This window comes from Proteus sp. G2675, from assembly GCF_963886535.1.
Lineage (GTDB): Bacteria > Pseudomonadota > Gammaproteobacteria > Enterobacterales > Enterobacteriaceae > Proteus > Proteus mirabilis.
This window is the reverse complement of record NZ_CAWPCB010000003.1, coordinates 1-51893: the sequence shown is the minus strand read 5'-3', so window position 1 is coordinate 51893 and position 51893 is coordinate 1. Positions and strand designations below refer to the sequence as shown.

The 51893-nt window shown below is 39.5% G+C and carries 44 protein-coding genes and 2 rRNA genes; 16 read left to right on the top strand and 30 right to left on the bottom strand.

Features of this window, described 5'->3' with window-relative positions; genetic code table 11:
- Window positions 1–4: 4 nt before the first annotated feature.
- Window positions 5–373 (top strand): IS200/IS605 family transposase, encoded by a 369-nt coding sequence (gene tnpA, locus AACQ49_RS00355; RefSeq protein ID WP_023843551.1) that lies wholly within the window; start codon window positions 5–7, stop codon window positions 371–373.
- Between the two features lie 67 nt (window positions 374–440).
- Here the strand turns inward: tnpA and tusA are convergent, their stop codons facing one another.
- Window positions 441–695, bottom strand: coding sequence for a sulfurtransferase TusA (tusA, locus tag AACQ49_RS00350; protein ID WP_004245397.1), 255 nt, complete (start codon window positions 693–695; stop codon window positions 441–443).
- A 210-nt stretch (window positions 696–905) separates the two neighbouring features.
- On the opposite strand from tusA, the gene AACQ49_RS00345 reads away from it, so the two are divergent.
- Together AACQ49_RS00345 and AACQ49_RS00340 are read left to right on the top strand one after the other, a co-directional pair.
- Window positions 906–1580 (top strand): 7-cyano-7-deazaguanine/7-aminomethyl-7-deazaguanine transporter, encoded by a 675-nt coding sequence (locus AACQ49_RS00345; protein ID WP_004245400.1) that lies wholly within the window; start codon window positions 906–908, stop codon window positions 1578–1580.
- Window positions 1581–1899: 319 nt separating this feature from the next.
- Window positions 1900–3003 (top strand): glycerol dehydrogenase, encoded by a 1104-nt coding sequence (locus AACQ49_RS00340; protein WP_004245401.1) that lies wholly within the window; start codon window positions 1900–1902, stop codon window positions 3001–3003.
- A gap of 156 nt (window positions 3004–3159) precedes the next feature.
- On the opposite strand, the gene glpC is transcribed toward AACQ49_RS00340, so the two are convergent.
- The 3 genes from glpC to glpA are packed head-to-tail and all read right to left on the bottom strand — an operon-like array spanning window position 3160 to window position 7305.
- Entirely contained in the window at window positions 3160–4353 is a 1194-nt protein-coding gene (gene glpC / locus AACQ49_RS00335; protein ID WP_004245402.1) for an anaerobic glycerol-3-phosphate dehydrogenase subunit GlpC, read from the bottom strand.
- Window positions 4350–5657, bottom strand: a complete 1308-nt coding sequence (gene glpB, locus AACQ49_RS00330; RefSeq protein WP_004248872.1) for a glycerol-3-phosphate dehydrogenase subunit GlpB — start codon at window positions 5655–5657, stop codon at window positions 4350–4352. Before glpB ends, glpC begins: the two co-directional genes overlap by 4 nt.
- Window positions 5647–7305, bottom strand: a complete 1659-nt coding sequence (glpA, locus tag AACQ49_RS00325) for an anaerobic glycerol-3-phosphate dehydrogenase subunit A (protein ID WP_004245405.1) — start codon at window positions 7303–7305, stop codon at window positions 5647–5649. The genes glpB and glpA overlap by 11 nt, the downstream gene beginning before the upstream one ends.
- A 380-nt stretch (window positions 7306–7685) precedes the next feature.
- Here glpA and glpT point away from each other — a divergent pair, with 380 nt between their 5' ends.
- Window positions 7686–9038: a glycerol-3-phosphate transporter gene (gene glpT / locus AACQ49_RS00320; protein WP_004245406.1), complete on the top strand. Its 1353-nt coding sequence runs from the start codon at window positions 7686–7688 to the stop codon at window positions 9036–9038.
- 133 nt (window positions 9039–9171) lie between these two features.
- Complete coding sequence (glpQ, locus tag AACQ49_RS00315) at window positions 9172–10251, top strand: glycerophosphodiester phosphodiesterase (protein WP_004248870.1); 1080 nt, start codon at window positions 9172–9174, stop codon at window positions 10249–10251.
- A 261-nt stretch (window positions 10252–10512) separates the two neighbouring features.
- Here the strand turns inward: glpQ and epmA are convergent, their stop codons facing one another.
- On the bottom strand, window positions 10513–11490 hold the full coding sequence (epmA, locus tag AACQ49_RS00310) for an elongation factor P--(R)-beta-lysine ligase (protein WP_004245408.1): 978 nt from the start codon (window positions 11488–11490) through the stop codon (window positions 10513–10515).
- Between the two features lie 957 nt (window positions 11491–12447).
- Here epmA and frdA point away from each other — a divergent pair.
- The 4 genes from frdA to frdD are packed head-to-tail and all read left to right on the top strand — an operon-like array spanning window position 12448 to window position 15758.
- Window positions 12448–14244, top strand: a complete 1797-nt coding sequence (gene frdA / locus AACQ49_RS00305) for a fumarate reductase (quinol) flavoprotein subunit (protein ID WP_004252782.1) — start codon at window positions 12448–12450, stop codon at window positions 14242–14244.
- Window positions 14237–14974, top strand: a complete 738-nt coding sequence (locus AACQ49_RS00300) for a succinate dehydrogenase/fumarate reductase iron-sulfur subunit (RefSeq protein ID WP_004248868.1) — start codon at window positions 14237–14239, stop codon at window positions 14972–14974. The genes frdA and AACQ49_RS00300 overlap by 8 nt, the downstream gene beginning before the upstream one ends.
- Window positions 14975–14988: 14 nt before the next feature.
- Window positions 14989–15384, top strand: a complete 396-nt coding sequence (frdC, locus tag AACQ49_RS00295) for a fumarate reductase subunit FrdC (protein ID WP_004245411.1) — start codon at window positions 14989–14991, stop codon at window positions 15382–15384.
- Window positions 15385–15398: 14 nt separating this feature from the next.
- Window positions 15399–15758 (top strand): fumarate reductase subunit FrdD, encoded by a 360-nt coding sequence (gene frdD, locus AACQ49_RS00290; RefSeq protein ID WP_004245412.1) that lies wholly within the window; start codon window positions 15399–15401, stop codon window positions 15756–15758.
- A 72-nt stretch (window positions 15759–15830) separates the two neighbouring features.
- Here the strand turns inward: frdD and sugE are convergent, their stop codons facing one another.
- The 4 genes from sugE to hydN form a co-directional block, all read right to left on the bottom strand.
- Window positions 15831–16145, bottom strand: a complete 315-nt coding sequence (gene sugE, locus AACQ49_RS00285; RefSeq protein ID WP_004245413.1) for a quaternary ammonium compound efflux SMR transporter SugE — start codon at window positions 16143–16145, stop codon at window positions 15831–15833.
- 132 nt (window positions 16146–16277) lie between these two features.
- The gene (hybG, locus tag AACQ49_RS00280) at window positions 16278–16568 is read right to left on the bottom strand and encodes a hydrogenase maturation factor HybG (protein WP_004245414.1); all 291 of its coding nucleotides are present in this window, start codon (window positions 16566–16568) and stop codon (window positions 16278–16280) included.
- 8 nt (window positions 16569–16576) lie between these two features.
- On the bottom strand, window positions 16577–16918 hold the full coding sequence (gene hypA, locus AACQ49_RS00275; RefSeq protein WP_004245415.1) for a hydrogenase maturation nickel metallochaperone HypA: 342 nt from the start codon (window positions 16916–16918) through the stop codon (window positions 16577–16579).
- Window positions 16919–16991: 73 nt separating this feature from the next.
- Entirely contained in the window at window positions 16992–17549 is a 558-nt protein-coding gene (gene hydN / locus AACQ49_RS00270) for an electron transport protein HydN (protein WP_004248867.1), read from the bottom strand.
- 396 nt (window positions 17550–17945) lie between these two features.
- On the opposite strand from hydN, the gene AACQ49_RS00265 reads away from it, so the two are divergent.
- Window positions 17946–19559 carry a sigma 54-interacting transcriptional regulator gene (locus tag AACQ49_RS00265; RefSeq protein WP_004245418.1) on the top strand — a complete coding sequence of 538 codons (1614 nt, stop codon included), beginning with the start codon at window positions 17946–17948 and terminating at the stop codon, window positions 19557–19559.
- Window positions 19560–19749: 190 nt separating this feature from the next.
- A complete protein-coding gene (locus AACQ49_RS00260; RefSeq protein WP_012368813.1) occupies window positions 19750–20637 on the top strand; it encodes a 2OG-Fe dioxygenase family protein in 888 nt (295 codons plus the stop codon).
- A gap of 88 nt (window positions 20638–20725) precedes the next feature.
- Here AACQ49_RS00260 and fdhF read toward each other — a convergent pair whose 3' ends face one another.
- Entirely contained in the window at window positions 20726–22870 is a 2145-nt protein-coding gene (gene fdhF / locus AACQ49_RS00255) for a formate dehydrogenase subunit alpha (RefSeq protein ID WP_080544259.1), read from the bottom strand.
- 540 nt (window positions 22871–23410) lie between these two features.
- On the opposite strand from fdhF, the gene eptB reads away from it, so the two are divergent.
- On the top strand, window positions 23411–25102 hold the full coding sequence (gene eptB / locus AACQ49_RS00250) for a kdo(2)-lipid A phosphoethanolamine 7''-transferase (protein ID WP_161778832.1): 1692 nt from the start codon (window positions 23411–23413) through the stop codon (window positions 25100–25102).
- Window positions 25103–25178: 76 nt separating this feature from the next.
- Here the strand turns inward: eptB and AACQ49_RS00245 are convergent, their stop codons facing one another.
- The 6 genes from AACQ49_RS00245 to AACQ49_RS00220 form a co-directional block, all read right to left on the bottom strand.
- Window positions 25179–26372, bottom strand: a complete 1194-nt coding sequence (locus AACQ49_RS00245; protein ID WP_049210469.1) for a lactate oxidase — start codon at window positions 26370–26372, stop codon at window positions 25179–25181.
- 407 nt (window positions 26373–26779) lie between these two features.
- Window positions 26780–27457 carry a respiratory nitrate reductase subunit gamma gene (gene narI, locus AACQ49_RS00240; protein ID WP_004245424.1) on the bottom strand — a complete coding sequence of 226 codons (678 nt, stop codon included), beginning with the start codon at window positions 27455–27457 and terminating at the stop codon, window positions 26780–26782.
- Entirely contained in the window at window positions 27454–28179 is a 726-nt protein-coding gene (gene narJ, locus AACQ49_RS00235; RefSeq protein WP_012368809.1) for a nitrate reductase molybdenum cofactor assembly chaperone, read from the bottom strand. The genes narI and narJ overlap by 4 nt, the downstream gene beginning before the upstream one ends.
- Window positions 28179–29732 carry a nitrate reductase subunit beta gene (narH, locus tag AACQ49_RS00230; RefSeq protein WP_049256165.1) on the bottom strand — a complete coding sequence of 518 codons (1554 nt, stop codon included), beginning with the start codon at window positions 29730–29732 and terminating at the stop codon, window positions 28179–28181. The genes narJ and narH overlap by 1 nt, the downstream gene beginning before the upstream one ends.
- Window positions 29732–33493, bottom strand: a complete 3762-nt coding sequence (locus AACQ49_RS00225) for a nitrate reductase subunit alpha (RefSeq protein WP_161778831.1) — start codon at window positions 33491–33493, stop codon at window positions 29732–29734. The genes narH and AACQ49_RS00225 overlap by 1 nt, the downstream gene beginning before the upstream one ends.
- A 55-nt stretch (window positions 33494–33548) precedes the next feature.
- Window positions 33549–34940, bottom strand: a complete 1392-nt coding sequence (locus AACQ49_RS00220; RefSeq protein ID WP_161778830.1) for a NarK family nitrate/nitrite MFS transporter — start codon at window positions 34938–34940, stop codon at window positions 33549–33551.
- A 294-nt stretch (window positions 34941–35234) separates the two neighbouring features.
- On the opposite strand from AACQ49_RS00220, the gene narX reads away from it, so the two are divergent.
- Both narX and narL read left to right on the top strand, forming a co-directional pair.
- A complete protein-coding gene (gene narX / locus AACQ49_RS00215) occupies window positions 35235–37064 on the top strand; it encodes a nitrate/nitrite two-component system sensor histidine kinase NarX (RefSeq protein ID WP_004248859.1) in 1830 nt (609 codons plus the stop codon).
- Window position 37065: 1 nt separating this feature from the next.
- Window positions 37066–37719 carry a two-component system response regulator NarL gene (narL, locus tag AACQ49_RS00210; protein ID WP_369744359.1) on the top strand — a complete coding sequence of 218 codons (654 nt, stop codon included), beginning with the start codon at window positions 37066–37068 and terminating at the stop codon, window positions 37717–37719.
- Here narL and AACQ49_RS00205 read toward each other — a convergent pair.
- A complete protein-coding gene (locus tag AACQ49_RS00205; RefSeq protein ID WP_161778829.1) occupies window positions 37716–38618 on the bottom strand; it encodes a LysR family transcriptional regulator in 903 nt (300 codons plus the stop codon). The genes narL and AACQ49_RS00205 overlap by 4 nt on opposite strands.
- A gap of 110 nt (window positions 38619–38728) precedes the next feature.
- On the opposite strand from AACQ49_RS00205, the gene AACQ49_RS00200 reads away from it, so the two are divergent.
- A complete protein-coding gene (locus tag AACQ49_RS00200) occupies window positions 38729–39169 on the top strand; it encodes a PACE efflux transporter (RefSeq protein ID WP_036894127.1) in 441 nt (146 codons plus the stop codon).
- Window positions 39170–39200: 31 nt separating this feature from the next.
- Here AACQ49_RS00200 and AACQ49_RS00195 read toward each other — a convergent pair whose 3' ends face one another.
- The 11 genes from AACQ49_RS00195 to AACQ49_RS00145 form a co-directional block, all read right to left on the bottom strand.
- A complete protein-coding gene (locus tag AACQ49_RS00195; RefSeq protein WP_004245434.1) occupies window positions 39201–39431 on the bottom strand; it encodes a hypothetical protein in 231 nt (76 codons plus the stop codon).
- 20 nt (window positions 39432–39451) lie between these two features.
- Window positions 39452–40000 (bottom strand): His-Xaa-Ser repeat protein HxsA, encoded by a 549-nt coding sequence (hxsA, locus tag AACQ49_RS00190; RefSeq protein WP_012368804.1) that lies wholly within the window; start codon window positions 39998–40000, stop codon window positions 39452–39454.
- Entirely contained in the window at window positions 39997–41106 is a 1110-nt protein-coding gene (hxsC, locus tag AACQ49_RS00185; protein WP_012368803.1) for a His-Xaa-Ser system radical SAM maturase HxsC, read from the bottom strand. The genes hxsA and hxsC overlap by 4 nt, the downstream gene beginning before the upstream one ends.
- Window positions 41099–42487 carry a His-Xaa-Ser system radical SAM maturase HxsB gene (gene hxsB / locus AACQ49_RS00180; protein ID WP_017827249.1) on the bottom strand — a complete coding sequence of 463 codons (1389 nt, stop codon included), beginning with the start codon at window positions 42485–42487 and terminating at the stop codon, window positions 41099–41101. Before hxsB ends, hxsC begins: the two co-directional genes overlap by 8 nt.
- Window positions 42484–42759, bottom strand: a complete 276-nt coding sequence (hxsD, locus tag AACQ49_RS00175; protein WP_026164624.1) for a His-Xaa-Ser system protein HxsD — start codon at window positions 42757–42759, stop codon at window positions 42484–42486. Before hxsD ends, hxsB begins: the two co-directional genes overlap by 4 nt.
- A 92-nt stretch (window positions 42760–42851) precedes the next feature.
- Window positions 42852–43574 (bottom strand): sulfite exporter TauE/SafE family protein, encoded by a 723-nt coding sequence (locus AACQ49_RS00170; RefSeq protein ID WP_442958918.1) that lies wholly within the window; start codon window positions 43572–43574, stop codon window positions 42852–42854.
- Window positions 43507–43752, bottom strand: a complete 246-nt coding sequence (locus tag AACQ49_RS00165; RefSeq protein ID WP_161778828.1) for a TSUP family transporter — start codon at window positions 43750–43752, stop codon at window positions 43507–43509. Before AACQ49_RS00165 ends, AACQ49_RS00170 begins: the two co-directional genes overlap by 68 nt.
- A 159-nt stretch (window positions 43753–43911) precedes the next feature.
- Window positions 43912–45657 carry an acetyl/propionyl/methylcrotonyl-CoA carboxylase subunit alpha gene (locus tag AACQ49_RS00160; protein WP_004248856.1) on the bottom strand — a complete coding sequence of 582 codons (1746 nt, stop codon included), beginning with the start codon at window positions 45655–45657 and terminating at the stop codon, window positions 43912–43914.
- 16 nt (window positions 45658–45673) lie between these two features.
- Complete coding sequence (locus AACQ49_RS00155) at window positions 45674–47251, bottom strand: 5-oxoprolinase subunit B/C family protein (protein ID WP_196731371.1); 1578 nt, start codon at window positions 47249–47251, stop codon at window positions 45674–45676.
- 81 nt (window positions 47252–47332) lie between these two features.
- Window positions 47333–48118, bottom strand: a complete 786-nt coding sequence (locus AACQ49_RS00150; RefSeq protein WP_129623422.1) for a LamB/YcsF family protein — start codon at window positions 48116–48118, stop codon at window positions 47333–47335.
- Between the two features lie 13 nt (window positions 48119–48131).
- Entirely contained in the window at window positions 48132–49382 is a 1251-nt protein-coding gene (locus AACQ49_RS00145; RefSeq protein ID WP_004245440.1) for an NRAMP family divalent metal transporter, read from the bottom strand.
- A 472-nt stretch (window positions 49383–49854) separates the two neighbouring features.
- Here AACQ49_RS00145 and AACQ49_RS00140 point away from each other — a divergent pair, with 472 nt between their 5' ends.
- Window positions 49855–50514 (top strand): GntR family transcriptional regulator, encoded by a 660-nt coding sequence (locus AACQ49_RS00140; RefSeq protein ID WP_074924419.1) that lies wholly within the window; start codon window positions 49855–49857, stop codon window positions 50512–50514.
- A 118-nt stretch (window positions 50515–50632) separates the two neighbouring features.
- On the opposite strand, the gene rrf is transcribed toward AACQ49_RS00140, so the two are convergent.
- A 5S ribosomal RNA gene (gene rrf / locus AACQ49_RS00135) occupies window positions 50633–50748 on the bottom strand.
- A gap of 113 nt (window positions 50749–50861) precedes the next feature.
- Window positions 50862–51893: ribosomal RNA gene (locus tag AACQ49_RS00130) — 23S ribosomal RNA — on the bottom strand; the annotation flags it as partial.

Below are 51893 nucleotides of genomic sequence, written 5' to 3'. Positions count from 1 at the left end.
CCTGATGCACGTCCATTTGGTCTTTGTCACAAAATACCGGCGAAAAATATTTGATCAGGATGCCATTGAAAAATTGCGAGGCTACTTTGCCAGTGTTTGTGCTGATTTTGATGTTGAACTGGTTGAAATGGATGGGGAACGGGATCACGTTCATTTACTGATTAATTACCCGCCAAAACTGGCGATATCTAATCTGGTTAACAGCCTTAAAGGGGTATCGAGTCGATTACTTCGACGTGATCGTCCTGATATTGCCCAACGTGATTACTACAAAGGGGTTCTTTGGTCGCCGAGTTATTTCGCGGGGAGTTGTGGTGGCGCACCAATATCCATTATCCGCCAGTACATTGAGCAACAGGAAACACCTAGTTAGTTAAAAAACCGCGCCTTATATCCCCGACCTGAAGGACGGGGTTTTACGGTGCTTTGGATAAGCTGATTTACAGCTGACCCTCTTTTTTGCGGATCAAATAACGATAAGGTGTTGCTTGCGTCTCTTGCTGTAATAGGTCATGTTCCATAAAACGACAAAAACCGGGAATATCACGCACTGTAGCCGGATCATCAGCAATCACCAACAGTGTTTCCCCCTGAGCCATATTTCTTATGGTTTTACGCACTAACATAACAGGCTCAGGACAACGTAGTCCTAAGGTATCTAATGTTTTTGTCGCATCATCAAATTGGGCATTCATTGTATTAACCATTTTTTCGCACTAACAGATAGCACTATTATATCTCGCTTTGCCTCGCACATCACGGCACATTCATCAACTTCACGTTGAGTTATCGCCGATCTTTGCTTTTGTTGCGCAACAAGAGTATGATGCGCATCCTCTCCTGATGAGAGAAAATCATACGTTTTATTGGGTTCCCTCACCCCAATCACTAAAAAGGTACAATTTATGTATAGGTTTACCTCCCGCCAAAAAGCGGCGGCGCTATTATGGCTTTCGTTATTTCATATATTGATAATTACTTCTAGTAATTATCTTGTTCAATTGCCTATTTCTATTTTTGGCTTCCATACCACATGGGGTGCATTTACTTTTCCATTTATTTTCTTAGCGACAGATTTAACTGTTCGTATCTATGGAGCCCCTCTGGCAAGACGCATTATTACTGCCGTTATGATACCGGCATTAGCTATTTCCTACCTAATATCAACACTCTTTTTCCAAGGAAGTTGGCAAGGTTTTGCCTCACTCAATGATTTTAATATCATGGTGGCAAGAATAGCGACAGCAAGCTTTATGGCGTATGTGTTAGGACAAATTATGGATGTTTCTGTCTTTAATCGTTTAAGACAACAACAAAAATGGTGGGTTGCACCAAGTGCAGCGATGTTTTTTGGTAATTTCTTAGATACTGTTGCCTTCTTTTTTATTGCCTTTTATCGCAGTACAGATGCGTTTATGGCGGCCAATTGGGTCGAAATAGCGCTTGTGGATTACACTTTTAAATTGACGATTTGTATGCTGTTTTTCTTACCGGCCTATGGCGTATTATTGAACTTTATTTTGCGCTACTTTTTTGCACAAGAAAATCAACAACAAAGCTATGCTCAAATCCGTCCTTAGCTGATTGACTCCCCCAATAAGGCTTTATTCTTTGCACAATAAAGCCTTAGCTTACTTTTACCAATACCTTGATCTACCGGCAATAAATACCATTATTTAGCATAATAAGTGAAGACACCGCACTACTATTGATGAATGATAAAGAGTAAGACTTTTATTGCCTAGCAATACAAAAATTAACCCGTTTCAATATAATATTTTTATTATCAATTAAACTATTAAAGTATTCTGGATCATCTCAGCTTTTTTCCATCTCGGTTAAGATGATATTCCCCGCCATAAAGATTTTTTACTCTTTTGAAGATAGTAGGAGTCTATTATGTTAAAAGTTATTCAATCCCCAGCGAAGTATATCCAAGGGCCTGATGCGTTATATCATATTGGGAAATATACAAAACCTTTGGGTGAGAGAGCATTGATTATCGCTGATAAGTTTGTCATGGATCTGGCTGGCAGCATCGTCAAAGACAGCATGACACAGTATGAAGTCAATGGACACTTTGAACAGTTTCACGGTGAATGTACACATAAAGAGATTGACCGCTTAGTTGAGATAGCCAAACAACAAGCCGCTCTTGTTATCATTGGTGTTGGGGGAGGAAAAACCCTTGATACCGCCAAAGCCGTCGCCTATAAATGCCAGTTACCTGTGGTGATCTCTCCGACTATCGCATCAACCGATGCTCCTACTAGCGCACTTTCTGTTATTTATACAGAATTAGGCGCATTTGATAGCTATCTTTTCTACCCGAAAAATCCTGATATCGTTGTTATGGATACCAATGTAATTGCCTCAGCACCACCACGTTTATTAGTGGCAGGGATGGGAGATGCCTTAGCGACCTATTTTGAAGCAAGAGCCTGTAGTCGAGCACAAAAGCAAACAATGGCTGGAGGTAAAACCACCCTTGCAGCACTGGCATTAGCAGAGCTTTGTTATCACACCCTACTTGAAGATGGCTATAAAGCCAAACTGGCCGTCAGCCGTAGTGTGTGTACTACTGCGGTTGAAAATATTATCGAAGCAAATACCTTTTTAAGCGGTATTGGTTTTGAAAGTGCCGGATTAGCCGCCGCACATGCAATACATAATGGTTTCACTGCATTAGAAGAGTGCCATGCAATGTATCACGGTGAAAAAGTCGCCTTTGGTACTCTAGTTCAACTAGTGCTAGAAAATAGCCCGTTAGAAGAGATCGAAGAAGTACTCGATTTCTGTGTTCAAGTTGGCTTACCTGTTACCTTAGAAGAATTAGGCGTACATGCTACAGGTGATGAATTAAATGAAAAAATCATGGCTGTCGCAGAATTAAGCTGTGCAGAAGGTGAAACAATTTACAATATGCCATTTGATGTTGATTCCGATAAAGTGTTTGCGGCGATTATGGCAGCAGACCAATTAGGGCGTGAGTGGTTATATTAAGGATTAATATTAATGGCGCCAACAGGGTGCTCTGTACCCTGTTGACTCACAATGTGATGTAAAGTAATAAAAAAGGGAATAAAAGATCGACTTTTATTCCCAAATTGCTTGTTATTGTAATCAGTGACTACGTTATTGTTATCTCATTAATTTTTTCTACAATGCCCGAGCTAATAAGCTAATTGGGTGTTCACATTTTTTGGTTGTTGACATTTCTATTTGCCATTTACAGGTTTCGCAATCTGTAATGACTAAATCACAACCACTCTCTTCAATTTGACGGAATAATCCCGCCCCAATGCCTTGCGCAACATCGTAGTTTTCCGATTTAAAACCATAAGTACCGGCAATACCACAACATTGTGAATCTAATACAATCACTTCTACCCCAGGAATACGTTTGATTAAATCAATGGAGTAAGCCGCCCACCCCATTTTTTCCATATGGCAAGGGGTATGATAAACCACTTTTAATGGGGTATGTTTTAATGGTAATTCACGCCCTTCTTCCAATAACCGATAAATATAACGTGTTGCTAATTCTATATTTTCCCGTACTTTTGAAGTATCAATATCTAGAATATGTTCATATTCATCACGAATAGTGAAAGTACAAGTAGAAGATGTAGCAACAACCGGAATGTTGTTCTCCACAATTTTTTCTGTCAGAGATTCAAGGTTTACGGTAGCTTGTTTTTTCGCTTGTTTCACAAAGCCGTTGGCAATTAATGCAACACCACAACATTTTTCACGTTTTAATAGTTGAACACCAATATCCATTTTATTGAATACTTTAACTAAATCTTTCCCTAATTGAGGGTGATTGTAGTTAGCATAGCAACCGTGGAAAAACGCAACCTGATCTTTAAAGCGTGCTTGCTCTTCAACCTGTTTTTTCATCCATGTTCTAAATGTACCAAAAGAGTATTTGGGTAATTCACGACGATGGTCGATTTTAAGCGCTTTATCCAAGATTTTACGTACTGGTTTTAATCCGGTAATAGTGTTAACAATCGGCGCCATTGGCGTAGAGAGCGTTCCCATTAAATCAGTATGACTTAAAATAGCATCACGAATTTTAGGTGTTTTAGGATTGTAGTTAAGTTTAGCACGGGAAATGATATCCCCTATTTTTACATCTGAAGGACATGCCACTTCACAACGTTTACAGTTAGTACAGTATTTCAGTGCTTCATCATAAAGCATGGGATCTTTTAAGCGTAAACGCTCACCATCAGGGCCTGCTTGTTTAGGTCCAGGATAGAGTGGATTGACCTTTGCCACAGGACAATAGGTCGTACAAACTGTACATTTAATGCAACTTTCAAAACTGGTATCTTGTAAACTCATAGTACTGCCTCCACAGCCGCAGATGTGGTGTGCTGCGATTTATCACTCTGTAATATTTGTTGAGCTGCATAGAGTGCACTTATCATGGAGACACCTGCACCACAGCCTTCATTTAGAGGATCAAAACCACCTAAAAGCGCCCCCACCGCATAGACATTGTCTAACGCTTCACCATATTTTAACGGTCTTAATTGACTATCTGTATTAACACCAAATCGCATATAAGGCTGTTTGGCAAACACATTGACTTGTGTCCACTCATTACGCGGTAAGCTTTCTAACAAATCTAATTCCATTAATGGCTCGTAAATACGATCAAATTCCGCAATTAAGCCATTATTGAAAAAACTGCCTGTGGCTAATACGACATGCTCGCTACGGATAGGGATATCAGTATGATTACGGGTATGAATACCGACAACCTTATTACCAACTAAATCGGCTTCTTCTGCGCGATCACCCGGCATGATCAAACCACCTGCTTGTTGAAAACGCAGTTTTAGTGCCTGATGTAGGCGAATACCTAATAATGAAGGCGGTAATGTCGGTAATAGACAAATTGGTTTACCCACACACTCTTGTAATAAATTAACTGGCGCTTCTTCATCTAGCCCGATACATGCAGGTAGTACAATCGCCTCAACACTATTATCTATGTGTTTAATTAATTCTTCTGCTAATGCTTGCGTGTTTTCAGGCTTATCTAAATAGCGCGCAATATTAATTGCTCTAAACTCACTTGGATTATCACGTAGTCTATCCAATAAAGGTAAATGAATGTGATAAGGAATGGCCTCAATACCTTGTTCATTTAAAGTACTACTTGCAAACTGAGGTTGAAAATCCAAGAATCCCTCAATCCCCACCACCGCTATTTTTTTCCATGGGAATGGTTGATTAACGCTATAAGTCGGCACGCGCTGTGGGCTCATCCAACTCATGCGAGAACGTCCAACCGGGGTAATACGGTAATGGTTTTCATCACCGTTACCTTTATAGTCTAAATTTCTCGTGGTTGATAACAGCGTTTGCGCTTGCTCTATCAATTGAGTGACATTTGCTTCACCAATACGACTATATGGGTGCTCTGGTGCTTGTTGTGCCAGTGTTGATAACGCTTGTTTCGGATGAGAAACTGGCGTGCCATCGGGAAGATGCGTTAATAAATCCAGTGATCCAGATGAAAAATGTAACGCACTTTGTCCATTACTGATAATGGCGCAAGATTTGCCCGCTTCAGCAAGGCGGATCCCCGCAGTCAGTCCTGCTAATCCGCTTCCTATAATGATAACGTCAAATTTCATCATCGGCCTCCACTGAAGCTGTTTTATCAATCATATCGGCATCTAAGCCACATAAACCTTGGTACACCCAACTGGTAAACTCACTTTCACGTAATGCATTACCCCATGCGATAGGACGAATACCTTTCCAACGTTCATTTAGAAAATGGGCAAGTTGTTGTTCGGAGCCATGAGGCGTTGTGACTTGTAAACGATTTAATAATCCTGCTGCGCGACAAGCACATAACTCACCTTGGCAAGTTCCCATTCCCACACGAGTACGACGGCGTAAATCAAGCAAATTATTCACGGTTAAAGAATTCACTGCATAACGAACTTCACCGGCCGTGACCGCTTCACATTCACACACTAAGCTTTTATCAATACGCTCATTACTCAATAGTTTATTGGCTAAATCGCCATGGCGATAAACCGCTGAGCCTCGAATTGGCGCCGGTAACGACACCACACTACGCAATGCTTGCTCTGCCGATTGGCGAGAGCCAGGTAGTGGCTCTTCAGCCGTGGTACATTTTGCTGAAATATTTAATTTCTCACAGATCTTGTTTGTGGCCCATTCAGCCATTAATCGGTAAGTCATTAATTTACCACCGGTTATGGTGATAAAGCCCTCGAGTCCATCCCGTTGTGCGTGGTCAAGTAATACAATACCGCGGCTCACATTACGACCAGAAGGATCATCGTCGCTAGCCACTAAAGGACGTACACCGGCATAAGCACGTAAAATACGAGTTTGAGCCAGTTTAGGTGCCAGCATTGAACCTTCGCGGATCAGGATATCAACCTCTTCAGGGGTGACATACATATTGTCGATTTCATCATAAGGAACGCGAGTTGAGGTGGTTCCTATTAATGAGATGGTATCGCCAGGCACTAAAATATCGGCATCCGCAGGCTTACGACAGCGGTTGATCACCATATTATTAATACGGTGTCCTAAAATCAGTAATGCCCCTTTTGCTGGGAACATGCGGACTTTTAAATCACCATATTCTGCAATTTTTTGTCCCCATATTCCTCCGGCATTGGCCACTATTTGTGCGCGGATCTCATACATATTTTTAGATTGATGATCATAAACACGTACACCTTTCACACGGTCGCCTTCACGGATCAAGCCCATCACTTCATGATAAGTGAGCACTTGCGCGCCATGTTCACGTGCATCTAACATATTGGCCGCCGTTAAGCGGAAAGGATCAACCGTACCATCAGGTACTTTAACCGCACCAATAAGATTAGGATTCACCGAAGGCTCTAAGCGAATAGCTTCTTCAGGTGAAATGGCTTGAGCATCAATACCTGCCGCTTGGCAAGATTGAATAAAGGTTTGTTGGAATTCTAACGAATCTTCAGGGAGAGTAATAAAAAGGCCATCCGTTTTTTCAACACAATGACGAGCGACCCGTTTTAAGATCATGTTTTCTTCTATACACTCACGCGCTGATTCCGGATCGGTCACTGCATAGCGTGCGCCACTATGTAATAAACCATGGTTTCGACCGGTTGCACCGGTTGCGATATCGTGTCTTTCCAGTAGGATACAGCGTAATCCACGACGAGCACAGTCTCTTGCCATGCCTGCCCCCGTAGCTCCACCGCCGATAATAATGACATCTGTTTCTGTCACTGGTGAACCGCTCATCATAGAGATGCCCTCTCACATTACATTCAGCAAACGCTTAATTATTCTTTAACGTTAATTATAGTGTATAAGATACACAAAAAATGTGGTTAATGTTTGATAATGAGCAAAAACGAAAGAGAAACGCTCATGAGTGAAAAATTAAAACGACATATGTGATACTAATCACAAATTATTTACCAGAAAGTGTTTCATAAAGTTAACATATCACTCAAAATTACACATCTTGAAAAATTATTCGACAACTGAGTATTACTTCACAGTAAATTTGCTTCAACAAGTTTACTATTACGTTCGTTAAAGAAAATTTTTTGATTACTTTGTTGTTCGTTTTGTCATTGTTTAATATCAACATATTAAAATAAAAGCCATCGGAGGCTAATATGTTAAGTCTGTTTAGACCTGCGCCGCATAAAGCGCGTCTGCCAAAGGAACAGATAGATCCTGTCTATCGCCGTTTACGTTGGCAAATCTTTATGGGGATTTTCTTTGGTTACGCTGCTTATTATTTAGTAAGGAAAAACTTCGCTTTAGCAATGCCTTACCTCGTAGAAGAGGGATTCTCTAAAGGGGATCTGGGTTTTGCTTTATCAGGGATCTCGATTGCTTACGGTTTCTCTAAGTTTATCATGGGGTCATTCTCTGACCGTGCTAACCCGCGTTACTTCTTACCCGCAGGTCTTATTCTTGCATCCATTGTGATGTTAATTATGGGCTTTGTGCCATGGGCAACTTCGAGCATTATGATCATGTTCGTGCTGTTGTTCCTGTGTGGTTGGTTCCAAGGTATGGGTTGGCCTCCTTGTGGACGTACCATGGTTCACTGGTGGTCACAAAAAGAGCGTGGCGGTATCGTCTCTATTTGGAACTGTGCTCATAACGTCGGTGGTGGTTTACCGCCATTGCTGTTCCTGTTAGGTATGGCATGGTTTAACGACTGGAAAGCAGCATTATATATGCCAGCATTCGCGGCTATTTTAGTAGCGATGATTGCGTTTGCATTAATGCGCGATACACCACAATCTTGTGGTCTACCTCCTATCGAAGAATATAAAAACGATTATCCACCTGATTATAAAGAAACAGACGAACAAGAACTGACAGCAAAAGAAATCTTTATGAAGTATGTTTTCCCTAACAAACTTCTGTGGATGATTGCAATTGCTAACGTATTTGTTTACTTACTTCGTTACGGCGTATTGGACTGGTCTCCGACTTATCTTCGCGAAGTCAAAGATTTCGCCATGGATAAATCCTCATGGGCATACTTCTTATATGAATACGCAGGTATTCCAGGCACACTGCTGTGTGGTTGGATGTCAGATAAAGTGTTCAAAGGTAACCGTGGTGCAACTGGGGTATTCTTTATGACCTTAGTAACCATTGCCACTATCGTATTCTGGATGAACCCAGCAGGTAACCCGAACATTGATATGGCATGTATGTTAATCATTGGTTTCTTAATCTATGGTCCTGTTATGCTAATTGGTCTGCACGCCCTTGAATTAGCGCCGAAAAAAGCTGCGGGTACCGCAGCAGGCTTCACCGGTCTATTCGGTTACTTAGGGGGTTCTGTTGCGGCAAGTGCTATCGTAGGTTATACCGTTGACTACTTCGGTTGGGACGGTGGCTTTATGGTCATGATCGGCGGTAGTGTATTATCTGTTGTGTTATTACTTATCGTGATGATAAATGAAACCAAACACAAACGTGAAATGTCACAGAAGTATGAATAATCATTAACTGATTATTTATGAAATTGATTAAATCTCATCTCTAAAAATCAAGCCACATCAACTTTCTGATGTGGCTTTTTTATTGCCAACTGTACATAGCTTTATTGTACGAAAATGAAAATGGAGCAACTTTATGAGTACACCTTTCAAACTGAAACCGTTAGTGGCGGGCGTTCTTTTAACTCTATCTTTAAGTACAATCGCACAAGCAGCAAGCGATAAAGTAGTGATTGCCCATCGTGGTGCCAGCGGTTATTTACCTGAACACACCTTACCTGCCAAAGCACTCGCCTATGCACAAGGTGCCGATTATCTAGAACAAGATCTGGTGATGACAAAAGATAACCAACTGGTTGTCTTGCATGATCACTATCTCGATCGTGTCACCGATGTTGCTGAACGCTATCCAGACAGAGCAAGAAAAGATGGCCGTTACTATGCTATCGATTTTACTCTTGATGAGATCAAAGGACTGAAATTTACCGAAGGTTTCGATATTGTTGACGGTAAAAAAGTCCAAAGTTATCCAAATCGTTTCCCAATGGGAAAATCCGATTTTCGAATCCACACTTTCCAAGAAGAAATTGAGTTTATCCAAGGCTTAAACAAATCAACAGGACAAGATATTGGTATTTATCCTGAGATCAAAGCACCTTGGTTTCATGAACAAGAAGGGAAAGACATTACTAAAAAAGTTCTCGAAGTCTTAAAACAGTATGGCTATACCCAAAAGAGCGATAATGTTTATCTACAATCCTTTGATCCTAACGATCTAAAACGCATTAAAACAGAATTGATGCCACAAATGGGGATGGATTTAAAACTGGTTCAGTTAATCGCTTATACCGATTGGAATGAGACATATGAAAAACAACCAGATGGCACATGGACAAACTACAGTTATGACTGGATGTTTAAACCTGGCGCCATGAAAGAAATTGCGACTTATGCTGATGGCATTGGCCCTGATTATCATATGTTAGTAGAAGAAGACTCGACACCAGATAAAATCACCTTAACCGGTATGGCCGCCGATGCTCATGCCAACAAGTTAACCATTCATCCATTTACGGTACGAGTGGATAAACTACCTAAATATGCCAAAGATGGCGATCAGCTTTATGACATTATTTATAACCAAGCGGGTGCCGAAGGGGTATTTACTGATTTCCCTGATTTAGGGGTTAAGTTCTTACAAAAACAAGCTAAATAACCTTTATTTCTGTTATCCTGCTCTTATCAATAAAGGGCAGGATAATTTCCCTTGAGTTGCTCTGCTACTCTCACCGTGTCTCATAGTGAAAATCGCTCCGATTATCCATACGCTTTACTCGTTTGTTATCACAGTATATTGTGTTTTAGGCTAATTTTATGCTCGTTTAAATGCTCGTTTACCAATTTTTCGTATTTTTCCATATTATTCATATTAAAAAAGAGAGCCTAAACTCTCTTTTTAATCTGATTAGCAAATAAATTATGCTCTATAAACAGGGAAGGCAATCACATCACTAATACGCTCAACACCGAGTGCGAGCATAATCAGGCGATCAACGCCTAAAGCAACCCCAGAACATTCAGGTAATCCAGCTTCAAGCGCAGCTAAAAAACGCTCATCAATAGGCTGTTCAGGTAATCCCATGGCAACACGTTGACGATTATCACGTTCAAAACGAAGACGTTGCTCTTTAGCATCCGTTAATTCACGAAAACCATTTGCTAACTCAACACCTTTAAAATAGACCTCAAATCGCTCTGCAACACGATGATCTTCTGAGCTGATTTCAGCAAGGGAAGCTTGTGAAGCAGGAAAATGATAGATAAAGGTTGGTTTTTCAAGACCAATATGAGGCTCTACACCTGACACAAAAAGTAATTGCAGTAGCGTATCTCTATTTTCTTCTGTGTCAGCAATATTTGATAAATCAAGCTTTGCCGCAACCTCACGTAACTTTTCTTTATCTGCAGATAAAGGGTCGATATCGAGATAGCGCAAAAAGGCTTGTTGATATGAGAGCGATTCAGACGCTTCACAATCAAGCACTTCTTGTAATAAATCATCGACTTCATTCATCAACCGGTACATATCAAAACAAGGTCGATACCATTCAAGCATCGTAAATTCCGGATTATGATATCTACCGGCTTCCTCGTTACGGAAGCAACGCCCCATTTGATAAATTGGCCCACTGTTCGCCGCTAATAGACGCTTCATATGGTATTCAGGACTGGTCATTAAATATAACTTTAGCCCTTGAGAAGCACCAGGCCCCACAAATTGGGTTTCAAATGGGCATAGATGAATATCGGTAACGGTAGCCTGACTCATCATCGGTGTTTCAACTTCTAAAACACCACGATCAGCGAAAAAACGCCTAATATTACTGACAATTTTCGCCTTTTTCAGTAAGTTGGCGATTGAGGCGCTTGGCTGCCAATCCGCGATTTCACTCATGAACGAAAAACTCCAACAGAAAACAAAGCGTGCAGTTTACTCGCATCCTCTTCAACAGACAAATTTCTTCCAGAAAAGATGTACCATATTTTCATTCCCACCAATTATATTGATTAAATATCGACAAACATATAAATACAATCAATACAATTCTACAAATCATCTACTTTTTGCGTTTTTTCGTCACTAGCAATAGCACGTCTATCCCAAGCCAATAACGATAACAACTTTTTATGCCACTAATAGCGCAACGGTGTATCAAAAATAAAAATTAGAATAATTCTCTTTCTCAATTAAGTTCAACAATAAACTCATATTTTTCTTATATAAAATAAGTCTATTTTTTATCAATTTTAAGCACTATTTAATATTTAGCGCCGTTAAGTTTGATGGCTATTATAATCTTTAAGAGATTTTATTAATATTTTATTAACAATTAATAAGACAAATCGATTTGTTTTAGATAAATAGTAAAAGTTTATTTTAACTATTTGTTTATATTTTTATTAAATTATATTAAAACAGCTTAAAGATAATTTATTTTACCTTAAAAATCAGTCAATAACAAAAAACCATTGTTCTTTGTAATTCAAATTATCTATACTTTAAAAACGAATTATTCATTGCTAACTTTATTTTTATTTTAGAATTAAATATTTTATTTTATGCTCAAGTTTATCTGGTTAATTATTAGTAAAACCGAGAATTCTTGGTGTAGATCACACTTTTTTTGTGAAATACGGGAAAACCATCATTCATATCAAATTTCCGTACCTTACATTTCGTTATACTAAAATTACAGTCAATGATAATAACGATGTTATCAAGCGTAGTCACAAGGCAGTGAAACATTTTCGTTACGGATAGCTTAAAAAATAGCATTACTAAATTAATAATGTCAGTGAATTGAATTCTAGACAATTATTCCAATTTTCACTTGAACAATGGAGAAGCGCAGTGCAAACCTTTAATGCCGATATAGCGATAATCGGAGCCGGGGGCGCAGGCTTACGAGCAGCAATTGCTGCAGCGGAAGCAAATCCTCAACTGAAAATTGCTCTGATCTCAAAAGTTTACCCTATGCGTAGCCACACTGTGGCAGCAGAAGGCGGATCAGCAGCAGTGACTCAGGCTCACGACTCCTACGACTTTCACTTCAATGATACCGTTTCTGGCGGTGACTGGTTGTGTGAGCAGGATGTCGTTGATTACTTCGTTGAGCATTGTCCAACAGAGATGACTCAACTAGAACTCTGGGGCTGTCCTTGGAGCCGTAAAGAAGACGGGTCAGTCAACGTCCGACGTTTTGGTGGGATGAAAATCGAACGGACTTGGTTCGCCGCCGATAAAACCGGCTTCCACATGTTACACACCCTGTTCCAAACCTCTTTAAAATACCCACAAATTCAACGTTTCGATGAACATTTCGTTCTCGATATCCTTGTTGATGAAGGCCACGCTCGTGGTGTTGTTGCTATTAATATGATGGAAGGGACGAAAGTTCAAATTCGTGCTAATGCTGTCATTATGGCAACAGGTGGCGCAGGTCGCGTTTATCGCTTTAATACTAATGGCGGTATCGTTACAGGTGATGGTATGGGGATAGCCTTACGTCATGGCGTGCCACTGCGTGATATGGAATTTGTGCAATATCACCCAACTGGTTTACCGGGCTCAGGTATTCTGATGACCGAAGGTTGCCGTGGTGAAGGGGGTATTCTGGTCAATAAAGATGGTTACCGTTATCTACAAGATTATGGCCTAGGACCAGAAACACCATTAGGTAAACCCGAAAATAAATATATGGAATTAGGTCCTCGCGATAAAGTTTCTCAAGCATTCTGGCATGAGTGGCGCGCGGGTCGTACCATTAAAACTCACCGTGGTGATGTTGTGCATCTTGATTTACGTCATCTGGGTGCGAAAAAACTTCATGAACGTTTACCATTCATTTGTGAACTGGCAAAAGCGTATGTGGGTGTTGATCCTGTTAATGAACCTATTCCAGTTCGTCCAACTGCACACTACACCATGGGTGGTATCGAGACTAATCAGCGCACAGAAACACGTATTAAAGGTCTGTTTGCGGTGGGTGAGTGTTCATCTGTCGGCTTACATGGCGCTAACCGTTTAGGTTCTAACTCACTGGCTGAACTTGTAGTATTTGGTCGTCTTGCTGGGGAAGAAGCCGTTCGTCGTGCCCAAGAAGCAACCCCTGCTAACGCATCAGCATTAGATGCACAAACTCGTGACATCGAAGACAATTTGAAAAAACTGATGAACCAAAAAGGTTCTGAAAATTGGGCTCAGATCCGCGATGAAATGGGTGAAGCCATGGAAGAAGGTTGCGGTATCTATCGTACACCTGAATTAATGCAAAAAACCATTGATAAACTGACTGAACTAAAAGAACGTTTTAAACACGTAGAAATTAAAGATACCAGTAGCGTCTTTAATACTGATTTACTGTATAAAATTGAGCTTGGCTTTGGTTTAGATGTCGCTGAATGTATGGCGCATTCTGCATTCAATCGTAAAGAGTCTCGTGGTGCACACCAACGTCTTGACGAAGGTTGTACTGAGCGTGATGACGTGAACTTCCTTAAACACACTCTGGCATTCTATAACCCAGAAGGTGCACCGCGTTTAGAATATAGCGATGTGAAGATCACCAAATCTGCTCCTGCTAAACGTGTCTATGGTGGTGAAGCGACTGCACAAGACAAGCAGAATAAGGAGAAAGCGAATGGCTGATGACATGAAGCACGTTAAGATGGAAGTCATGCGCTATAACCCCGAAACGGATGATGCGCCTCATTTCGTCACTTATGATGTGCCTTACGATGAGCAAACCTCATTATTGGATGCATTGGGTTATATTAAAGATAACTTAGCGCCAGATCTGTCTTACCGTTGGTCTTGCCGTATGGCGATTTGTGGCTCTTGTGGCATGATGGTTAACCGAGTCCCAAAACTGGCTTGTAAAACCTTTATGCGTGACTACCCAAATGGGGTGAGAATCGAAGCGTTAGGTAACTTCCCTGTCGAGCGCGACCTTGTCGTCGATATGACTCACTTTATTGAAAGCTTAGAAGCGATTAAACCTTACATTTTAGGAAATGATCGTAAGCCTTCAGAAGGTCCAAATAAACAGACTCCTGCTCAAATGGCGAAATACCACCAATTCTCTGGTTGTATCAACTGTGGTTTATGCTATGCAGCATGTCCTCAGTTTGGTTTAAATCCTGAGTTTATTGGTCCTGCAGCGATTACGTTAGCACAACGTTACAATACCGATAGCCGTGACCACGGGGCTAAAGAGCGTATGCCTCAATTAAATGGTGAAAATGGCGTCTGGTCTTGTACTTTCGTGGGCTACTGCTCTGAAGTCTGTCCAAAACATGTGGATCCTGCTGCGGCTATTCAGCAGGGTAAAGCAGCCAGTGCGCAAGACTTTGTCATTGCCATGCTGAAACCACGTTAAGGAGGAAACAAGACATGACAACAAAACGTAAGCCTTATGTTCGTGGTATGCAGCCAAACTGGTGGACGAAACTCGGTTTCTATCGTTTCTACATCACCCGTGAAGGAACTTGTCTACCACAACTTTGGTTCAGTCTGGTTGTACTGTTCGGTGTATTTGCACTGAAAAATGGACCAGAAAGTTGGGCGGGATTCGTTGGATTCCTAAGTAACCCAATAGTGATGCTGATTAATATTGTGACCCTTATCGCAACGGTATTCCATACGGCCACTTGGTTTAAGCTTGCACCGAAAGCCGTTAATATCGTCGTTAAAGATGAAAAATTACCACAAGAGCCTATCGTTCGTGGTTTATGGGGTCTAACCATCGTCGTGACTGTCGTTATTCTGGCAGTGGCGCTAATTGTTTAACCCAGGAGGAAATAATGAATCAGAATCAACTTCCTAAGCGCTCTGATGAACCTATTTTCTGGGGATTATTTGGTGCAGGTGGTATGTGGAGTGCGATTGTCTCTCCAGCAATTATTATCCTGCTCGGTATTCTAATCCCGATGGGTATTGCGCCAGAAGCATTTACTTACGATCGTATCATGGCATTTAGCCAAGGTTTTATTGGTCGTATTTTCTTACTGCTAATGATTATTCTGCCAGTTTGGTGTGCATTACACCGTATTCACCATACGTTGCACGATTTTAAAGTGCATGTACCTGCTAGTAATTGGGTATTTTATGGTGCTGCAGCAATTATTAGTGTTATCGCAATTATTGGTGTTTTTACACTATAATCGCTTGATAAATAAAATTAAAGCCACTCATTGAGTGGCTTTTTTTATCGCTAAACTGCGTGAATATAAAAATTAACTCGCCAATTTCAAACCAATAATACCGAAAACAATCATCGCTAAACTCAATAAACGATAAATATTGGCGGATTCACCAAAAACGATAATACCAAAGATAGCCGTACCAACGGCACCAATACCGGTCCAAATGGCGTAAGCCGTACCCGCAGGTAAGCCTTTCATCGCATACGATAACATCCCCATACTCACGATCATCGCACTGATCGTAATAATACTTGGTGTTAAACGGGTAAAACCATGAGTGTATTTAAGACCAACCGCCCACACAATTTCTAATAGGCCAGCGACAAAGAGAATTATCCAAGACATAAACTACCCCTATTGATAATTGGGGTCGTCCCCTGAATATACAGATTAAAAAGCTGGGTCGTCCCAGCCTTTGAAAAGTGAAAATAGAGTATAAGAAAAAGTCAGCAACCATGCAAATAGTATTAAATTTGCTCAAGCACGTTTAGCTGTACTTTCCTCACCATAGAGAAAAGCACTCACATCGTCTTCGACTTCCCCCATCGCCATCAATGCGTTAAGGGTTTCTTGTGCTTCTTGTTCGTTAACGATACTCATGGCAAAACCCACATGCACTAATACCCACTTACCAATCATCGTATCAGGCTCGCCTTCACAAACTAATGCGATATTCACTTCACGCTTAACACCACAAACATCGACCAATGCATTTTCAGTGATGGTTTTTCCCACTTCAACAACTTGACCTGGAATACCAAGGCACATAACAACCCCTATTCGATCTCTATTTGTTTTATGCGCATTGCATCGTCATTCTCAACCCGCAAATTTTGACTACCACAAGCAGGACAACCTGCATTAAAAGTCGAAACAGTCACCACTTGATGGCAATCCCAACACCATGCTTTAGCTGGGATAACCTCAATATGTAGCTGGCAACCTTGTGCGATAGTATCTCGACAAACAATATCAAAGCAAAACTCAAGTGCAGAGACTTCAACACAAGATAGTGCGCTGATCTCCATCCAAACGCTTTTTACTTTTTGCGCATTATTTAATTTAGCTTGTGAGTCAATTATCTCAAATGCGCTCTGGCAAAGCGTGATTTCATGCATGTCTATACCTTACTTGAAGCAGGATAAATAATAGCAACTATAGTATCAGGACATAGTTGCTTTATTCTTGATCTTAGAACAATAAATCCGCGCCTGTTTCAAAAGCCGCTTTACGACGACGCTCTTTAACCATATCTTCAAGTGCATCTCTATCAATACAGACTAATGCCTGCGTTGGGCAAACCTCAACACAAGCAGGACCTTCAGCACGGTGATGACATAAATCACATTTATTGGCTTCAGCTTTAAATGCTTCAATCGTATTGAGAGCGGTTAATTTACGCATAACTGGACGAGAAACCACTTCCATAGTGCCATAAGGACAAGCCAAGACACAGGTTTTACAACCAATGCATTTATCCTGATCGACATAGTAATAATCTTTATTATGAATAATGGCACCATTAGGACAGACATTGGCACAAGGAGCATCTTCACATTGATGGCAGACAACTGCGGTACTAATTGAAAAGCCTTTCACCACATGAATGCGTGGTTGGAAATTTTGCTCACTAATTTGGTCGATTGCTAAATTATCTTGGGAAGCTTGCTGATGTGAAACAACACATGCTACTTCACAGGTATGGCAACCAATACACTTTTTAGGGTCTGCAATGATGAAACGGTTCATCATATTCTCCTGCTGTTTGTTATATATAGCCGTTATATTGGCGATAAACGCAATTAATTATCTAATTTAGAATAACAATTAGGTATCTATATATTAGATATAGCATGGTTCATGCCAATCTATTTTTAAATTAACTAATCCTTATTTTTCAATTAAATAATTTGCAAATAAAAATGATTATTAATTAGGAAAATTATATTTCGTCAATTTATTCGACATTTTTGACGATCTAATCAATATATAAATAAATATATATCGATTTGTTAAATTTATATTTTTTACTTTCCCGTTAAATAAGAAAATAGCGGTTTGGATCAAAAATGACTCAGTCATTGATATAAATTTATAATAAAGCGATTACAATATAGTTAATTTTTTAGGGCAATCGGTGGTGTCATGAAATTAAGCAGTAACAATGCTGAAACTATGGAGAGCCTTCGCAGTGAGCGGAATCAATATCGTATACTTGTCGATATTACAAATTCTGTATTAGCGCATCTAGACATGGATGGCCTCATTTCTGAAGTATCTAAAGAAATACATCGTTTTTTCGGACTTAATCATATTAGTCTGATGTTATGTCGTACTTCATCACAAAATAGTCATGAAGGTATTCTTTATTCTAGTCGTTATCAGACAGGAAAATCTGTCATTCGTCAACAACGTAAGTTCAGTAGCGCCAATAACAAAGCCGAAGAAATTATTCATCAAAACAAACCCGTTTTAATCGATATCAATAAAGAAGATCAAGACGATGTTTTGATTAAACGTCTCGTAAAACAAAATATGCAGACGGCTTTGTTATTGCCACTGGCTTTTAACCGTAAACCGCTAGGTTTATTAATCCTAGCGCATGAAATAAGTAGTGTTTTTACTGAAGAAACTTGTCAATTATTGCAACAAATTGCCGCGCGCATCGGGATTGCAATTGAAAATGCCGCCGCTTATGAAGAGATAACTCACCTTAAAGATAGCCTTAAGAACGAAAATATTTGGCTTAATGAACAAATAAATAGAAATGGTAGTTTTAGCGAGATTATTTATCAAAGCGATGCCATGCATAATGTACTAGAACAAATTGAGTTAGTCGCTCAAAGTGACAGTACTGTACTTATCTTAGGCGAAACAGGTACTGGTAAAGAGTTAATTGCACGAGCGATCCATCGTTTAAGTCATCGTAAAAATAAGACGATGATAAAAATGAATTGTGCAGCAGTACCTTCCGGTCTGTTAGAAAGTGATCTTTTTGGACATGATAAAGGCGCTTTTACGGGTGCAACACATGCCCATGTGGGTCGATTTGAAATGGCAGATAAAAGTACGCTTTTTCTCGATGAAATTGGCGATATGCCCATTGAATTACAGCCAAAACTATTACGGGTTCTCCAAGAGCGTGAAATTGAAAGATTAGGTGGTAATAAAGTTATTCCTGTGGATGTACGCTTAATTGCAGCGACCAATAAAGATTTATGTGAACTGACGGATGAAGGGGAATTTCGAGAAGATCTCTATTATCGTCTGAATGTTTTTCCTATTATTATCCCGCCATTACGGGAGCGACCTGAAGATATCCCCTTATTGGCAAAATATTTTACGCAAAAAATTGCCCGTCGCATGGATAGAAAAATAGACTGTATTCCAACACATGCTTTGGAGCAATTAACCCATTATCCTTGGCCGGGAAATGTACGAGAGCTTGAAAATATTATTGAGCGCGCGGTTATTTTAACTCGAGGCTCTACGCTAAATTTGCAACTAAAAGAGTTAAATATCAATAAACCATCTCGTTTAAAACAAGTGCTTTCGCAACCATCAGCCATAGAAAAAAAGATGCAAACTAGCGCACCTGAAAGTGATGATGAAGAGCGTGAGCGGATAATACAAGCCCTTAGAGAAACTAACGGTGTAGTGGCTGGTGCCAGAGGTGCGGCATTAAAATTAGGATTAAAAAGAACCACCTTATTATCACGTATGCAACGCTTAGGTATTTCCATTCCTGAAATTCTTTAGTTTTACGACCACTACAGCCGATATTATAAAACGAGTGTAATTAATTTGTTACACTCGTTTTTTTCTGTCCATTGGCAACTTTTTTATCCCTATCTATAATTTTAGTGGTTATATTTCTTTAATTATTATCACTAGTTAATTAACGCTAACTTATTATAAGAATATAAATAATCCATGGAGCATATTACCTATGAATGACCTGCTTACGAATAAAATTAATAAAATAAAAGAAGAATATAAAAATAATAAATATGTTTTTATTCCACAAAAAATAGTTATTGATTTAATAAAACAATTAGGTGCAACAGAGAAAGATATAGATACACTCATAGAATATGGTGATTATCTCGCGCAAGATCCTACATTGTCGTTTCGTCACTCTCGCACCGGACGCTACCTTTTCGATAATGAGGCTAAAACCATTTCACGACTAGAGTATCAACCTTTTGTCCTCACTGAAGAAGATGGCTTTATTCGTGAAGATAGCGGTGCACAAAGACACTTTCGAGCAATTGACGATCGCTGGCAAAGCAATACCGCTTACCAAGCATTATTAAAATTGAAAATGCTCCTGATTGAAGGAAATCGATTTACACCACGCCGCTTAACCGATCAACAATCCCCTAAATCAATTTCAACGGTATTTCATTTAAGACTCATTGCTGAACCTAATTCGTTAAGTGAGCTTTCTATTGAAGGGGTGCATAAAGATGGTGTTGATCACACAATGATTGTCATGATGAATAAAAATAATGTAAAAAATAATTCCGGCGCATTACGTGTTCATTCTCCTCAAGAAGCAATAGGTACACCTTGGCAAGATATTAATCCTAATAATGTTCTCTATGAGCATAATAATGCCCAATATCTGGATATATTGTTAATTGCGGATAATGAGTTAAATCATAGTGGTACACCTATTTTTACGCATGACAATCACCACTCTGCTTATCAGGATTTTATTGTGTTATTATCCCGTTATCCAACCGTAGACACTCATCCATCACATCAGTTTGATTCAACCCAATTACATCCCGATTTACCACTAACGTTACATTTAAATAAGCAAGTAGCCTAAGCATAAAGCGATAAAAAAACCGAGCTTACTGATATCTAGATCAGTCATGCTCGGTTTTCGAACAGAAAATAAATATTAATCAGCAAAGTTAGCCTTCAGCGGCTTCTCTTAAACGACGTTTAATATTGTTATATTCTGTTTTTACATAGTGCTCAGCTTGAGCTTGATCTTTAATTGACTCAACACAAACCGCACAATACTTATACTCAGGTGTTTTGGTTATTGGACTTAAGTTTTCTGCAACTAGTTCGTTACAAGCCCCAATCCACCATTGGTAAGTCATATATACCGCACCTTTATTTGGTCTATCACTGACCGCAGCACGAGTAATAACCTTACCTTGTCGAGAGCGTATCCAAACCAACTCTTGATCTTTAATTCCTAACTGTTTGGCATCTTCAGTGTTTAATTGAACATAACCGGGTTCATCAGCCAATGCAGCTAATGCTTTACAGTTACCTGTCATTGAACGACAAGAGTAATGTCCAACTTCACGAACCGTTGCCAATACCATTGGGAACTCATCAGAGAGTTGATCAATAGGTGGCGCCCACTCACAAGTATAGAATTGACCTTTACCATTAGGAGTATCGAACTTACCGCCTTCATAAAGATATTGTGTACCTGGGCTATCTTCTGTTGGGCAAGGCCATTGAATATACGCCAAATCAGCCATTTTTTCGTAAGTTGCACCATAATAAATCGGGCATAACTCACGCAACTCATCCCAAATTTCTTTGGTGTTGTTGTAATGCATTGGATAACCCATTGCTGTTGCCATTAAGCTGATTATTTGCCAGTCTGTTTTAACATCACCAACAGGCTCTACCGCTTTATAGAAACGCTGGAATCCACGGTCTGCTGATGTGTACACCCCTTCATGTTCACCCCATGATGTGGCAGGGAAAACAACATCAGCAATCGATGCTGTTTTGGTCATAAAGATATCTTGTACTATCAGTAAATCGAGTTTTTCAAAAGTTCTACGAATAGTGGCTAAATCTGGCTCAGTTTGTAGTGGATCTTCCCCCATCACATAGTGTGCTTTAATTAAACCATGGTCGATATTATGAGGTACTTCACTAAGCGCATAGCCTACTTCTTCAGGCATCGATTCAATGCCCCAAGCTTTGGCAAATTTTTCACGCGCTTTCGCATCAGTAACATACTGATAGCCTGGTAGCGTATTAGGTAGTGCTCCCATATCGCAAGCACCCTGTACGTTATTTTGACCACGAACAGGACCTACCCCAACATATTTCTTACCAAGATTACCGGTTAATAATGCTAAGCTAGTGAGTGAACGAACGGTTTCAACCCCTTGATAGAACTGTGTTACCCCCATTCCCCACAAGATTGTCGCCGTTTCCGCTTTGGCATACATACGCGCTGCTTCACGGATAATTTGTGCACTTAACCCCGTTGTTTTTTCTACCGACTCAGGGGTGTAACTTGCGACTAATTGGCAATACTCATCAAATTGCTCGGTATGATTTTCAATAAAGGATTTATCGTATAATTTTTCCTCTATGATCACATTGGCAATAGCATTTAGCAGTGCAATATTAGAACCATTTTTCAATGCTAAGTGTAAATCAGCCAAGCGAGCTGTTTCGATATAGCGTGGATCACATACAATAATTTTGGCACCCTTTTCTTTCGCCTTCACAATACGGCGAGCGACAATAGGATGCGAGTCTGCGGCATTATAACCGAAGACAAATAGACATTTGGTATCCTCAATCTCAACGATTGAGTTGCTCATAGCACCATTACCGACCGAACGCTGCAGACCTGCAACCGAAGGGCCGTGTCAGACACGAGCACAGCAGTCTATATTATTATTTCCGATAACCGCACGAGCAAATTTCTGCATAACGAAGTTAGCTTCATTACCAGGTCCTCGTGATGAACCGGTTGTCATAATAGCTTTAGCGCCATATTTCTCTTTGATAGCAAGTAGTTTGCTACTCGCAAACTCAATAGCTTCATCCCAAGAAACCGCTTCTAATTTTCCACCTCTTTCACGGCGGATCATAGGTGTTTTAAGGCGTGGAGTCAGTATCTTAGTATCATGGATAAAATCCCATCCATAATACCCTTTCAGACACAGCTCACCTTGGTTTGTTAAACCATTGGCTCCTTCAGCGCCAATGATTTTACCGTTTTCCACCTTCAGGTAGATTTTGCATCCTGAGGCGCAATACGGACAGACCGTGATGACTTTTTTCATCAACATTGCTCCTGTGTTCATCAACTTTCAGGTTAATACCCGATTCTCTCCTTTATCTATGCAGAGACTGTGCCAAATAAGCCATTATTTTAAATATTTTATAATTAGATGAAAAACAAAGAAAAATAACAGACAGTTATCAGTAATAAGATGAGTAAGAGACAAAAAGGAAACAATTATCGACACTAATGACGATTTTTATGTCGACGATGAGCAAGCAGTAATAGCAAAGATTAATCGGTCTAATTAACACGATTTTCTCTATGTATTCTTCTCATCAATAAAATTATTATTTTTCAATAAATACAATTAGTTATTTTTATTTAACAACTAAACACATCATTATTTGATGACAATATGATAATTTGACTTGCTATATTCTTATTTAGGTAAATTTTTAAGAATTAATATTTTGAATAACAATTTATTCGCAAGAAAAAAGGTGAAAAACAATAAAAAAAAAGCCCATAATACTGAACCTGAAAACAACAATGCGGTCTTAAAGACCTCTACACCCCAAAAATTTGATAATAGCTCAACATGCAAAAATTAAAGTTTTTACGATTTTCAAAAGAAAAAGTTTCTCTTTTTTTAGCTGTCTATATTGGTTTATTTCTTAATCTTTCCGTTTACATTGGCCGTTATGGCACACAGAATTCTCACAACTCCCTCATTGAAAGTTTATATATACTGGGTGAAGTTGCAGTAAACATTGCCTTTACTTTCTTCTTATTACGACTTATTTCTTTTTGTGGCACACTATTTTTTAAAATAGTCGCTTCTTTTATTCTGCTCATTAGTGTTTGTGCTAGTTACTATATCTCTTTCTTTGATGTAGTTATTGGCTATGGCATTATTATTTCTACGCTCACCACAGATATCGATTTATCAAAAGAGCTGATTAGCCCTAATGTGATTATTTGGATTATTGGGTTATCTATTTTACCCCTAGCGCTAACTTGGTTATGTAAGAAACCAGAAAAAAATATAACTCAGCAGCAAAAGAAAAAAATCTGGATCAAAAATACGGTCAAAATGCTCGTAATTGCTCTTGCGGTATTTGCCTATCTAAAAACCTTAGATTCGAAACAAAAAGCCTATGAAATCAAGAATAACTTAGATTTGCCAAGCTACAGCGGTGGTTTAAGTTACGCCTATTTACCGACCAACTGGATTATTCCTTTATTTCAATATGCGATAACACAGTACGACGACCACTTTAATAGCCAGAATATCTTTGATCCCGCGGATAACTTTACCTATATACCGTCAAAAGCCAATGAAGATGTCTATGTGGTCTTTATTATTGGCGAGACAGCAAGGTGGGATCATATGGGGCTATTCGGTTATGAAAGACAAACCAATCCCCTATTAAGCCAAGAAAAAAATCTGATTGCTCTGAAAGGTATCTCTTGCGATACAGCAACAAAACTTTCGCTAAAATGTATGTTTGTGCGTGAAAACGGTACAGAAAATAACGATCAACGAACGTTAAAAGAGAACAATATTTTCTCAGTGTTACATCAGCTAGGAATGACATCAGAACTCTTTTCAATGCAAAGTGAGCTTTGGTTTTACAATAAGCTTGATTTAGATAACTATGCCATGAAAGAGATGATGACCGCCAAAAATAGTAATTTTGGCAAAGAATTAGATGATACTTTGCTTATTAACGAAGTCGCAGATTCCGTTGCTCACTATTCTAAAGGTAACCACTTAGTGATTTTACACACTAAAGGTTCACACTTTATGTACTCGCAACGTTACCCAAACGCATTTAAAAAATACCAACCTGAATGCTTAAACGTTGACGATGAGTGCACCAAAGAGCAGCTAATCAATGCTTATGATAACTCTATTCTTTATACTGATTACTTTATTGATGGTGTACTTAATACCTTGCGTGATAAAAAAGCCATTGTGTTTTATACCTCAGATCACGGCGAGTCAATTTCAGAAAAAGGTGGCTTACACGGCACACCAAAAGAAATTGCACCACCAGAACAATTTAAAGTGCCTTTCTTAGTGTGGATGTCAGATAGCTATTTAGCTGAGCCTGAAAATAAACAGTTATTTGATAATCTCAAACGAAATCAAGATAATAACCGGACTTTCTATCATCATAATATTTTTGACTCGATATTAGGCTGTCTAGGTTACTCATCACCCGATGGGGGGATTAATAATCAAAATAATCTCTGTTTTGGTGACATAGCTAGCGAAGCACAGTAACTCGTTTCTAATCAATAAAAACCCCATGTTTAAGATTAAGCATGGGGTTTTTACTCGCTGAGATTAAAATAATGGCTTATTTAAAGTCAGCATCTGTATACAGGTGTGTTGCTTGAATTTCTTTGACGTTTCTTGCACCACCTAACATCATATTAATTCTTAACTCTTTATTTAATTGCTCAATAACTGAATTCACACCTTCAGCACCGCCTAAATTTAATCCATAAAGAATTGGACGCCCCACAGCAACAACATCTGCACCACTCGCTAGCGCTTTAAAGACATGTGAGCCACGACGAACTCCACTATCGAAAACGATAGGAACACGTTTGTTCACGACTTTGGCAATGGCTGGCAATACATCAATGGTTGCTGGTGCACTATCTAACTGACGACCACCATGATTAGACACCCAAATCGCATCAGCACCCGCTTTAATTGCAGTATCGGCATCTTCAGGTGATTCAATACCTTTCACAATGACTGGTAAACCTGACATCTTTTTCACATATTGAATATCCGCAGGAGTAAATGCTTGTTTAGCTTGAGCATAGATCTCACTAATACCCGAACCTTTACCTGTTTTTGATTTATCATCACTGATTTTGGCGAATGCTTCCAAATTGGCAAAACCTAATGGGAATTGAAAACTATTTTTAATATCATCTTCACGATATCCCCCCACAGGAGAATCAACCGTTAAAATAATACCTTTCGCGCCATACTGTTTTGCTTGCGATAAAATATACTGATTAAACGCGTTGTTTTTACTCATATATAGCTGAAAAAAGAACGGATAACCCGGTTGTGCTTGCGCGACTTCTTTAATGGTTTTATTACCATAAGTACTTAATGAGAAAATAGAGCCCGCTTTCGCCATACCTTTTGCTGTGGCAACTTCGCCTTGTTGATGAGCAAGCCCTTGGGCTGCCATCGGTGCCTGAATAATAGGCGTATCTAATTTAATACCTAAAAATTCTGTTTTTAAATTCAGATCGGAAAATTCAATCCCTTGTAATGCACGAGGCATAATATATTTTTTATTAAATGCATTTGTATTAGAACGCAAGTTATTTTCGTCTTCAGCACCACCACGAATATAACCGAAAGCGCCTTTATCCATATTTTCTTTTACTTGATTTTCAAGAGCATCTAAATTAACTATTTTGATTGGATGTTCTGCGGTACTCGCTTTATATTCAGTCGCTTGCACAACTCCCACACTTAATGCCATAGCAATTGCAGTCGTTTTTAACAATGTATGTTTCATTATCTCCCCCTATGTAGGAATTAATGGATTATATTTATAGTTTAAGAAACAACGCTCAGATTATAAGAATAAATATAAACTCTATTTTTATAGAAACTTAAAATAATCGTTCTGATTTTTTAATATATAATAATTAAATAAATCAAATGTAACTTAATAAAAATTAGGTCATTAATGAAAATATATATAATTATTTAAATATCATGATATTTAAATAACATAATGACATTTTAAAAAATAATCTTGATGTCGTTAAAAGCGAGTATAAGCTGACTATGGAAATAATGTATCTAAAGATTATTGCTTTAAGCATTCAAAAAATTTGTTTAAGTTAAAAAAAACCCCCGCGGGCGGGGGTGAGATAAGCGCAATTAAAAGTCTCAAATCAACTCAGGAGAAAAATACCTTTAGTGTCGATTACGAACAATTTGGTAACGGCGCGTTAGATACTCAATTGGCACGCTCCAAATATGAACTAAACGGCAGAATGGGAACAATAAAAAAATCGTCATACCTAGGAATATGTGCAATTTAAAAATAAGTGCAACACCTTCAAGATTTGCCGAAGCACCGCCATGGAATGTCACAATAGCTTGCGCCCATGCCACCAGCTTCATCATTTCACTACCATCCATATGCTGTGCGGAAAATGGGATAGTCAGTAAGCCGAGTGCAACTTGGACAACCAGCAAGGTTAAGATCATGATGTCACCAAATGACGATGTTGCTCTTACTCGTGCATTCGTCAAACGACGTTTTAACAGCATAATGCCGCCAATCAGCATTAACACACCACAAGTACCACCACCAACCATCGCCATAATTTGTTTATATTCAATTGGTAGAAAAGATTGATACATCCAGTGTGGCGTTAACATCCCCAGAAAATGACCTGCAAAAATGCCGATAATACCAATATGGAATAAGTTCGAAGCAAGTCGCATGTTTTTCTTGTCTAACATCTGACTGGAGCCTGCACGCCATGTATATTGACCATAATCATAACGTAACCAACTACCGATAAGAAAAACAGCACCAGCAATATAGGGGTAGATATCAAAAAACAACATATTAACGTAATTCATTTTTGTGCTCCCATATCTAGCGAATTACCGACATTGAGATATTGAACAGGCGTTTCTTGCGCAAAACGTCGCTGATGCTGGCTAATATTGTTACTACCACATTGCGCACTTTCACCTAGAAACGTCACTTGCTCTTCTTCCCATACGGCATCTAATGCAGCCGGCGTATCATCTACAGGCTCTTTTTCTACTTGAGCCGCCAGTTGTGAAGCGTCTAACTCACTTTGTGAGAGACAAAGCAATACATCAAAAAGAGCGTGATAATCACTGCCTCGCTGTTTTAAACGCTCACTCAGCAATGCCAAAATAGGAGCAATATTATTAAGCCCTTCAATACTTTCATCGGTAGGCAATAGCGTTAAATACTCAAGGTAAGTAGGTAAGTAATCAGGCAATTCACGACTACTTAAGGTGATCCCTGCTTGTTGATACTGATTAAGCAGATCAACCATTGCCTGACCACGATCACGCGATTCACCATGTACATGTTCAAATAACAATAGCGATCTCGCTCTACCTCGATCAAAAATCTCACTGTAATTCGCTTGTGCATCCAGCAGATCTTGTTGCGTGAGTTCACGAATAAACGCCATTAATTTTGCGACTTGCGTGACAGGAAGCTCGTCAGCTTCCTGCAATGCATCAATGATCTCATTACGATGTTCCCAGAGATCTTCGCTGGGATAATCCAATAACAGAGAAATAACTTTCAAAGAGATCATCATATTTTCTCCTCAGAACGGCGCTCATCTTGAGGGGTTTTGGAAGTGATATCGATGGCATCAATACGATGGCTATTAAACAGATTAAATTTACTCTCGCTGCCATGACAACCATCACCAAAACTAAAACCACAGCCGTTACGCTCAGGAAAAGCTTCTCTTGCTAACTCACGATGGCTAGAAGGAATAACAAAGCGATCTTCATAATTGGCAATCGCCAAATAGCGATACATCTCTTGTGCCTGTGCTTCGGTTAATCCCACTTGCTCTAATGCTGTCAAATCGGTTTTACCTTCTACCGTTTCTGCGCGTTTATAATGGCGCATTGCCAACATTCTTTTTAATGCTAATAACACTGGCACTGTATCGCCTGCGGTCAGCAAGTTAGCCAAATATTGGACAGGAATACGTAAACTTTCTACATCCGGTAATACTCCCGTATGTGGCAACACTCCTGCATCAGCCGCAGATTGAATAGGTGACAGAGGTGGCACATACCACACCATGGGTAAAGTACGATATTCAGGGTGTAGTGGTAATGCTAGCTTCCAATCCACCGCCATTTTATAAACCGGCGAACGTTGGGCTGCATCAATCACACTTAATGGAATACCTTGCTCTTCTGCAGCTTTAATAACTTCAGGATCGAAGGGATCTAAAAAGATATCTAATTGACTTTGGTATAAGTCTTTTTCATTATCAGCACTGGCGGCTTGTGAAATTTTATCTGCGTCATACAGCATCACACCAAGATAACGAATACGTCCAACACAGGTTTCTGAGCATAGGGTTGGTTGACCTGATTCGATGCGCGGATAACAGAAAATACATTTTTCTGACTTACCGCTTTTCCAGTTAAAGTAGATTTTTTTGTATGGACACCCTGTTAAACACATGCGCCAACCACGACACTTATCTTGATCGATAAGCACAATACCATCCTCAGCACGTTTATAAATCGCACCACTTGGACAGGTCGCGACACAAGCAGGATTTAAGCAGTGTTCACATAAACGAGGTAAATACATCATAAATGTATTTTCAAACTGCCCATACATCTCTTTTTGCATATTGGCGAAGTTTTTATCCGCAGCACGTTTGCTAAACTCGCCCCCTAAATCATCTTCCCAGTTTGGGCCTTTTTCGATCTTGGTCATACGCTGACCTGTTATCAACGAACGAGGACGTGCGGTGGGTAATGAGCCTTCTGGTGCATTTTTTAAATGCTCATAGTCATAATCAAATGGCTCATAATAATCATCTAATGCTGGCACATCTGGGTTGGCAAAAATCTTTGATAATAGCCCAACACGGTTACCCATTCTTGGTACTAACTTACCTTTAATATTTTTGATCCAGCCGCCTTTCCACTTCTCTTGATCTTCCCAATTTTGCGGATACCCTGTACCCGGTTTAGTTTCAACATTATTAAACCAAGCGTATTCCACACCTTCACGACTGGTCCAAACATTTTTACAGGTTACTGAACAGGTATGGCAACCGATACATTTGTCGAGGTTCAGTACCATACCGACTTGTGAACGAATTTTCATTATGCCTTCTCCTGTCCATTCAGGGTTTGTTGATAAGCATCGCCTTCACCATCAAGCCAATCAACCTGTTTCATCTTACGTACCACAACAAATTCATCGCGGTTAGAGCCCACAGTTCCATAGTAGTTAAAGCTATAAGCCAACTGAGCGTATCCACCAATCATATGGGTCGGTTTAGGGCAAACACGCGTCACGGAGTTATGAATACCGCCACGCATTCCGGTTATTTCAGAGCCTGGTAGGTTTATTTGGCGCTCTTGTGCGTGATACATATAAATCATGCCATCAGGAATACGTTGGCTCACAATCGCTCTTGCGGTTAACGCACCATTACTGTTGTATGCTTCAACCCAATCGTTATCACTAATACCCATCTCTTTAGCATCATCTTCACTCAGCCAAACCACAGGGCCACCACGACCGAGGGTTAACATCAGTAAGTTATCGCTATACGTTGAGTGAATACCCCATTTTTGGTGAGGCGTCAGGAAGTTCAGCGCTTTTTCTGGGAAGCCGTTCGGTTTTTTACCTTTCACGGCTTCGATTGCCTTAGTATCAATAGGTGGACGATAAACCACTAAACTTTCGCCATAAGCACGCATCCACTCATGATCTTGATATAACTGCTGACGGCCACTTAAAGTACGCCAAGGGATCATCTCGTGAACATTGGTATAACAAGCGTTATAAGAGACATGCTCATCTTCCAGACCAGACCATGTAGGACTTGAAATGATCTTACGAGGTTGAGCAACGATATCGCGGAAACGAATTTTCTCATCTTCTTTTACTTTAGCTAAATGAGTGTGATCGCGTCCTGTCACTTTACTTAGTGCATCCCACGCTTTTACCGCCACTTGACCATTCGTTTCAGGTGCTAAAGAGAGGATAACTTCGGCTGCATCAATTGCGGTTTCAATCGCCGGGCGCCCTTTTGCCACACCCTCATGACGAACGCGATTAAGTTTTTTCAGGAAATCAACTTCTGTCTGTGTATTCCAACCGATCCCTTTACCGCCATTACCTAATTTATCCATTAACGGCCCAAGTGAGGTAAAACGAGCATAGGTATTTGGATAATCACGCTCCACAGGAATAAGATGCGGTGCAGTTTTCCCCGGAATAAGGTCACATTCACCTTTTTTCCAATCTTTGACATCAAATGGTTGTGCCATTTCAGCCGCGGAGTCATGTTGTATTGGCTGTGTCACTAAATCGGTTTCAACCCCTAAATGACCGACACACAATTTAGAGAAGGTTTTAGCAATACCTTTATAAATTTCCCAATCGGTTTTAGACTCCCAAGCGGGATCTACCGCGGCGGTTAATGGATGAATAAATGGATGCATATCCGAGGTATTCATATCATCTTTTTCATACCATGTGGCGGTTGGTAACACGATATCGGAGAACAGACAGGTACTTGACATACGAAAGTCTAAAGTCACCACTAAATCGACCTTACCCTCACCGCCTTTATCTTGCCATTCCACTTCTTGTGGCTTAACTTGGCCTTGTTCACCTAAATCTTTACCTTGTAATCCATTTTCCGTCCCTAATAGATATTTCAGTAAATATTCATGCCCTTTACCTGCAGAACCCAATAAATTAGAACGCCAGATAAATAAGTTACGAGGGAAGTTTTGCGGATTATCCGGTTGCTCTGATGCAAAACGGATCTCACCTGATTTCAGAGCATTAACGGTATAATCCGTTGCACTGACGCCAGCTTGTTGAGCTTTTTTGGTAATAGATAATGGGTTAACGTTTAATTGCGGTGCTGACGGTAACCACCCCATACGCTCCGAACGCACATTCATATCAATTAAGCTACCGCTAAAGCGTGATTTATCTGCTAAAGGTGATAGTAATTCTGTCGGTGATACCGTTTCATAGCGCCATTGACTTGAATGATTATAGAAAAATGACGTGCTATTCATATGACGAGGTGGACGCTGCCAATCCAGACCAAAAGCTAATGGCAACCAACCTGTTTGTGGACGCAGTTTTTCTTGTCCCACATAGTGAGCCCACCCACCACCACTTTGGCCAATACAACCACAGAAGATAAGCATATTGATAATGCCACGGTAGGTCATATCCATGTGATACCAATGGTTAATGCCCGCACCGACAATCACCATTGAACGACCATGTGTTTTTTCTGCATTATCAGCAAATTCACGTGCAATGCGGATAATATCTTGACGGCTAACCCCTGTTACTTGTTCAGCCCATGCGGGTGAATAGGCTTTGATCTCATCATAGTTTGTCGCACAGTTTTCATCATTTAAACCACGATCGACACCATAGTTAGCCAGTAATAAGTCATAAACGGTAGTGACATATTTTTCTTCGCCATTGGCAAGAGTAATGCGTTTTGCTGGCAGTTTATGAACGAGAACATCATCAAGGGCAACACCTTCAAAGTATTCACTCTTGATGCCACCAAAGTAAGGAAATGCAACGTCAACCACATCATCATGGTTTTCTAAAAGACCCAATTGTAAAGTGACTTCTTCGCCACTCTTACCGTCTTTAGGCTCTAGATTCCATTTGGCAGCGCCTTCCCAACGAAAACCCATTGAACCTTGAGGAGCGACCAATTGCTGTGTTTTCTCATCAATAGCAATGGTTTTCCATTCTGGATTTTTCTCCTGATCGAGATTGTTCACTAAATCAGCGGCACGTAGCATGCGACCCGCAACTAATTTGCCAGAATCATGCTTATCTAACATCACTAACATTGGCATGTCAGTGTAAGTGCGCACATAGTTACTAAAGTATTCAGTTTGGCGTTTAACGTGGAATTCGTTAAGAATAACGTGTCCCATCGCCATTGCCATGGCGCTATCTGTACCTTGTTTTGGGTTTAACCACTGGTCACACAGTTTAGCAATTTCAGCATAATCAGGTGTTACTGCTACCGTTTTGGTGCCTTTATAACGAACTTCGGTAAAAAAGTGAGCATCTGGCGTACGGGTTTGAGGTACGTTTGAACCCCATGCAATCAGATAAGAAGAGTTATACCAGTCAGCTGACTCTGGCACATCTGTTTGCTCCCCCCAAGTCATTGGTGAGGCAGGTGGTAAATCACAATACCAATCGTAAAAACTTAAGCAAGCACCACCAATTAGAGATAAATAGCGGGCACCAGCGGCATAAGACACCATTGACATTGCCGGAATAGGTGAGAAACCAATAATACGATCTGGGCCAAAAGTTTTAGCGGTATAGACGTTAGAAGCCGCAATAATTTCATTCACTTCAGACCATGAAGAGCGAACAAAACCACCACGACCACGAGCTTGTTTATAACTTTTCGTTTTTTCGGGAGCATTAACAATCGATGCCCATGCATCAACTGGATCAGCGTGTTGCGCTTTGGCTTCACGCCATAATTTGATCAGACGTTTACGCACCATTGGGTATTTAACGCGGTTAGCGCTATATAAATACCATGAATAGCTCGCACCACGCGGACAACCACGGGGTTCATGATCAGGCAGATCAGGACGAGTTCGTGGATAGTCTGTTTGCTGGGTTTCCCATGTTACTAAGCCGTTTTTGACATAAATTTTCCAGCTACATGATCCGGTGCAGTTAACACCATGTGTAGAACGCACGATTTTGTCATGTTGCCAACGGCTACGATAACTATTTTCCCAGTCGCGATTAACATTTAACTCTTGCCCGTGATCTTGTGAAAACGTATCACCAAGCTGTTTAAAATAGCGGAATCTATCGAGAAATTTACTCATCAGATACTCTCCCAATGCGCGTTAGCGCGCTCACATTGCGTATAATTCGTCATTATTATTTATTGTGTTTACGTCCATAGACCAACCAAGTGATCAGAACGCAGGCGATATAGAACAGAACGAAGATTTTCATTGCCCCAGCAGGTGAACCCGTCATCGCAAGGGATGTACCAAAGGCTTTAGGAATAAAGAAGCCACCAATCGCACCGATTGCAGAGATAAAACCCAATGCAGCTGCACTTTCTGTTACGGCTTCTTTCTGCGCAGCTTCATCTGAAGCCTCTTGTGCCTTCATGCGATCAATGGTGATTTTTCTAAATACCACGGCAATCATTTGGAATGTTGAACCACTGCCTAGCCCTGCAGTTAAAAACAGCACCATAAACACGCCATAGAAAGCAATAAACGATCCACCAGCACCATTTTCCGGTAGGGTTAAGAACAGGAGCACTGAGAAAATAGCCATAATGATAAAGTTGATAAGCGTCACTTTAATGCCACCAAATTTATCAGATAGCGCACCTCCCACAGGGCGAGCTAATGCTCCAAGTAAAGGACCAAAGAAGGCATAATGTAAAATGACAATATCGGGGAACTGGGTTTTCGATAACATTGCAAACCCGGCAGAAAAGCCGATAAAAGAACCAAAAGAGCACAGATAGAGGATACTGAGTAACCAAAGATGACCACGTTTTAAAACAGGTAGCTGTTGACTTAAAGAAGCTTTATTAGCAGCCAGATCATTCATGCCAAACCAAGCCGCAAAGGTAAAGATAAGCAAGAAAGGTACCCAAATCCACGCCGCATTCTCTAGCCATAAACGTGAGCCATCAGGTTGAACGACTCCGGGGCCACTAAACATAGCAAAAACGCCCACACTGACAACCAAAGGCGCGATTAATTGCATCACGCTGACACCTAAGTTACCCAATCCGCCATTTAATCCTAATGCACCGCCTTGGTGTGCTTTAGGAAAAAAGAAGCTGATATTTGCCATACTCGATGCGAAGTTTGCACCAGCAAAACCACACAGCAGAGAGATAACGATAAAAGTGGAATAAGATGTCGTGAGATCTTGCACGGCAAACCCTAGCCAGAGACAAGGAATAATCAGAAATACCGTACTAATAGCCGTCCAACGACGACCACCAAAAATAGGAATAACAAAAGAGTAAGGGACACGTAGTAGCGCACCTGAAACAGAAGGTAGAGCAGTCAGCATAAAGAGCTGATCAGTGGTAAAATTAAAGCCAACCTTATTTAAATTGACAGCGACTGCACTAAATAGCATCCAGACGCAGAAGGATAGCAGTAGACAAGGAACAGAAATCCATAAATTACGCGATGCGATTTTTTGACCAGTTTTTTCCCAAAAAGCTTTATCTTCAGGATGCCAATTTTCGATCACCCCTTTTTTCATTTTTTCTGGGTGTTGAGAAAGTGCCATAACAACCTCGGTTAACGGTTAAATTGGCTTCTTTTTACGGTGAGATGGGTTTGCGAGTCATGATCTGCATCAAGCAAGATTTTGTTTGATTTTTCATCTAAATCTATGTTTTATACCTAAGTATTAATAGGGTTACGTGACTATTTTAAATGTAAATCAATAAATTAGGTAAAATCACTTACTCTTTATTAAACACATTACAATACTTAGATATTTAGAGGTACTCCCTTTGGAGTATATGTTATTTAGCGGTTTTTTAAGGCAAGATAGACCAGATCAAACTGGGAATACATCATGAAAATGCACAACATTCAATGGCATTATCGCTTTTCAATTATTAATCAAATCGCTATTTTAATGTTGCTTTTCACACTATTTGGTGTGGTAGGTATGGCTATTTCTAACCACATTATTTTAAGCGTACAAGGCAATGCCCACGCCATTAATAAATCCGGCTCACTGCGCATGCAAAGCTATCGTTTACTCTCAGCCTTACCCCTTGATGATAAGCACCGTGATTATCTACAAGAATTAGAAAATGATTTAGATAGTAAAGAGTTACGTCAAGTATTAAGCACCTCATCACTGCAATCACAATATGTACAACTGACTCATTACTGGAAAGAGACATTAAAACCGACTTTGTCAGCAGCCAAACAGCCTAATGATGCGAAACAAGAAGTTATCTTTTTTGTTTCTCAACTCGATACATTAGTATCAAGTATTGACCAACTTACTGAACAAAAAATCCGCCTAGTTGCATATACTCAACTTATCTTTACCGCTCTTACCTTATTACTGCTGTTTGGTTCTGTTTGGCATTTTCGTCGTCGCTTATTACTGCCTTGGCAACAATTGATGTCCATGGCTAATTCTATTGGACATGGTGATTTTTCAACTCGTTTTCGGCCTCGTCCTCACCATGATGAAATTGCCACACTAGGAATTGCACTTAACACCATGTCAGAAGAGCTATCGACGCTCTACAGTGAATTAGAACAACGAGTCATTGAAAAGACCCATGATTTACAACAGAAAAATAAGGTTCTCTCTTATCTTTATCACTCAAGTCAACAACTGCATTCCCAAGCGCCACTTTGCGCTCGCTTAAGGCAGATCCTTGCAGAGCTACAGCATATTATTCCTGATAGCTATTTGCAGATCCGTCTATATGAAGATAATCAACATACATTATTTAATGAGATAAGCTTAGCCCCTTCCTCACGCCCTGAATATTGTCCAACGCCAGACTGTGAGCGTTGCAATGAAGATGCCAGCATCACTACACCGTTAAATAATCGCTTATTACATTGGGAATTGACCGATCAGATCCATCGCTACGGTTTATTCGTAATGCAGTTACCGGAAAATAGTGTACTTACTGACGAACAGAATAATTTAATGCTCTTATTGACTAAGCAAATTTCCGCAATGCTTGCCATGGAGCAACAAAATGAACAGCAACAACAGCTATTATTAATGGATGAGCGTTCAGCGATTGCACGTGAATTACATGATTCGATTGCTCAATCGCTATCATGTTTAAAAATGCAGGTCAGTTATCTACAAATGCAATCGGAAACCTTGCCAGATAACTGTCAAAAACTACTAAAAGAGATGCGAGAAGAGCTAAATGTGGCTTATCGTCAGTTAAGAGAATTACTGACCACATTTCGCTTGAAATTGACAGAGCCTGGCTTATTAGCCGCATTAGAAAATACAATAAATGAATTTAATCAACGTTTAGGGTTTGCTATCCATTTTGATTATCAGTTACCTGCAAAATGTGTTAATTCACATCAAAGTATTCATGTGGTGCAAATTGTTCGTGAAGCATTAAATAATATTCTGCAACATGCGAATGCAAACTGGGCTGAAGTCGCATTAACACTTAATAATGGCATCGTTGAACTGCAAATTAATGATAATGGTGAAGGTATTACGCCTAATCCCGAAAAGATAAATCACTACGGACTGATTATTATGCGTGAACGCGCGAATAGTCTGAATGGCTCTTATAGTATAAGGGTTCGCAAAGAAGGTGGAACGCAAGTATTTGTCACATTTCCGTTAATCACTACCCATAAAGATCCTATCGAAAAGGGAGCAAATCATAATGAATAATATGGGAGCAGTCGCAGACAAAGCGACTATTTTATTAATTGATGATCACCCGATGTTACGCAATGGTGTGAAACAACTTTTAAGTCTTGATACAACATTAACTGTCGTTGGTGAAGCTGGCGATGGTATTCAAGGGGTAAAATTAGCTGAAGAGTTAGATCCTGATTTAATCCTACTCGATCTCAATATGCCGGGTATGAATGGTTTTGAAACACTCGATCAATTGCGATTACGATCGCTATCTGGGCGGATCGTTGTGTTTAGTGTATCAAACTACAGTGATGATCTGATCACCGCCTTAAAACGAGGAGCGGATGGCTATCTCTTAAAAGACATGGAGCCAGAAGAGCTATTAGCCGCTTTAAAGCAAGCAGCCGCAGGGAAAATGGTGGTTAGCCCAACATTAACCCCCATTTTAGCGCAGTCACTGCGAGAAGATCGTTCTGAAGGTGAGCGGGATATCGACCAACTCACCCCACGAGAGCGCGATATTTTAAAGCTGATAGCACAAGGGCTATCCAATAAGATGATCGCACGTAAACTCGATATTACTGAAAGTACGGTTAAAGTACATGTCAAACATCTACTCAAAAAGATGAAATTAAAATCTCGTGTTGAAGTCGCGGTTTGGGTTCATCAACAACGTGTGGATTAATCAAAATTGGGCACAATGGGTTGGTGAATATTCATTAACTCCACCAATTCCTTTGCCCCTTTTTGTAGTGACTCGCCTTTTAACCACATTGCATGTACTGGTAAGCGCAATTCATTTTTAGTATTTTTAAATTGCAATTGTTTTAATTTTCCCTTTTGTAACTGCGTATAAATCAGCGAATAAGGTAAATTCCCCCAGCCCATCCCCGCTTCAACCATACCTAATGCCATTTGAAAGTTATCTGTTTGCCAGTAATTAGTCGCCACTAAAGAGCGTACATCTCTTATCTCTTGAGTATGGCTGGCTATCATTATCTGTCTTACATTCACTAAATCTTCAATAAATACCCCTGCAGGGTGAGCAAGTGCAATATGACTTGCCGAAATTGTGGCAACTAATGACTCTGAGCCCAAATATTGAAATTGTTCATCGCCATTGACGTATAACCCACCATACACGAGACATAATTGGATTTTACGTGCGTGCAGCATCTCAATAATGTCATCTTGCGCCGCGGTTACTACATTCACTTTTAGTAAGGGGTAACGCTGTGTTAACTCAGATAATGCCGGTAATAAATAATCGGGATTAATATCTGCCGCGACACCAATATTTAATATACTTTCCAGACCCATTGAAAGCTCTTGTGCATGAACCTGTAATAGCTTTAATTGCTCAGCAATCATTCTGGCGTGAGGTTCAAGTGCTTTAGCTTTTTCTGTTGGCCGTGGCTCTCTCGATGAACGCTCAAACAGCGCATAACCTAATTCAGCCTCCATATTAGCAATCGCCATACTGACCGCAGAAGGAACACGTTTTAATGAACGCGCAGCCGCAGAAAAAGAGCCTTTATCCATAACGGCTAAAAATATCGCGATATGTTCACTTGAGAACTGCATGTTCACTCCTGATGTTTCAGTTAAATTGATATTAGCTAACTTTTTCTGTCACTATTACTGATTTATCTTACGATGCTTAACCACACTGATCCACAAAAAAAGAGAGTATCATGCAAGGTATTAAGCGAAAAATTGTCTATGTTACCGCTTATGAAGTATTTGGTTGGGTTATCTCATCGGTAGGACTGGCGCTTTTAGCCGATAGTTCAACCGCTGTTACGGGGCCACTCGCACTCATTATTACCACTATCGCGGTAAGTTGGAATTTTATTTATAACTGTTTATTTGAATTTTGGGAGAGTCGACAAAAGTCGAGAATTCGCACCTTTAGACGCCGTCTTGCTCATGCGGTAGGTTTTCAGCTTACCTTGGTGGTTTACCTTATTCCGCTGATAGCTTGGTGGCTAGAGGTTTCATTATGGCAAGCACTGGTGATGGATTTTGCACTTATTATCATCATCCCTTGCTATACATTTGTCTATAACTGGGTATTTGACAAAATTTTTGGCTTACCAAAATCAGCATTACCCGAAGATGTACCTGTTGCTTAATAAAGTGATGTAGAAGTGATCGTTATTTCGATCACTTCTCTATTGGATAAATATCTTCTAACGCAAATTGTTCAATCCCACCTTCTAATTCACAACGCCCTAACCCAATATTTTTATCATCTGCCGTCGTCCTTCTTAGCAATTTACCGGTCACTTGTGATAATGCGCTATCTAACTCCAACACACGATAATATTCCTTCATATAGCTCTCTTCACCCAATGCCATATAAACCAAAAACTCATCGCCGACTTTAATGTTCATGATTATTACCATTGATACTTTTAATAAGTTGCATAAATTCCCAATGAATTTAATAAATCTACATCAATTAATACATTAGCGGGTAATTTTGCATCTCTTCTATAGTTACGTATAGATTGACGTGTTGTTGGCCCCATAATACCATCAATGATCCCATTAAAATAATGTCTTTCAAATAGGGCATATTGTACCCTCATTATCAGGCGCTTTTTTTGTTCCTGATTAACATTAGAATTCTTAACTGCTTGTGAAAAATCATTATTAGATAAATTAGAAGTTGTTCTATTGGTTGTTTGTGGTTGAGAATAACTTTGTGTAGAAGGGGTACTTCGATAATATCCTCCCCCAGATGAAGAGCGATGAGAGCTATGACTACGATGGCTTCGATGAGAACTATGGCTTCTATGCCCTGCTATATAAAACGGTGTTTCTGTATTTAAAGGAGCAAACACGAGATCTTCAGGTTCAAATGTTAATTCAGAATTAGGTAGCCCTGTTGAACTAGCAACAGCTTGACTATTTAACGTTAAAAAACCAGGTAATAGTGCTGCTAAACTCCACTTTTTCATAATATCGCCCTCGCTGTTTGATGATATTTTCCATATGAAGAACTAAAATATCCACCACAATGACTCTTCATTTTACATTGGTCACATTCATTCGGATAATAATTCTTCCAATCAGAAATAGATTGAATAGTATATTTCCATAAACTATTAGGTAAATGACATAAAGGATAATTAAATAAAGCTATAGGTAATTGACTAATATCAGCCATGTTGATAGCAAGATTCAGATTTTCTATATATTTATCTGGTGAGATATATAAATTATCCCAATTTTTTTTAGCCCACCCAACGGGTTCAAGATTCATAATAGAAATTTGATTAATATTTGAGAACACTCTAGCACATAATTCAACAATATTATGAAAGTGAAGATAATTTATTTTTGTTGGGATTATTCTCAATTCAATATTAATGCCTAAATTACCTGCATTTACTATTCCCATAATTGTTTCTTCATATGCACCATTATGCCCAACTAACTCATCATGAATTTCTTTATGAGATGAATAAAGAGGGATCCCAAATGAAATATTCATATCTTTTGCTTCAGATAATAATTTCTTTGTAAAATAAATATCAGAAAACCTTCGCCCATTCGTTAATACATGTAAAACTGTCCTCGGTGCCAATCTTTTTATTTCTCTAATAAAATCAATAAATTTATTGCCATAAAGTAAAGGCTCTCCACCACTAATTCCAATAACACCATCGAAATTAAAAGCAGCAATCGCAAGTAGAGCATCATCTAAAAGCCAAGAATCATCTCTATTTTTAGGGGGCTGAGAACAAAATTGACATAAATTATTACAACGCTCAGTAACAAGTAACGTATTATGATTTGCCTTGCGAGATAAAATAACTCTAATTCTACTATTTGAAACAGATATAATATCACCATTTTCAATACTATTATAAAGTTCACTATCTGCTATTATATATTTTGCACCGTTACAGAGTGTCGACGATAAAATTTTTCCTTCTTGTTGAACAAGAATATTATCTAAATAGAATGTAGGATCTACCAGTCTATCTTTAAATATTTGATAGTAGCCATTGTCTAATTTACTTCTAATATCGAATAAATCTTTCCTAATAACCTCAAGCATAAATCCAACTTTTTAGTAATGTAGCCCCTGCATTATCTTCATCAATTTTTTTTACTAGTAGTTTAAACATCCCTTTATGATAAAGACAAAATCGTGAAAGACTTTTATTTCCAACCGGCTCACCAAATAAACTGATATTTTGACAAGGGTCAACGCCACAATATGGCTGAAAAGCACAAGTTTCACAACCAACATGTAGCATGTTAAATGAATTAGAAAGTAAATTATTATAGATAGTGTTTTTATTAAATGATAACGAATCAAAGTCACCTAAAGAAAAGTCAATATCAGAGTATACCTGCTGAAGCATTCTTAATTCGTCACTTCCATATACTTTCCCATCATAATTGAATAATAAGCTATTAAATACTATACCACTAGGGGATTTTAAATCAGCATACCCACAAAAACCAGGATTATATAATCTTTTTATATGTATAGCACCAGAATGCTCAACAAAAGGAAACCCTTTTTTATTTTCCTCGAAAATAATATCTAATAATTTTTCATAAAAATTAATATACTCAGATATTGTGTAGCTTTCTTTTTTCTCAGCAAATCCATAAGGGCTTATAGGCCTAATAAAAAGATCAAATACATCTAATTCAAAATGAGCATCAATCAGTGATTGAGGATTATGAAGCAATTCCTTTGTTACTGTAGTAACTGTTGAAACTCTATCGCGACCTAATCTATGTTGTAGTTTTTTTATATTTTCTGTGATTATTTGAAATGAGTTCTTTGTAGGTAATATCCTGTTTTTATTATGCACATATTCATTCCCATCTAAAGATACTGAGTAGATTACAGGTTTTTCTTCTGACCATTCAATCATTTCATCTGTGAGTAATGAAAGGCTTGAAGTAATTACAAACTCAATATTCTCTTGACCAAGTTGGAATACTGCCTCATTATATATTTTTTTGATTAAATCAAATCTTATTAAAGGCTCACCACCTTGAATCTCTAGTTTATAGTTTTTTTTTGATATTCTTTTTATTAATGAAATTATTTTAGGGATATTCTTCTCATCTAAATCATAATGTTGTGCACTTATAGAGGCTCTACTAACTTGACAATACTTGCAAGTATGATCACAGCGTAATGTTGGAACAATCATAAATATCGGAGAAAATGTCATCTCTGACATTAATTTTTTTCCCAAACCCGATGCTATCATCATTTCAGAAAGTTGAATATCATCATTAGTAATAAATAACTTATTCCTAAGTATATTATTTAAGTTATCATTATTACTTTTACCAAAATCTATAATATTAGATAAATCCATCTGATTTAAGACATGGCTAAACCCTGCCAAATTACTGATAAAATACTTATTTTCATCAATTAATTCAAAATTAAATGGCAATAGTTTCATGTAATTAACCTTTCATTCATACTTGCAAGTACTTTATTAATAACAGATTCTCTAAATTTTCCTGTCTTTAATTCTATTATTTCTCTTAAAATATAATCATTCAGCAATTTATTAAATTCAAACAATACTGATTCATCATTATTTTTAAATGTTATTTTCCATTGTTCATCAGTTTCTTCTAGAAGCCAGTTACTATAAATAGACATCCAATATAAAGAATTTCTTATAACCCACTGAGAATAAATGGCTTTATCTAATATAATATCTCTCATTCTTATCTTCCCATCGAAATTCATAAGAATATTTTATATTTTTGTCCTATTAATGTCATTAATAAATGAGAAAAAATTTTTTCTTATTTTATTCAATATATTAGTTTCCAACTCATCATAATGATGCTGATCAGAATAAATAACAGAGTTAAATATTGAAAAAAGCGCTCAGATAAATACACCAGTAAATAGCGCGCTAAAGGAATCGAAATAAGTGATCCTAAACAAAGAATGATGGCCGTATGCACATCGGTATAGCCACCAGCACTATAAGCAATAGCAGAGCCACCTGACAAGATTGTAGTAATAAATATAGAACTACCGATCGCTTCCTTAATATTCATTTGTGCAAAACGCATAAGCACAGGTAAGACAACCAATCCCCCACCAACCCCCGTCGCCCCTAAGACAAATCCGGCACTCATACCGGGAACAAAAAGAGAACTCAGAGGAATTGATGAGCTAGGTGCCAATGATGATAACGGATGTGATGATGTAGATTTTTTGAATATTCGTTGTAAAAAAAGGAACATTGAAAAGATAATCGCCACAATCATCAGGATATTAATGCCTAATTCAACCTGCTCATAATATTGAGGTTGTGATCCCAACCAGGTTACCCCATAGCTGGCTAAAAATGTGGCCGGAAACATGATCCCTAAAATCAATAATGCTGGTTTTAATGGAATATTTCCTAAACGAAAATGAATATAAGAAGAGGAAATTTTCATTAACATCGATAATAAATTAGCGGTCGCCACTGCTGCTAATGCATTCATTCCAAATAAATAGATAAGCACAGGTAAAATGAATATAAGAAGAGGAAATTTTCATTAACATCGATAATAAATTAGCGGTCGCCACTGCTGCTAATGCATTCATTCCAAATAAATAGATAAGCACAGGTAATAAGATAACACCACCCCCAACTCCCGTTGTGGTGATAACTAAACCTATAGCAGAACCAATAAGGAGTTGAGTGACCAGCAGCATCTAATTTCCTTTTGTAGAAAACATATTCAGTTTCGATTATAAGCAAAATAACTTATAACCAAAAGGAATTAGATATAACAAATAAGAATATAAAGACAGTTATTATAAAAAAGCCTCTTATTGCTAAGAGGCTTACTCGATAATTGTTTGATAACTCAGCTAGTTAATCTCAGCTAATAGACTGTCTGCTGAAAAATAGTCACCGGCTTTCGCCTTTTGCTGCAATACACCATGACAGGTAGCAACTACCTGTACTTCCATTTTCATCGCCTCCATAATGGCAATAACATCCCCTTGATTGACTTTATCACCATCGGATAATAACCAACTATGTAATATCCCTGAAATCGGTGCAGTGACCGCATTTTCCCGCACCTGACACTCTTTGTGCTCGCTAATAGCCGTGGGTATAACGGCCGAGAGTGAAAGTAATTGTGCGGGTAGCGCTAATTGATGACGACGACCATCTATTTCAATAAAGGTACGTACTAGTGGTTCATTTTCTGCTGGTATACTACGAGGAAAATGACTGTTTTTTGCTTGAAAATCGCTTTCAATCCAACGAGTATGAACACTGAAGTTATCAATAAAATCAGGATGTTCCATCATTTCGCGATGAAAAGGTAATACACTGGCTACGCCTGCGATGTTAAATTCAGCTAAAGCTCGTCGCGCTCTCGCAATGGCTTGTTCACGACTAGCCCCTGTCACAATAAGTTTTGCCATCATTGAATCAAATTGACGTGATACTTGGTCATTTTCCGCCACACCACTATCAACACGAACGCCCGGCCCAGCCGGTTGACTAAATTGGCTAATTAAACCGGGGGTGGGTAAAAAACCTTTTGCCGGATCTTCTGCATTGATCCTAAACTCAAAACTATGGCCACGAGGCTCAGGGGTTTCATTAATACTTAACGGTAATCCCTCAGCAATACGCAATTGTTCAATCACTAAATCAATACCGGCTGTTTCTTCAGTCACCGGATGCTCTACTTGTAGACGTGTATTCACTTCAAGGAAAGAGATTGTCCCGTTCGCACTCAATAAAAATTCTACCGTCCCCGCACCGATATAACCTGCTTTAGCACAAATATCTTTTGCTGATTGATGAATACGTTGCCGTTGTTCATCAGTTAAATAAGGGGCAGGGGCCTCTTCAATAAGTTTTTGATTACGGCGCTGTAATGAACAATCTCGTGTACCAACTACCACGACATGGCCTAATTTATCAGCAATAATTTGTGCCTCAATATGGCGAGGCTTATCAAGAAATTGCTCAACATAGCATTCACCACGACCAAATGCGGTTACTGCTTCTCTTACCGCTGAATGGTAAAGCTCTTCAATTTCTGCCATATGATGGGCAATTTTTAGGCCTCGTCCACCACCACCAAATGCCGCTTTAATGGCGATAGGCAAGCCATACTGTTTCGCAAAATCCAGAACCTCTTTAGCATCACTAACCGGATCAGCAGTACCATTCACCAATGGTGCACCTACGGATTGTGCAATTTTACGCGCTTGAACTTTATCCCCTAATACTTCGATAGTCTGTGGATCTGGGCCAATCCAAAGGAGTCCCGCTTGCTGTACCGCTTTAGCGAAATCAGCTCGCTCAGAAAGGAAGCCATAACCAGGGTGGATCATGGTGGCTTTGCTTTTATGGGCAATTTCAATGATTTTATCTATCGCTAAATAACTTTCTTTCGGTGAGTTACCCTTTAAACCATAGGCTTCATCTGCAAGACGCACATGTAATGCATCTATATCATCATCTGCATAAATAGCAATGGACGTTGCACCATAATCCTGACAAGCACGAATAATACGAACTGCGATTTCACCTCTGTTAGCAATCAACACTCGATGCTTCACTCGTTGCTTTTGGTTAGTTGTTATCATGAGTGGCATACTCCTATCAATATTCTTGAAATAAAGTAATTGGGTTAAAACGAATTTTAGCGTTAATAGGGATTTGCCCCGCCAATGACAGATGGTATTCGGCAACTGCCCCAATTACGGGGTATCCTCCAGTGAGAGGGTGATCATGAAGAAATAATACCGGTTGACCATTAATCGGTACTTGTATGGCGCCAATGCAAGTTCCTTCACTCGATAACTCTTGTTGTTGCTGACGTTCAAGCGATTTATCCCCCAATAGACGTAATCCGATACGGTTAGATTGTGGTGTCACTTGCCATAATTGTGAGGTTAATGTTTTTATCGCATCTTCTGTAAACCAATCCGTACGAGGCCCTAACACAATATCAAGGGTAACGATATCCTCTTGCTTTGGTAAACTGAAACTCGGTTGCTCTTGGCTAATAATGCCCGTTAATGCGTTATCATCGTTTAGATGAAGAATATCGCCATTTTGTAAGGCTCGAGGGCCAATCTGAGCTAAAGTATCAAACGCATAACTACCTAACACTGGGCTTAATTCAAAACCCCCTCTCACTGCCAGATAACTACGAACCCCCGCTGTAGGTATTCCTACTGTGATTTCATCTCCACTACGTACATCAATAGTTTGATAGGTAGAGAAAAAGGCTATATCTCCGGTCGTTTGTTTTAAGCTGATCGTACAATCTGCACCTGATAGCGCTATGACACAGTCTTGTTGCGCTTTTAGTATTAATCTACCTTGTGTTATTTCTAATGCTGCTAATGAAGGCGGGTTTCCCACTAAGCGATTCGCTGCATGTAACGCACATTTATCAAGTGCTCCTGATGCACTAACCCCCATTGATGCAGCACCTAAACGCCCTTCATCTTGAAATAAGGTTTGTAGACCTGCGGAAATAACATATAGCCCTTTATCCTTGTTAAAGGATAAAGCATTAATAGATTGTTTTTTCTCAGGTAATGAAACCGTCACTGGCGCTTTTTGTACATCAACAAACTGTACAGTATCACCAGGTAATAAAAATGCCGGCTGTTCACGTGAGAGATCCCACATTTTTATCTCTGTAGTACCAATTAATTGCCAGCCACCAGGGCTTTGCTGTGGGTAAACACCGCTAAATTCTCCCGCTAATCCTACAGAGCCTGCGGGTATACGTGTACGTGGTGTTTTACGTCGAGGAACATAAAGCTCAGTTTTATCAGCAATTAAATAGGCAAATCCCGGTGCAAACCCCGTAAAAGCGACTTGATAAGTTTGTTCTGTGTGTCTGCGGATCACCTCTGTTGCAGTGATCCCCAATAATTCAGCCACCTCATGCAGATCTTCTCCTTGATAATGAACGGGGATTGTTAATAAGTGACTTTGACGCATCGTGATCGCTTTTATCTCGATATTGCGCAATATTGCCACTAACTCTTTCGCCGTAATTAACCAAGGTACATATTGGATCAATAGTGTTTTTGCCGCTGGAACAATATCTTCTATCTCAGCAATATTGGCTTGCTTAATTGCTTCATAAAACGCCAATGTCTCTTTTAATGAAGTCAACTCAACTAATATGTGAGATAAATTAACAGGTAAAAAGCGCAAAATACGCCTCCCTTTTATTGCCAATAACGGATCGAGCGGCTGCTGTAATAGCATCAGGCGTTGCTTGCATAAAATAAGTCATTACGCCTCCTTTATTCCTATTGCAGATGTGAAAGGTTTTATCGCAATACCGTGTGTTATTAAGATCTCTTTGACACTTTTTGCGAGATTAACCGCATCAGGACTATCACCATGAACACAAATAGAATCCGCCTGTATAGCAGTAAAAATACCCTCTATCGATTCAACACCCCCTTTTTGTACTAGTTTTAACATACGCTGAGCCACCAATTGAGGATCGTGTAATACAGCCCCCTCTTGTTTGCGCGAAACAAGTGTGCCATCAGCATGATAAGCTCTATCAGCAAAAGCTTCGGCAACAACACGTAATCCTTTCTCTTTCGCAAGTGTGATCAGTGGCGATCCCGCTAAAGCCACTAATATAAGTTGTGGATCAATAGCTAAAATAGCTTCAATAACCGCTAATGCTTGGCGTTTATCATGAGCAATGGTGTTATAAAGCGCACCATGGGGTTTAACATAAGTCACCTTCATACCGACAGCTTTCGCTAAACCTTGCAAAGCGCCAATTTGATAAATGACATCAGCGGTTAATTCATCACTGGCAATATCCATATTGCGTCGCCCAAAACCCACTAAGTCAGGATAAGCAACATGAGCACCTATCGCGACTTGATGCTGTTTCGCTGCTTTTAATGTTTTTAAAATTCCTTCTGGTGAACCGGCATGAAAACCACAAGCAATATTGGCACTGCTGACAATTTCAAGCACTGCAGCATCATTGCCCATACGCCATTGACCAAAGCTTTCACCTAAATCACTATTTAAATCTACCGCTTTTATCATCGTTATTATTCTCTTAAGCAATATTGAGGTAATTGAAAATAGCGCCAACAGACATGATCCCCATATACCAAGTCAAAGCGCAGACTAAAATTGCCGACCATTGCAACCACATTGGATATTTATAGCCATTCATAAGATCTTGACGACGCCATGCAACAAAAATAAATAACGTCATACCAATAGGTAAAATCAATCCGTTGAAGCCACCAGCAAAGACTAATAAGGCAGCAGGAGCTGTTCCCATAACCATATAAATTGCCAATGAAATAGCGATAAAAATAATGGTAGCAATATTGCGTTGACGCTCTGTAATACCCTTTTTAAACACGGTTATAAACGACATAGACGTATAAGCAGCACCAATCACACTAGTCAACGCAGCTGCCCATAAAATAAGACCAAAAATTCGTAGTCCAGTTAAGCCCGCTGCATGTTGGAATGCTTGAGAAGCAGGATTAGCCGCATGGCTGGAAATATCTAGTGTCACTCCACTTGCGACAACACCTAAAATTGCTAAAAATAGGATATAACGCATTAATCCAACCACTAATATCCCTTTAGTTGCCGCGCTAGATACCGCATCGATATTTTCAATACCTGTTGTACCTTTATCGAGCAGACGATGTGCTCCTGCATAACAAATATAACCACCAACCGTACCTCCGACGATGGTTGTTATAGTGGCAAAATTAATCGTATTAGGCAGTACTGTTTGTTTTAATGCTTCACCTATAGGAGGATTAGACGCAAACATTACAAAAAGTGTTAATAAAATCATCACGATGCCAAGAACAATGATCATGCGATCAATAAAATGACTCGCTTTGCGTGAAGAGAAGATATAAATCGCCAGTAAAGCACTTAAAACCCCACCCCATTTAGGATCCAGTCCTACCATGGCATTAAGCCCTAAACCAGCCCCAGCAATATTACCGACATTGAATACCAAACCACCAAAAATAACCAATACAGCTAATAAGTATCCACTACCGGGAATTGCCTTATTCGCAATATCAGAAGCGCGCATGTTAGTCACGGTAATGACTCGCCAAATACTTTGTTGCACAACAAAGTCAATGACGATAGAAGCTAATATCCCAAATGCAAAGGCTGCTCCCATCGTCGCTGTAAAGGTAGCTGTTTGTGTAATAAAACCTGGACCAATTGCAGATGTAGCCATTAAAAAAATAGCTGCAATTAATGATGAACGCCTATTTTTTATAAATGATGGTGATGTTGTATTCACAGGATCTTGTGTAGCCATAACTGGCCCCCTTTTATCATAATTATTTTAATTATTATTGCTTAGGTAAGTAGTAAGGCAATTAGCATGCCATTGTTGAGCACGGAGTAATAATTGTTAATCAATAGATATTAGATTGTTGAACAATTAATAATAATAGATGAATAAATAAGCAAATAGATTTAAATATACGATGATAAAAGTGCCAACAAGATCTCATTTTTAACATTTTATTGACATTTGAGTGAGGGAATAAAAAATAGATATGCCCCAAAATAGCGCATAAAAAAGAGTTATGCGCAAAATTGGTGCATACATTTTGGCATCAAATACAGTTGATAATATAAAAATTTATTAATGATTTTGTTAACTATTTTTAATAAAAACAAGGATAAAGAGAGTGAGGAAACTAGCACAGTTGTATATTAGAGGTTATATATTATATAGCTGACTGTTAGAATAGAGGCTTCTATTACGTTTATAGCAGAAGATAATGCAGAAAAAAACATCACCACAGATCCTTTGCCAAAAAATCGCTGATATTATTCGCCAAAAAATTACTATCGGCGAATTACCTCCAGGAGAGAGGCTTTCAGAAGCTACTTTAAGCGAGCAGCTTGAAATATCTCGTAATACATTAAGAGAAGTATTTCGTATATTAACCCAAGAAGGCCTATTAACCTATAAACCTAATCGTGGTGTGTTTGTTTCTGTACCAGATATGGCATCAATTATGGATATTTATCGCGTAAGAAGGCTGATTGAATGTGATGCTTTACGACATGCCTATCCAATGCATCCAGCCATTTCCCGCATGCAAGATAACGTTAATCAAGCAAAAATGTTTCGACAACAAAAAGATTGGAATAGCGTTGGAACCTGTAATATGCATTTCCATACCGCTATCGTCGAGCTTTCTGATAGCCCTAGGTTATTTAAACAATATCAACTTATTTTAGCAGAATTACGATTAGCCTTTGGTTTACTCAATGATCCCCAGTTATTACATGCTCCTTATATTGAGAAGAATGAGCATATTTTAACGCTATTAATGAATGGGAAAGCGCAAGAAGCGGCAATCGAAATGGAAAGTTATTTAGAAATATCCGAGCGAACCGTATTAGCCGCTTTTTCTCGCCACAACATCTGTTAATATCAACGAAAAATAGATAGTAAAATTGCCTTAATCTAGAGCATGCTTAAATTTACAGGATTAGTTTTCAAACGCAAAAAAGCCAACCCATTGGGTTGGCTTTCTCGTCTTATTTAATGCTTGGCAGTTCCCTACTCTCACATGGGGAGACCCCACACTACCATCGGCGCTACGGCGTTTCACTTCTGAGTTCGGCATGGGATCAGGTGGGACCACCGCGCTATGGCCGCCAAGCAAATTCGGTTTTAATTACTCGCTTCTTTCCTTTCGGTAAGTCGCCAGTAATCCAATCTTAAACAAGCTGACTTCATCGTTTCGTCTCTCTGACAAAACACTTTCGGTGTTGTCAGGTTAAGCCTCACGGTTCATTAGTACTGGTTAGCTCAACGTATCGCTACGCTTACACACCCAGCCTATCAACGTCTTAGTCTTAAACGTTCCTTTAGGTCGCTTAAAGCGACAGGGAAGACTCATCTCGAGGCAAGTTTCCCGCTTAGATGCTTTCAGCGGTTATCTCTTCCGCACTTAGCTACCGGGCAATGCCATTGGCATGACAACCCGAACACCAGTGGTGCGTTCACTCCGGTCCTCTCGTACTAGGAGCAACCCCTCTCAATCTTCCAACGCCCACGGCAGATAGGGACCGAACTGTCTCACGACGTTCTAAACCCAGCTCGCGTACCACTTTAAATGGCGAACAGCCATACCCTTGGGACCTACTTCAGCCCCAGGATGTGATGAGCCGACATCGAGGTGCCAAACACCGCCGTCGATATGAACTCTTGGGCGGTATCAGCCTGTTATCCCCGGAGTACCTTTTATCCGTTGAGCGATGGCCCTTCCATTCAGAACCACCGGATCACTAAGACCTACTTTCGTACCTGCTCGAGCCGTCACTCTCGCAGTCAAGCTGGCTTATGCCTTTGCACTAACCGCATGATGTCCGACCATGCTTAGCCAACCTTCGTGCTCCTCCGTTACTCTTTAGGAGGAGACCGCCCCAGTCAAACTACCCACCAGACACGGTCCCCGACCCAGTTTATGGGCCTAGGTTAGAACATCAAACGTTAAAGGGTGGTATTTCAAGGTTGGCTCCATGCAGACTGGCGTCCACACTTCAAAGCCTCCCACCTATCCTACACATCAAGGCTCAATGTTCAGTGTCAAGCTATAGTAAAGGTTCACGGGGTCTTTCCGTCTTGCCGCGGGTACACTGCATCTTCACAGCGAGTTCAATTTCACTGAGTCTCGGGTGGAGACAGCCTGGCCATCATTACGCCATTCGTGCAGGTCGGAACTTACCCGACAAGGAATTTCGCTACCTTAGGACCGTTATAGTTACGGCCGCCGTTTACTGGGGCTTCGATCAGGAGCTTCGC

What these genes read in the sequence shown, in the direction of transcription:
- AACQ49_RS00300 (WP_004248868.1), top strand. Translation starts at nt 14,237, where the DNA reads ATGGCTGATGACATGAAGCACGTTAAGATGGAAGTCATGCGCTATAAC.
- narX (WP_004248859.1), top strand. Translation starts at nt 35,235, where the DNA reads ATGAAAATGCACAACATTCAATGGCATTATCGCTTTTCAATTATTAAT.
- glpB (WP_004248872.1), bottom strand. Translation starts at nt 5,657, where the DNA reads ATGAAATTTGACGTTATCATTATAGGAAGCGGATTAGCAGGACTGACT.
- glpT (WP_004245406.1), top strand. Translation starts at nt 7,686, where the DNA reads ATGTTAAGTCTGTTTAGACCTGCGCCGCATAAAGCGCGTCTGCCAAAG.
- narJ (WP_012368809.1), bottom strand. Translation starts at nt 28,179, where the DNA reads ATGATCTCTTTGAAAGTTATTTCTCTGTTATTGGATTATCCCAGCGAA.
- hxsB (WP_017827249.1), bottom strand. Translation starts at nt 42,487, where the DNA reads ATGAAACTATTGCCATTTAATTTTGAATTAATTGATGAAAATAAGTAT.
- narH (WP_049256165.1), bottom strand. Translation starts at nt 29,732, where the DNA reads ATGAAAATTCGTTCACAAGTCGGTATGGTACTGAACCTCGACAAATGT.
- frdC (WP_004245411.1), top strand. Translation starts at nt 14,989, where the DNA reads ATGACAACAAAACGTAAGCCTTATGTTCGTGGTATGCAGCCAAACTGG.
- AACQ49_RS00165 (WP_161778828.1), bottom strand. Translation starts at nt 43,752, where the DNA reads ATGCTGCTGGTCACTCAACTCCTTATTGGTTCTGCTATAGGTTTAGTT.
- glpC (WP_004245402.1), bottom strand. Translation starts at nt 4,353, where the DNA reads ATGAGTTTACAAGATACCAGTTTTGAAAGTTGCATTAAATGTACAGTT.
- hxsA (WP_012368804.1), bottom strand. Translation starts at nt 40,000, where the DNA reads ATGAAAAAGTGGAGTTTAGCAGCACTATTACCTGGTTTTTTAACGTTA.
- AACQ49_RS00160 (WP_004248856.1), bottom strand. Translation starts at nt 45,657, where the DNA reads ATGATAACAACTAACCAAAAGCAACGAGTGAAGCATCGAGTGTTGATT.
- sugE (WP_004245413.1), bottom strand. Translation starts at nt 16,145, where the DNA reads ATGTCTTGGATAATTCTCTTTGTCGCTGGCCTATTAGAAATTGTGTGG.
- AACQ49_RS00220 (WP_161778830.1), bottom strand. Translation starts at nt 34,940, where the DNA reads ATGGCACTTTCTCAACACCCAGAAAAAATGAAAAAAGGGGTGATCGAA.
- tnpA (WP_023843551.1), top strand. Translation starts at nt 5, where the DNA reads ATGCACGTCCATTTGGTCTTTGTCACAAAATACCGGCGAAAAATATTT.
- AACQ49_RS00245 (WP_049210469.1), bottom strand. Translation starts at nt 26,372, where the DNA reads ATGAAACATACATTGTTAAAAACGACTGCAATTGCTATGGCATTAAGT.
- AACQ49_RS00200 (WP_036894127.1), top strand. Translation starts at nt 38,729, where the DNA reads ATGCAAGGTATTAAGCGAAAAATTGTCTATGTTACCGCTTATGAAGTA.
- hxsC (WP_012368803.1), bottom strand. Translation starts at nt 41,106, where the DNA reads ATGCTTGAGGTTATTAGGAAAGATTTATTCGATATTAGAAGTAAATTA.
- AACQ49_RS00345 (WP_004245400.1), top strand. Translation starts at nt 906, where the DNA reads ATGTATAGGTTTACCTCCCGCCAAAAAGCGGCGGCGCTATTATGGCTT.
- tusA (WP_004245397.1), bottom strand. Translation starts at nt 695, where the DNA reads ATGAATGCCCAATTTGATGATGCGACAAAAACATTAGATACCTTAGGA.
- hybG (WP_004245414.1), bottom strand. Translation starts at nt 16,568, where the DNA reads ATGTGCCTTGGTATTCCAGGTCAAGTTGTTGAAGTGGGAAAAACCATC.
- narL (WP_369744359.1), top strand. Translation starts at nt 37,066, where the DNA reads ATGGGAGCAGTCGCAGACAAAGCGACTATTTTATTAATTGATGATCAC.
- AACQ49_RS00340 (WP_004245401.1), top strand. Translation starts at nt 1,900, where the DNA reads ATGTTAAAAGTTATTCAATCCCCAGCGAAGTATATCCAAGGGCCTGAT.
- AACQ49_RS00265 (WP_004245418.1), top strand. Translation starts at nt 17,946, where the DNA reads ATGAAATTAAGCAGTAACAATGCTGAAACTATGGAGAGCCTTCGCAGT.
- AACQ49_RS00145 (WP_004245440.1), bottom strand. Translation starts at nt 49,382, where the DNA reads ATGGCTACACAAGATCCTGTGAATACAACATCACCATCATTTATAAAA.
- AACQ49_RS00225 (WP_161778831.1), bottom strand. Translation starts at nt 33,493, where the DNA reads ATGAGTAAATTTCTCGATAGATTCCGCTATTTTAAACAGCTTGGTGAT.
- AACQ49_RS00140 (WP_074924419.1), top strand. Translation starts at nt 49,855, where the DNA reads ATGCAGAAAAAAACATCACCACAGATCCTTTGCCAAAAAATCGCTGAT.
- hydN (WP_004248867.1), bottom strand. Translation starts at nt 17,549, where the DNA reads ATGAACCGTTTCATCATTGCAGACCCTAAAAAGTGTATTGGTTGCCAT.
- eptB (WP_161778832.1), top strand. Translation starts at nt 23,411, where the DNA reads ATGCAAAAATTAAAGTTTTTACGATTTTCAAAAGAAAAAGTTTCTCTT.
- AACQ49_RS00205 (WP_161778829.1), bottom strand. Translation starts at nt 38,618, where the DNA reads ATGCAGTTCTCAAGTGAACATATCGCGATATTTTTAGCCGTTATGGAT.
- hypA (WP_004245415.1), bottom strand. Translation starts at nt 16,918, where the DNA reads ATGCATGAAATCACGCTTTGCCAGAGCGCATTTGAGATAATTGACTCA.
- epmA (WP_004245408.1), bottom strand. Translation starts at nt 11,490, where the DNA reads ATGAGTGAAATCGCGGATTGGCAGCCAAGCGCCTCAATCGCCAACTTA.
- AACQ49_RS00150 (WP_129623422.1), bottom strand. Translation starts at nt 48,118, where the DNA reads ATGATAAAAGCGGTAGATTTAAATAGTGATTTAGGTGAAAGCTTTGGT.
- narI (WP_004245424.1), bottom strand. Translation starts at nt 27,457, where the DNA reads ATGAATTACGTTAATATGTTGTTTTTTGATATCTACCCCTATATTGCT.
- frdD (WP_004245412.1), top strand. Translation starts at nt 15,399, where the DNA reads ATGAATCAGAATCAACTTCCTAAGCGCTCTGATGAACCTATTTTCTGG.
- glpQ (WP_004248870.1), top strand. Translation starts at nt 9,172, where the DNA reads ATGAGTACACCTTTCAAACTGAAACCGTTAGTGGCGGGCGTTCTTTTA.
- glpA (WP_004245405.1), bottom strand. Translation starts at nt 7,305, where the DNA reads ATGATGAGCGGTTCACCAGTGACAGAAACAGATGTCATTATTATCGGC.
- AACQ49_RS00260 (WP_012368813.1), top strand. Translation starts at nt 19,750, where the DNA reads ATGAATGACCTGCTTACGAATAAAATTAATAAAATAAAAGAAGAATAT.
- AACQ49_RS00195 (WP_004245434.1), bottom strand. Translation starts at nt 39,431, where the DNA reads ATGAACATTAAAGTCGGCGATGAGTTTTTGGTTTATATGGCATTGGGT.
- hxsD (WP_026164624.1), bottom strand. Translation starts at nt 42,759, where the DNA reads ATGAGAGATATTATATTAGATAAAGCCATTTATTCTCAGTGGGTTATA.